The organism is Serratia sp. Ser99, assembly GCF_024519545.1.
GTDB classification, from domain to species: Bacteria; Pseudomonadota; Gammaproteobacteria; order Enterobacterales; family Enterobacteriaceae; genus Serratia; species Serratia liquefaciens.
Genome location: NZ_JALJRT010000009.1, coordinates 1 through 56603, shown reverse-complemented (window position 1 = coordinate 56603; position 56603 = coordinate 1). Strand labels below are relative to the sequence as shown.

At 55.3% G+C, this 56603-nt stretch carries 58 protein-coding genes and 1 tRNA gene; 20 read left to right on the top strand and 39 right to left on the bottom strand.

Annotated elements, in window-relative coordinates:
- Positions 1–43: 43 nt before the first annotated feature.
- On the bottom strand, positions 44–520 hold the full coding sequence (greA, locus tag NR114_RS17785) for a transcription elongation factor GreA (protein ID WP_020824947.1): 477 nt from the start codon (positions 518–520) through the stop codon (positions 44–46).
- Between the two features lie 256 nt (positions 521–776).
- Between greA and dacB the strand changes: the two genes are divergently transcribed.
- From dacB to pmrB, 3 genes are read left to right on the top strand one after another with little or no spacing between them, the layout of a single operon-like run.
- Positions 777–2210 carry a serine-type D-Ala-D-Ala carboxypeptidase gene (dacB, locus tag NR114_RS17780; protein ID WP_256824843.1) on the top strand — a complete coding sequence of 478 codons (1434 nt, stop codon included), beginning with the start codon at positions 777–779 and terminating at the stop codon, positions 2208–2210.
- 8 nt (positions 2211–2218) lie between these two features.
- Complete coding sequence (gene pmrA, locus NR114_RS17775; protein WP_020824945.1) at positions 2219–2881, top strand: two-component system response regulator PmrA; 663 nt, start codon at positions 2219–2221, stop codon at positions 2879–2881.
- A complete protein-coding gene (gene pmrB / locus NR114_RS17770; RefSeq protein WP_048762813.1) occupies positions 2878–3942 on the top strand; it encodes a two-component system sensor histidine kinase PmrB in 1065 nt (354 codons plus the stop codon). The genes pmrA and pmrB overlap by 4 nt, the downstream gene beginning before the upstream one ends.
- A 50-nt stretch (positions 3943–3992) precedes the next feature.
- Here pmrB and cgtA read toward each other — a convergent pair whose 3' ends face one another.
- The 4 genes from cgtA to rplU all read right to left on the bottom strand — a co-directional run bounded on the left by cgtA (position 3993) and on the right by rplU (position 6846).
- A complete protein-coding gene (cgtA, locus tag NR114_RS17765; RefSeq protein WP_020824943.1) occupies positions 3993–5165 on the bottom strand; it encodes an Obg family GTPase CgtA in 1173 nt (390 codons plus the stop codon).
- 16 nt (positions 5166–5181) lie between these two features.
- A complete protein-coding gene (locus NR114_RS17760) occupies positions 5182–6153 on the bottom strand; it encodes a DMT family transporter (RefSeq protein ID WP_041415179.1) in 972 nt (323 codons plus the stop codon).
- 106 nt (positions 6154–6259) lie between these two features.
- Positions 6260–6517 carry a 50S ribosomal protein L27 gene (gene rpmA, locus NR114_RS17755; protein WP_004933559.1) on the bottom strand — a complete coding sequence of 86 codons (258 nt, stop codon included), beginning with the start codon at positions 6515–6517 and terminating at the stop codon, positions 6260–6262.
- Between the two features lie 17 nt (positions 6518–6534).
- A complete protein-coding gene (rplU, locus tag NR114_RS17750; protein WP_004933561.1) occupies positions 6535–6846 on the bottom strand; it encodes a 50S ribosomal protein L21 in 312 nt (103 codons plus the stop codon).
- 269 nt (positions 6847–7115) lie between these two features.
- Here rplU and ispB point away from each other — a divergent pair, with 269 nt between their 5' ends.
- Entirely contained in the window at positions 7116–8087 is a 972-nt protein-coding gene (ispB, locus tag NR114_RS17745; RefSeq protein WP_046374652.1) for an octaprenyl diphosphate synthase, read from the top strand.
- Between the two features lie 49 nt (positions 8088–8136).
- On the opposite strand, the gene NR114_RS17740 is transcribed toward ispB, so the two are convergent.
- Entirely contained in the window at positions 8137–8487 is a 351-nt protein-coding gene (locus tag NR114_RS17740) for a DNA-binding protein (protein ID WP_256814457.1), read from the bottom strand.
- Positions 8488–8669: 182 nt separating this feature from the next.
- Between NR114_RS17740 and NR114_RS17735 the strand changes: the two genes are divergently transcribed.
- Positions 8670–8930: a helix-turn-helix transcriptional regulator gene (locus NR114_RS17735; RefSeq protein WP_020824939.1), complete on the top strand. Its 261-nt coding sequence runs from the start codon at positions 8670–8672 to the stop codon at positions 8928–8930.
- Positions 8931–8998: 68 nt separating this feature from the next.
- On the opposite strand, the gene mdh is transcribed toward NR114_RS17735, so the two are convergent.
- On the bottom strand, positions 8999–9937 hold the full coding sequence (gene mdh, locus NR114_RS17730; protein WP_020824938.1) for a malate dehydrogenase: 939 nt from the start codon (positions 9935–9937) through the stop codon (positions 8999–9001).
- A gap of 251 nt (positions 9938–10188) precedes the next feature.
- Positions 10189–10356 carry a hypothetical protein gene (locus tag NR114_RS17725; RefSeq protein WP_234530661.1) on the bottom strand — a complete coding sequence of 56 codons (168 nt, stop codon included), beginning with the start codon at positions 10354–10356 and terminating at the stop codon, positions 10189–10191.
- Positions 10357–10403: 47 nt separating this feature from the next.
- Between NR114_RS17725 and argR the strand changes: the two genes are divergently transcribed.
- From argR to yhcN (NR114_RS17710), 3 genes are all read left to right on the top strand, one after another.
- Positions 10404–10874 carry a transcriptional regulator ArgR gene (gene argR, locus NR114_RS17720; RefSeq protein WP_020824937.1) on the top strand — a complete coding sequence of 157 codons (471 nt, stop codon included), beginning with the start codon at positions 10404–10406 and terminating at the stop codon, positions 10872–10874.
- Positions 10875–11279: 405 nt separating this feature from the next.
- Positions 11280–11543 (top strand): peroxide/acid stress response protein YhcN, encoded by a 264-nt coding sequence (gene yhcN / locus NR114_RS17715; RefSeq protein WP_048762811.1) that lies wholly within the window; start codon positions 11280–11282, stop codon positions 11541–11543.
- A 124-nt stretch (positions 11544–11667) separates the two neighbouring features.
- The gene (yhcN, locus tag NR114_RS17710; RefSeq protein ID WP_020824935.1) at positions 11668–11931 is read left to right on the top strand and encodes a peroxide/acid stress response protein YhcN; all 264 of its coding nucleotides are present in this window, start codon (positions 11668–11670) and stop codon (positions 11929–11931) included.
- Positions 11932–12134: 203 nt separating this feature from the next.
- Here the strand turns inward: yhcN (NR114_RS17710) and mpl are convergent, their stop codons facing one another.
- Complete coding sequence (gene mpl, locus NR114_RS17705; protein ID WP_020824934.1) at positions 12135–13514, bottom strand: UDP-N-acetylmuramate:L-alanyl-gamma-D-glutamyl-meso-diaminopimelate ligase; 1380 nt, start codon at positions 13512–13514, stop codon at positions 12135–12137.
- Positions 13515–13682: 168 nt separating this feature from the next.
- Between mpl and fbp the strand changes: the two genes are divergently transcribed.
- A complete protein-coding gene (fbp, locus tag NR114_RS17700) occupies positions 13683–14687 on the top strand; it encodes a class 1 fructose-bisphosphatase (protein WP_020824933.1) in 1005 nt (334 codons plus the stop codon).
- Between the two features lie 37 nt (positions 14688–14724).
- Here fbp and NR114_RS17695 read toward each other — a convergent pair whose 3' ends face one another.
- Positions 14725–16278, bottom strand: coding sequence for a methyl-accepting chemotaxis protein (locus tag NR114_RS17695; RefSeq protein ID WP_020824932.1), 1554 nt, complete (start codon positions 16276–16278; stop codon positions 14725–14727).
- 256 nt (positions 16279–16534) lie between these two features.
- Here NR114_RS17695 and ppa point away from each other — a divergent pair, with 256 nt between their 5' ends.
- The gene (ppa, locus tag NR114_RS17690) at positions 16535–17065 is read left to right on the top strand and encodes an inorganic diphosphatase (protein WP_004952787.1); all 531 of its coding nucleotides are present in this window, start codon (positions 16535–16537) and stop codon (positions 17063–17065) included.
- 52 nt (positions 17066–17117) lie between these two features.
- Here the strand turns inward: ppa and NR114_RS17685 are convergent, their stop codons facing one another.
- From NR114_RS17685 to NR114_RS17675, 3 genes are read right to left on the bottom strand one after another with little or no spacing between them, the layout of a single operon-like run.
- Complete coding sequence (locus tag NR114_RS17685; RefSeq protein ID WP_006317485.1) at positions 17118–17465, bottom strand: gamma-glutamylcyclotransferase; 348 nt, start codon at positions 17463–17465, stop codon at positions 17118–17120.
- Between the two features lie 2 nt (positions 17466–17467).
- Positions 17468–21286, bottom strand: coding sequence for a translocation/assembly module TamB domain-containing protein (locus NR114_RS17680; RefSeq protein ID WP_234530194.1), 3819 nt, complete (start codon positions 21284–21286; stop codon positions 17468–17470).
- Positions 21283–23019: an autotransporter assembly complex family protein gene (locus NR114_RS17675; protein WP_046374655.1), complete on the bottom strand. Its 1737-nt coding sequence runs from the start codon at positions 23017–23019 to the stop codon at positions 21283–21285. The genes NR114_RS17680 and NR114_RS17675 overlap by 4 nt, the downstream gene beginning before the upstream one ends.
- A gap of 286 nt (positions 23020–23305) precedes the next feature.
- Between NR114_RS17675 and msrA the strand changes: the two genes are divergently transcribed.
- Both msrA and NR114_RS17665 read left to right on the top strand, forming a co-directional pair.
- Entirely contained in the window at positions 23306–23947 is a 642-nt protein-coding gene (gene msrA / locus NR114_RS17670; RefSeq protein ID WP_020824928.1) for a peptide-methionine (S)-S-oxide reductase MsrA, read from the top strand.
- A gap of 177 nt (positions 23948–24124) precedes the next feature.
- Entirely contained in the window at positions 24125–25456 is a 1332-nt protein-coding gene (locus NR114_RS17665) for a hemolysin family protein (RefSeq protein ID WP_020824927.1), read from the top strand.
- Between the two features lie 90 nt (positions 25457–25546).
- Here NR114_RS17665 and NR114_RS17660 read toward each other — a convergent pair whose 3' ends face one another.
- Entirely contained in the window at positions 25547–25753 is a 207-nt protein-coding gene (locus NR114_RS17660; protein WP_012004917.1) for a DUF1107 domain-containing protein, read from the bottom strand.
- Between the two features lie 326 nt (positions 25754–26079).
- Between NR114_RS17660 and NR114_RS17655 the strand changes: the two genes are divergently transcribed.
- Positions 26080–26637 carry a YtfJ family protein gene (locus tag NR114_RS17655; protein WP_020824926.1) on the top strand — a complete coding sequence of 186 codons (558 nt, stop codon included), beginning with the start codon at positions 26080–26082 and terminating at the stop codon, positions 26635–26637.
- A gap of 1 nt (position 26638) precedes the next feature.
- On the opposite strand, the gene cysQ is transcribed toward NR114_RS17655, so the two are convergent.
- Positions 26639–27379, bottom strand: coding sequence for a 3'(2'),5'-bisphosphate nucleotidase CysQ (gene cysQ, locus NR114_RS17650; RefSeq protein ID WP_041415176.1), 741 nt, complete (start codon positions 27377–27379; stop codon positions 26639–26641).
- A gap of 256 nt (positions 27380–27635) precedes the next feature.
- On the opposite strand from cysQ, the gene NR114_RS17645 reads away from it, so the two are divergent.
- Together NR114_RS17645 and ytfE are read left to right on the top strand one after the other, a co-directional pair.
- A complete protein-coding gene (locus NR114_RS17645) occupies positions 27636–29588 on the top strand; it encodes a bifunctional 2',3'-cyclic-nucleotide 2'-phosphodiesterase/3'-nucleotidase (protein WP_176984132.1) in 1953 nt (650 codons plus the stop codon).
- A gap of 119 nt (positions 29589–29707) precedes the next feature.
- Complete coding sequence (ytfE, locus tag NR114_RS17640) at positions 29708–30373, top strand: iron-sulfur cluster repair protein YtfE (protein ID WP_046374657.1); 666 nt, start codon at positions 29708–29710, stop codon at positions 30371–30373.
- Between the two features lie 43 nt (positions 30374–30416).
- Here ytfE and fklB read toward each other — a convergent pair whose 3' ends face one another.
- Positions 30417–31037: an FKBP-type peptidyl-prolyl cis-trans isomerase gene (gene fklB / locus NR114_RS17635; RefSeq protein ID WP_020824922.1), complete on the bottom strand. Its 621-nt coding sequence runs from the start codon at positions 31035–31037 to the stop codon at positions 30417–30419.
- Positions 31038–31325: 288 nt separating this feature from the next.
- Here fklB and NR114_RS17630 point away from each other — a divergent pair, with 288 nt between their 5' ends.
- Positions 31326–31994: an OapA family protein gene (locus tag NR114_RS17630; protein WP_234530191.1), complete on the top strand. Its 669-nt coding sequence runs from the start codon at positions 31326–31328 to the stop codon at positions 31992–31994.
- Here NR114_RS17630 and NR114_RS17625 read toward each other — a convergent pair.
- The 5 genes from NR114_RS17625 to rpsF form a co-directional block, all read right to left on the bottom strand.
- Positions 31991–32350 (bottom strand): DUF488 domain-containing protein, encoded by a 360-nt coding sequence (locus NR114_RS17625; RefSeq protein WP_234530189.1) that lies wholly within the window; start codon positions 32348–32350, stop codon positions 31991–31993. The genes NR114_RS17630 and NR114_RS17625 overlap by 4 nt on opposite strands.
- Positions 32351–32460: 110 nt before the next feature.
- Positions 32461–32913, bottom strand: a complete 453-nt coding sequence (gene rplI, locus NR114_RS17620) for a 50S ribosomal protein L9 (RefSeq protein ID WP_004933629.1) — start codon at positions 32911–32913, stop codon at positions 32461–32463.
- A 39-nt stretch (positions 32914–32952) separates the two neighbouring features.
- Positions 32953–33180, bottom strand: a complete 228-nt coding sequence (gene rpsR, locus NR114_RS17615) for a 30S ribosomal protein S18 (protein ID WP_000135199.1) — start codon at positions 33178–33180, stop codon at positions 32953–32955.
- A 4-nt stretch (positions 33181–33184) separates the two neighbouring features.
- A complete protein-coding gene (gene priB, locus NR114_RS17610; protein WP_006317460.1) occupies positions 33185–33502 on the bottom strand; it encodes a primosomal replication protein N in 318 nt (105 codons plus the stop codon).
- 8 nt (positions 33503–33510) lie between these two features.
- Entirely contained in the window at positions 33511–33909 is a 399-nt protein-coding gene (gene rpsF, locus NR114_RS17605) for a 30S ribosomal protein S6 (RefSeq protein ID WP_006317459.1), read from the bottom strand.
- Between the two features lie 457 nt (positions 33910–34366).
- Between rpsF and NR114_RS17600 the strand changes: the two genes are divergently transcribed.
- Entirely contained in the window at positions 34367–34633 is a 267-nt protein-coding gene (locus tag NR114_RS17600; protein ID WP_044553943.1) for a DUF1471 domain-containing protein, read from the top strand.
- 94 nt (positions 34634–34727) lie between these two features.
- On the opposite strand, the gene yjfP is transcribed toward NR114_RS17600, so the two are convergent.
- Positions 34728–35480 carry an esterase gene (gene yjfP, locus NR114_RS17595; RefSeq protein WP_115060327.1) on the bottom strand — a complete coding sequence of 251 codons (753 nt, stop codon included), beginning with the start codon at positions 35478–35480 and terminating at the stop codon, positions 34728–34730.
- A 126-nt stretch (positions 35481–35606) separates the two neighbouring features.
- Between yjfP and bsmA the strand changes: the two genes are divergently transcribed.
- The gene (bsmA, locus tag NR114_RS17590) at positions 35607–35915 is read left to right on the top strand and encodes a biofilm peroxide resistance protein BsmA (RefSeq protein WP_020824917.1); all 309 of its coding nucleotides are present in this window, start codon (positions 35607–35609) and stop codon (positions 35913–35915) included.
- A 122-nt stretch (positions 35916–36037) separates the two neighbouring features.
- A complete protein-coding gene (locus NR114_RS17585; protein ID WP_020824916.1) occupies positions 36038–36313 on the top strand; it encodes a DUF1471 domain-containing protein in 276 nt (91 codons plus the stop codon).
- On the opposite strand, the gene NR114_RS17580 is transcribed toward NR114_RS17585, so the two are convergent.
- From NR114_RS17580 to nnr, 16 genes are all read right to left on the bottom strand, one after another.
- Positions 36310–36708 carry a DUF350 domain-containing protein gene (locus NR114_RS17580; protein ID WP_020824915.1) on the bottom strand — a complete coding sequence of 133 codons (399 nt, stop codon included), beginning with the start codon at positions 36706–36708 and terminating at the stop codon, positions 36310–36312. The two genes, NR114_RS17585 and NR114_RS17580, sit on opposite strands and share 4 nt — an antisense overlap.
- A gap of 87 nt (positions 36709–36795) precedes the next feature.
- Positions 36796–38427: an isovaleryl-CoA dehydrogenase gene (locus tag NR114_RS17575; protein WP_149573652.1), complete on the bottom strand. Its 1632-nt coding sequence runs from the start codon at positions 38425–38427 to the stop codon at positions 36796–36798.
- 129 nt (positions 38428–38556) lie between these two features.
- Positions 38557–39288: a 23S rRNA (guanosine(2251)-2'-O)-methyltransferase RlmB gene (gene rlmB, locus NR114_RS17570; RefSeq protein ID WP_020824913.1), complete on the bottom strand. Its 732-nt coding sequence runs from the start codon at positions 39286–39288 to the stop codon at positions 38557–38559.
- Positions 39289–39347: 59 nt separating this feature from the next.
- A complete protein-coding gene (gene rnr / locus NR114_RS17565; RefSeq protein WP_020824912.1) occupies positions 39348–41834 on the bottom strand; it encodes a ribonuclease R in 2487 nt (828 codons plus the stop codon).
- 59 nt (positions 41835–41893) lie between these two features.
- The gene (nsrR, locus tag NR114_RS17560) at positions 41894–42319 is read right to left on the bottom strand and encodes a nitric oxide-sensing transcriptional repressor NsrR (protein ID WP_020824911.1); all 426 of its coding nucleotides are present in this window, start codon (positions 42317–42319) and stop codon (positions 41894–41896) included.
- A gap of 233 nt (positions 42320–42552) precedes the next feature.
- Positions 42553–43851: an adenylosuccinate synthase gene (locus NR114_RS17555; RefSeq protein WP_041415174.1), complete on the bottom strand. Its 1299-nt coding sequence runs from the start codon at positions 43849–43851 to the stop codon at positions 42553–42555.
- 97 nt (positions 43852–43948) lie between these two features.
- The gene (locus tag NR114_RS17550; protein WP_020824909.1) at positions 43949–44149 is read right to left on the bottom strand and encodes a DUF2065 domain-containing protein; all 201 of its coding nucleotides are present in this window, start codon (positions 44147–44149) and stop codon (positions 43949–43951) included.
- Positions 44150–44212: 63 nt separating this feature from the next.
- Entirely contained in the window at positions 44213–45220 is a 1008-nt protein-coding gene (gene hflC / locus NR114_RS17545; protein ID WP_020824908.1) for a protease modulator HflC, read from the bottom strand.
- Positions 45221–45223: 3 nt separating this feature from the next.
- On the bottom strand, positions 45224–46483 hold the full coding sequence (gene hflK / locus NR114_RS17540; RefSeq protein WP_020824907.1) for an FtsH protease activity modulator HflK: 1260 nt from the start codon (positions 46481–46483) through the stop codon (positions 45224–45226).
- A 68-nt stretch (positions 46484–46551) separates the two neighbouring features.
- Positions 46552–47832 (bottom strand): ribosome rescue GTPase HflX, encoded by a 1281-nt coding sequence (hflX, locus tag NR114_RS17535; protein WP_020824906.1) that lies wholly within the window; start codon positions 47830–47832, stop codon positions 46552–46554.
- Positions 47833–47927: 95 nt separating this feature from the next.
- Positions 47928–48236: an RNA chaperone Hfq gene (gene hfq / locus NR114_RS17530; protein WP_012004894.1), complete on the bottom strand. Its 309-nt coding sequence runs from the start codon at positions 48234–48236 to the stop codon at positions 47928–47930.
- A 114-nt stretch (positions 48237–48350) separates the two neighbouring features.
- Positions 48351–49292: a tRNA (adenosine(37)-N6)-dimethylallyltransferase MiaA gene (gene miaA / locus NR114_RS17525; RefSeq protein ID WP_020824905.1), complete on the bottom strand. Its 942-nt coding sequence runs from the start codon at positions 49290–49292 to the stop codon at positions 48351–48353.
- On the bottom strand, positions 49285–51159 hold the full coding sequence (gene mutL, locus NR114_RS17520) for a DNA mismatch repair endonuclease MutL (RefSeq protein WP_128865484.1): 1875 nt from the start codon (positions 51157–51159) through the stop codon (positions 49285–49287). The genes miaA and mutL overlap by 8 nt, the downstream gene beginning before the upstream one ends.
- 22 nt (positions 51160–51181) lie before the next feature.
- Positions 51182–52978 (bottom strand): N-acetylmuramoyl-L-alanine amidase AmiB, encoded by a 1797-nt coding sequence (amiB, locus tag NR114_RS17515; protein ID WP_020824903.1) that lies wholly within the window; start codon positions 52976–52978, stop codon positions 51182–51184.
- 7 nt (positions 52979–52985) lie between these two features.
- A complete protein-coding gene (gene tsaE / locus NR114_RS17510; protein WP_020824902.1) occupies positions 52986–53456 on the bottom strand; it encodes a tRNA (adenosine(37)-N6)-threonylcarbamoyltransferase complex ATPase subunit type 1 TsaE in 471 nt (156 codons plus the stop codon).
- A 14-nt stretch (positions 53457–53470) separates the two neighbouring features.
- Entirely contained in the window at positions 53471–54982 is a 1512-nt protein-coding gene (gene nnr / locus NR114_RS17505; RefSeq protein ID WP_234530188.1) for a bifunctional ADP-dependent NAD(P)H-hydrate dehydratase/NAD(P)H-hydrate epimerase, read from the bottom strand.
- Between nnr and queG the strand changes: the two genes are divergently transcribed.
- The gene (gene queG, locus NR114_RS17500; protein WP_020824900.1) at positions 54981–56120 is read left to right on the top strand and encodes a tRNA epoxyqueuosine(34) reductase QueG; all 1140 of its coding nucleotides are present in this window, start codon (positions 54981–54983) and stop codon (positions 56118–56120) included. The genes nnr and queG overlap by 2 nt on opposite strands.
- A gap of 299 nt (positions 56121–56419) precedes the next feature.
- Here queG and NR114_RS17495 read toward each other — a convergent pair.
- Positions 56420–56495: transfer RNA gene (locus NR114_RS17495), tRNA-Gly, on the bottom strand.
- Positions 56496–56603 lie beyond the last annotated feature (108 nt).

Sequence of the window (56603 nt, the reverse complement as noted above, 5' to 3'; positions counted from 1 at the left end):
TCTTTACAAAACCCTGGCGATTTTCTGCACGATTGGAAGGTAATCAGAGATATTCAACCTTCAAGATCTCATAATCGACATCGCCACCCGGGGTTTTTATCACAACCACATCATCTTGTTCTTTGCCGATCAGGCCACGTGCCATAGGCGAATTCACAGAAATCAGATTTTTCTTGAAATCAGCTTCGTCGTCGCCAACGATACGGTAGGTCACTTCTTCTTCGCTATCCAGGTTCAGCACCGATACGGTAGCGCCAAAAATCACGCGGCCATTGTTTGGCATCTTGGTGATATCGATCACCTGCGCGTTCGACAGTTTGGCTTCAATTTCCTGGATACGTCCTTCACAGAATCCCTGCTGCTCACGCGCCGCATGGTACTCTGCGTTTTCTTTCAAATCGCCGTGTTCACGGGCGTCAGCGATGTCCGCAATGATTTTCGGACGGCGCACGCCTTTCAAATATTCGAGTTCTTCGCGCAGTTTTTCAGCGCCAAACAAGGTCATCGGAATCTGTTTCATAGTATAAATACCTCTAAATCTTTCCTGTTCAAATAGCCGTCATCCTGACGTGTTCGTATGAAAAAACGGTGGGTACGTGCCCCCCGCCTCCAGGCGATAAACAAAAGAAGCCTGACTCGGAACCCTTGCCCAAGTCAGGATCGATTTTGCATTTTGATACGCATTTTAGCCTAGAGTTCCTTGAGGGTCATCGTTTACTTTTTCCCTGAATGCACCGTAGTATGACGGCACGTTATCCAGCTGTTATCCCGAGATTATGCGTTTTTCACGAATTGTCAGTGCATTGGCTTGCGCATTTGTTCTGAATGCGAATGCGGCCCCGGTTGAAGATTACACACAATATTTGCCTGATGGGGCCAACCTTGCCCTGGTAGTTCAGAAGATCGGCGCTAGCGCTCCGACCATCGATTATCACTCTCAGCAAATGGCGTTGCCGGCCAGTACCCAAAAAGTACTGACCGCTTTAGCTGCCTTGTTGCAGCTCGGCCCAGACTATCGCTTCACCACCACGCTGGAGAGCCAGGGCGACATCAGCGACGGCGTGCTTCGCGGCAACCTGATTGCCCGCTTTGGCGGCGATCCGACCTTTAAGCGCCAGAGCCTGCGCAACATGGTGGCGATCCTGAAAAAACAGGGCGTGCACCAGATTACCGGCGATGTGCTGGTCGATACCTCGGTATTCGCCAGCCATGACAAAGCCCCCGGCTGGCCGTGGAACGACCTGACGCAGTGTTTCAGCGCACCGCCGGCGGCGGCGATAGTCGACCGCAACTGTTTCTCGGTGTCGCTGTACAGCGCCCCCAATCCGGGCGATATGGCCTTTATTCGCGTGGCCTCCTATTATCCGGTCAATATGTTTAGCCAGGTTCGCACGTTGGCGAAAGGGTCCGCGGATGCCCAATACTGCGAGCTGGATGTGGTGCCGGGCGAATTGAACCGCTTTACCCTGACCGGTTGCCTGACCCAACGCAGCGATCCCCTGCCGCTGGCCTTCGCCATTCAGGATGGTGCCAGCTACGCCGGGGCGATCCTGAAAGATGAGCTGACCCAGGCCGGTATCCAGATCGACGGACACCTGAAGCGCCAGACGCAGCCGGGCCTGAAAGGCACGGTGATCGCCCAGACTCAATCAGCACCGTTGCACGAATTGCTGAAGATTATGCTGAAGAAATCGGACAACATGATTGCCGATACCGTCTTCCGGACCATCGGTCATGAACGTTTTGGCGTTCCAGGTACCTGGCGTGCCGGCGCTGACGCCGTGCGTCAGGTGCTGCGTCAGAAGGCCGGCGTGGATTTGGGCAACAGCATCGTGGTAGACGGCTCAGGCCTTTCACGCCATAACCTGCTGGCTCCGGCGACCATGATGCAGGCGCTGCAATACATTGCGCAGCATGACAGCGAGCTGAACTTTATTTCGATGCTGCCGCTGTCCGGTTACGACGGAACGCTGCGCTACCGTGGCGGGCTGCACGAAGCCGGTGTTGACGGCAAGGTGTCCGCCAAAACCGGTGCGCTGCAGGGCGTATATACCCTGGCCGGATTTATTACAACCGCCAGCGGCCAACGCTTTGCCTTCGTACAGTATCTGTCAGGCTATGCCGTACCACCGGAAGATCAAAAGCAGCGTCGAGCACCACTGGTGCGTTTCGAAAGCCGCCTGTATCGGGATATTTATCAGAATAACTGAGGGTTATGATGAAACTGCTGATTGTGGAAGACGATGAGCTACTGCAACAAGGGTTGGCACTGGCATTAGCCGGGGAAGGCTATGCCTGTGACTGCGCCGCCACGGCAGCGGAGGCCAATGCTCTGCTCATCACCAGCCAATACAGCATGATTATCCTCGATCTGGGCTTGCCCGACATGGATGGCGCCAGCCTGCTGCGGCAGTGGCGCCGCCAGCAGGTCGATCTGCCGGTGCTGATTTTGACCGCCCGTGACGCACTGGAAGACCGGGTCGACGGGCTGGACGCCGGTGCTGACGATTACCTGGTCAAGCCCTTCGCGTTAGTTGAACTACAGGCGCGCGTGCGCGCCCTGATCCGCCGCTATCAGGGCCACAGCGACAATCTTATTCAGTTGGACGATCTCCAGCTCAATCTCTCCAGCCAGCAGGTTTATGTTCAGCAGCAGCCGGTGGAGGTGACGCCGAAAGAATTCGCCATCCTCTCCCGCCTGATGATGCGCGCCGGTCAAACGGTTAATCGCGAGCTGTTGCAGCAGGATCTTTATACCTGGCAGGATGATTTAGGCTCCAACACGCTGGAAGTGCATATCCATAACCTGCGTCGTAAATTGGGCAAGGACCGCATCCGTACCGTTCGTGGCATTGGCTATCGTCTGGAATCCTCATCATGATCAGCATGCGCCGTCGTCTGTTGTTGATGCTGGCGCTGATCCTGTTGGTCACCCAGTTAATCAGCGCCTTTTGGCTCTGGCATGAAAGCCAGGAGCAAATCAGTTTCCTGGTGGATGAAACCCTGTCGGCCAAGGTGCGTACCGAGCGTGTCGATACGGAAATCGCCGAGGCGATAGCCTCACTGCTCGCCCCTTCGCTGATCATGATGATCGTCACCCTGCTGGCCTCATTCTGGGCTATCAGCTGGATTATTCGCCCGCTCAATCAGCTGCAGCAACGGTTGGAGAAACGTTCCGCCGATAACCTGACGCCTCTGCCGCTCAGCGGAGACAGCCTCGAAATTATGGCGGTCACCACCACACTCAACCAACTGTTCTCACGGTTGGATAACACCATTCAACAAGAACGACTGTTCACCGCAGATGCCGCACATGAGTTACGTACGCCACTGGCGGGGATACGACTGCACCTGGAGTTAATGGAAAAACAGGGGGTCCCGCAAAGTAAGCCGTTGATCACCCGCATCGATCAACTGATGCATACCGTCGAACAATTGCTGATGCTCGCACGCGCCGGACAAGACTTTGCCAGCGGACACTATCAGCGTTTCGATTGGGTGAGTGACGTGATCCTGCCGCTACAAGAGGAACTTGAGGAGTTGACCGGCCAGCGCAGACAAAAACTGCAATGGCAGCTCCCGACGGCGGCCCCGATGCATGGCGATCCGGTCCTGCTTCGCCTGCTGCTGCGTAATCTGGTAGAAAATGCTCACCGCTACAGCCCGGAAGGCAGCAGCATTCAGGTGCAGCTGACACAGCAGAAACCCGGCTATCAGTTGCAGGTGACGGATGAAGGTCCGGGAATCAAAGAACAAATGGAAGGCGAGCTCACTCAGGCATTCCGCCGTATGGATCAGCGCTATGGCGGCAGCGGACTGGGACTGAACATCGTCACCCGCATAGTGCAACTGCATCAGGGCCGTCTGACTCTGGAAAATCGTCAGGATACCCACGGGCTGAATGCACAATGCTGGTTACCTGAGAATGTCCTGAAAAAATAATGCCAATAAAAAAGGGCCCAGTTTTTAACTGAGCCCTTTTCTTCGCAAGATTATTTCTGGTAAATGATTTCGACGCCTTCGTCGTCATCTTCGTCCCAGTCATCATCCCAATCGTCTTCTGCTTCAGCTTCCACTTCAGCGATCTGTTCACGGTGGTAATCATCCCACATGAACTCGACTTTCTCCGGTGCGCTTTCTTCGATAGCCATGGCTTTCGGTTGGGTGTTGATGAACTTCATCACGTCCCAGCACAGCGCATTCACGCCTTCGCGATTCACCGCGGAGATCATGTAGTACTTGCCTTCCCAGCCCATGCCTTCTGCAATCGCCTTGGCGCGCTCGGCGGCTTCTTCCTCACCTATCAGGTCAACCTTGTTGAAAACCAGCCAGCGTGGCTTCTGCGCCAGATTTTCGCTGTATTGATTCAACTCGTTGATAATGACTTTGGCGTTTTCTACCGGATCGGATTCATCGATAGGTGCGATATCCACCAGGTGCAGCAGAACGCGGCAACGCTCCAGGTGCTTCAGGAAGCGAATACCCAGGCCGGCACCGTCGGAAGCCCCTTCGATCAAGCCAGGAATGTCGGCAATAACGAAGCTCTGTTCGTGATCCATACGTACCACACCCAGGCTTGGGACCAGAGTGGTAAATGGATAGTCGGCCACTTTCGGCTTAGCGGCGGACACTGCACGAATGAAGGTGGATTTGCCGGCGTTTGGCAGGCCAAGCATGCCAACATCGGCCAGCAGCAACAGCTCCAGCAAGATGTCACGTGCTTCACCGGCGGTGCCCAGCGTTTTCTGGCGCGGCGCACGGTTAACCGATGATTTAAAACGGGTGTTGCCCAAACCGTGCCAACCGCCCTTCGCCACCATCAGACGTTGTTCATGGCGAGTCATGTCACCGAGGATCTCACCGGTGCCCTGATCCTGCACGCGGGTACCGACCGGTACCTTGATGGTGATATCTTTGCCACGCTTGCCGGTACAGTCACGGCTTTGGCCGTTCTGGCCACGTTCAGCACGGAAAGATTTCTCAAAGCGGTAGTCGATCAGCGTGTTGAGGTTTTCGTCCGCCAACAGATAGACGTCGCCGCCATCGCCGCCGTCACCGCCATCAGGGCCGCCGTTCGGGATATACTTTTCGCGGCGGAAGCTGACGCAACCATTACCACCGTCACCTGCAACGACCAAAATCGCTGCTTCATCTACAAACTTCATTTACCGTCTCCGTAAATCATTCACCGGGCTGCTTCAAAGGAGCAACCAGGCGGGTTTCTGCCCGTCGCGGCCACCAACGGTGACCAATTGCGGAAAACATGGCGCCCGCTACCACGACAAAAGCGCCGACATAACCGACAACATTCAATGTCGGGGCGGCGAATACGTGTGGCCAGGCCAGCGCCAACAAATCTGAAAACAGCAGGGTAAACAGCGGGGTCAGCGTGATTAACGCACTCACCTGCGCCGCCTGCCAGCGCGCCATGGCTTCCGCCAGTGCACCATAGCCAATCAGCGTGTTGGCGCCACAGAACAGCAAACAGGCTAATTGCCAGCCGCTGAGCTGGAAAATCACCTCAGGCTTGGCCAGAGGGAATAGCGCGATCGCACATAAAGTGTACAACATTACCAGAATTTGCGGCGAGGCTAATCGACGTAGCAACACTTTCTGCGCCACGCCATAAGTCACCCAGACCATCGCCGCACACACGCCCAACAGCACCCCCAGGGTGTAATCCGTCAGGCGGGTGAAAATCTCAATCAGGCTGACATTGAAGAACAACAGCAGCCCGCAAATCAGCATCAGTGCGCCAATCACCTGGGTGATGCGCATCCGCTCTTTTAAAACCAGCACGCTGGCAAACATCATACCGACCGGCGACAGCTGGCCGATGACCTGCGATGCGGTCGGGCTAAGGTACTGCAACGAAGAGCTGAAGAAGATAAAATTCCCCAGCAGGCCCGCGGTGGCGATGGCCAAAATCAGCAGCCAGCGTGGTTGACGGAACATGGTCACCGGCGGCAATCTGCCGCGCACGGCCAAAATGATCCCCAGCCCCAGCGCCGCGATGGTAAATCGATACCAAACGACGGTAAACGGCTCCATCACTACCAGCACTTCTTTCATCGCAATCGGCAATGCACCCCAGCAAACTGCCGTAGTTACCGCTAGGAAAATGCCAATTCCGACCTGCTGTTTCGTTTCCATCTTACCTTTTGCCAGCGCTGACGGGCCGATGCACAAGCAGCCCATAAATGTAAAAAGCCCCGCAACGAGTTGCGGGGCTTACATCTATTTCGTAAGGCTCGAAAAATTATTCAGCTTCGATGCTGATGAATTTACGATTGCTCGGGCCTTTAACTTCGAATTTGACTTTACCGTCTTTCAAAGCAAACAGAGTGTGGTCTTTGCCGCAACCCACGTTGGTACCAGCGTGGAATTTAGTGCCGCGCTGACGAACGATGATGCTGCCTGCCAGTACTGCTTCGCCGCCAAAGCGTTTAACGCCCAGACGTTTAGCTTCTGAATCGCGACCGTTACGAGTCGAGCCGCCAGCCTTTTTGTGTGCCATTAATCTGCTCCCCTAACTTAAGCGCTGATGCCGGTGATTTTAACGTCAGTGAACCACTGACGGTGGCCCTGCTGCTTACGATGGTGCTTACGACGACGAAACTTAACAATCTTAATTTTCTCGCCACGACCGTGAGCAACTACTTCAGCTTTGATCTTACCGCCATCGACGAAAGGAACGCCGATTTTGATATCTTCGCCATTAGCAATCATCAGAATCTGGTCAAACTCAACAGCTTCACCAGTTGCGATGTCCAGCTTTTCCAAGCGAACGGTTTGACCTTCGCTTACTCGGTGTTGTTTACCACCACTTTGGAAAACCGCGTACATATAAAACTCCGCTTTCCGCGTGCCCAACTGTTCAGTACAGAGCGCGCTATAAATATTCACAATAGGGCGCGAATTCTACGCAATAATCCAGCATATGACAAGAGCAGAATAAGACCAGAAGTAGAAAAAAGAAGAAAAAAAGCACAGTTTCTTTCATGGCGTTTATCTGAGGCGTTTTTCAAGTACAATCAGTAGGACAGTTACCGCCATGTACCGATGTGAGCAGCGATCTCAACGCGGTGAAGAGAAACACAGCTGAAAAAAATACAATGAACCTAGAGCAAATTACCGAGTTAACCGCGCAAGATATGGCGGCCGTGAACGCAACAATTCTCGAACAGCTGAATTCCGATGTCACGCTCATCAATCAGCTTGGCTATTACATTATCAGTGGTGGCGGTAAACGCATCCGCCCGATGATCGCCGTTCTGGCGGCGCGGGCATTGCATTATCAGGGTGATAAACACATTACCGTCGCTGCGCTGATCGAATTCATTCATACCGCAACCCTGCTGCATGATGATGTGGTGGATGAATCCGATATGCGTCGCGGCAAGGCCACTGCCAATGCTGCCTTCGGCAATGCCGCCAGCGTATTGGTTGGCGACTTCATCTATACGCGTGCTTTCCAGATGATGACCAGCCTGGAATCGCTCCGTGTATTGGCGCTGATGTCCGAGGCGGTCAATGTGATTGCCGAAGGTGAAGTGCTGCAGTTAATGAACGTGAACGATCCGAACATTACCGAAGAAAGCTACATGCGGGTGATCTACAGCAAAACCGCACGCCTGTTCGAAGCGGCAGCACAATCTTCGGCGATCCTTTCGGACGCCAGCGAGGCAGAAGAAAAAGCGCTGCAGGATTACGGCCGCTATCTTGGCACCGCCTTCCAGCTGATCGACGACCTGCTCGATTACAGCGCCGACGGCAGCACCCTGGGTAAAAATACCGGTGACGATCTTAACGAGGGCAAACCGACGCTGCCCTTGCTGCATGCCATGCATAATAGTGAAGGCGAGCAGAAAGCCATGATCCGCGGCGCGATTGAACAGGGCAACGGTCGTCATTTGCTGGAGCCGGTTTTACAGGCCATGGAGCAATGCGGCTCGCTGGAATATACCCGCCAACGCGCTGAGGAAGAGGCCGACAAGGCGATTGCCGCACTGCAGGTGCTACCGGAGTCTGCCCACCGTGCCGCGCTGGAAGGATTAGCCCATCTTGCAGTTCAACGCGATTTTTAAGAAATAATAAACGCCCTGCAGTTTCCACAGACCCGCGATGCGGGTCTGTTCATTTCCCCGGAAAGACACGCGCCAGTAGGCCACCAATCCCTTCTCGCATCAGGAAAGCCAACATCTTTTCGCGTTCTCTCTCCGTCAGGTGGTAGTAATACTCAATCCACACCGTCAGCGGATCCTTGCGTTCAACTTCATACAGCGCCGGTTCCTCTTTCAAGATCAGTAAATTGCGCGTACCGGTCGGCAAACTGTCAATGTGATACTCCAGCGCCTTTCCCTGTACGCCTTTGCGCCGGCGGCTGATCCAGCCTTCACGACGCGCCATCAAGTTTATTCCCTGTGGTGAGGAAGGTAACCCTGCCACGCCGGTCAATTCCTTGGCGGCAAACCACTCTTTTTTCATGGCCATGTTCTCTGGGCAAAAGTAGGCGAAGATCTTTTTTAGGAAATTTATTGGATATTTTTTAAGAAATTTAGTGGTATCCTAGTTTCCGTATAAGCGTTTCATGTTGTTCAAACGATTAATCTTGACCTGTTAGTTATACCACTAACAGAACTTTCGCTAATCAAAAAAGGAATGCAAACATGAACTCAAGGAATAAGGATTGGCATCCGGCGGATATCATTGCGGCTTTACGTAAGAAGGGAACGACACTGGCGGCGGTGTCGCGCAAGGCAGGACTTAGCTCATCAACGCTGGCAAACGCACTGTCGCGTCCCTGGCCAAAAGGAGAATGGCTGATTGCCGAAACGCTCGATATACACCCTGCAGAAATCTGGCCGAGCCGCTATTTCGATCCCCATACCAATAACTTACTGGATCGAAAAGCCCGTATTCGGTCCTAGCTGCGGGCATAAAAAAACCGCCGGTACGTTGTCCGGCGGCCTATGCATACTCATGCACTGCTGGATGATCAGTTATTGATAAACTTTTCGCCCAGTTCGATATCTTTGTGCAGAACATCCAGCATGTCTTCCAGCGCTTTCTGTTCGAACGCGCTCAGAGTGCCGATGTCTTTGCGTTCTTCAACGCCATTCTTACCCAGCACCAGCGGTTGCGCGAAGAAGCGAGCGTATTTGCCGTCGCCTTCCACATAAGCACATTCCACCACGCCTTTTTCGCCTTGCAGCGCACGAACCAGAGACAGGCCGAAACGCGCCGCCGCCTGGCCCATAGACAGGGTTGCAGACCCGCCGCCGGCTTTGGCTTCAACCACTTCGGTACCCGCATTTTGGATACGTTTGGTCAGATCGGCCACTTCCTGATCGGTAAAGCTCACGCCAGGGATCTGCGACAGCAGCGGCAAAATGGTCACGCCAGAGTGTCCGCCGATCACCGGTACGTTCAGCTCTTCAGGTTTTTTGCCTTTCAGCTCAGCCACAAAGGTGTTGGAACGGATGATATCCAGCGAAGTCACGCCGAACAGTTTGTTCTTGTCATAAACACCGGCTTTCTTCAGCACTTCTGCCGCGATAGCCACGGTGGTGTTGACCGGGTTGGTGATAATGCCGATGCAGGCTTTCGGGCAGGTGGTTGCCACTTGCTGGATCAGATTACGCACGATGCCTGCATTCACGTTGAACAGATCTGAACGATCCATACCTGGTTTACGCGCAACGCCTGCAGAAATCAGCACCACGTCTGCACCGTGCAGAGCTGGAGTAGCGTCTTCGCCACTGAAGCCTTTGATTTTCACTGCGGTTGGGATGTGGCTTAAATCGACGGCAACGCCTGGGGTAACGGGGGCAATGTCGTAGAGAGAGAGTTCAGAACCTGAAGGAAGCTGGGTTTTGAGTAGAAGGGCGAGGGCCTGGCCGATACCGCCAGCAGCACCGAGAACTGCAACTTTCATCCTATACTCCTTTATTATCTTAAATATATAAAGCGCCGTGAATATGTTGGTTACGGACCTTAAATTATTACACCTTTAAAAACAATCTCTTAACAGTCTGTTTGAGAACTGGCGCAATAAAACAGCCGATGTCGCGCTCATTTTAGATTAAATAGCTTACGCATTAAGGGCATAGCGCACACTAATCAAAAATACTGCGAGGTTATTCACGAGCAAGTTAACCGGCGGTTACATTACACCCTTACACAACATCAGAACAACATCATTTTAATAACATTTTCTTTACCACCGTGGGCGGCATTTTCGGTCACCGAAAGGGCATATTCATGGGGTACGGATTTTGTTAAAATGCTGCCCTTTCCTCGTTGCCCGGGCATTGTTATTTTTTCCGGGCGTCCTTTGATTGCATAAAAATTCATTTATATGCATAATCATCACTTCTATTGTCAACATTCCACGGTGCAAAATGCGTAATCCCGCAAAGCAGGAAGATCTGATCAAGGCGTTTAAAGCGTTATTGAAAGAAGAAAAATTCAGTTCTCAAGGCGAGATTGTTTTGGCGCTGCAAGAAGAAGGCTTCGAAAACATCAACCAATCCAAAGTATCGCGCATGCTGACCAAGTTCGGCGCGGTGCGTACGCGCAATGCCAAAATGGAAATGGTGTATTGCCTTCCCGCCGAACTCGGCGTGCCGACCACCACCAGCCCGCTGAAGAATCTGGTGCTGGATGTCGATCACAACGATGCGGTTGTGGTGATCCACACCAGCCCCGGCGCCGCGCAGCTCATTGCTCGCCTGCTGGATTCTCTGGGCAAATCCGAAGGTATTCTCGGCACCATCGCCGGTGACGATACCATTTTCGTTACCCCAGCCAGCAGCTTTACCGCGCGCCAGCTGTACGAAGCCATCCTGACCCTGTTCGAACAGGAGCTGTGATGCATAACGCTAACAAAATGCGGCGAGCTGTTGCGTTTTGTTAGCGTTTCTTTAACCCTATCCTAACTTTCCCCTCTAGCCCTACCACGTTTAACGCCAGGTTTCTTTCTCATCACAGCATATTTCAATGACATTACTGCTCAGCCAGTGATAGCTACTGTGTTCTTCCGCACTTTTGGTCAAAAGCACTTACCCTATTGAAATTACATAAATTTAACATCAAAAGATCGTTTTATAACCACTTTTTATTCCATCTGGTTATAAAAGATAAGGATCATCATAATAAAGTTTCACTAGAAACTGTTAGCGAACTATTAATTTTTGGCGTTACTAGATGTATACTCATTTCCGTGACGTAAATCACAGTTCACTGGAACTGATAAAAGAATACGAAAAGGTCAAATCATGAAAATTAAATCTACCATCGCAACTATGAGCGTTCTCTCCATGCTTTCTTTCGGCGCATTTGCAGCACAATCTGTTGATGCAAACCAGGCTGCAAAAATGCAATCTGCAGGCACCATTACCGTCAGCGGCGTTGCCGGTGCACCTTCAGATATCCGTCAGGCACTGTCTGAAAAAGCCGATGCCAAAGGGGCGACCGCTTACCGTGTAATCGAAGCACGCAACGAAGGTAACTTCCACGCGACAGCAGAAATTTACAAATAAGTACAAGGCGTTACCCGGCAACGGGCAATATAACTCTGGTACCGAGCACCACTGATAACAGCCTTCAAGTACAAAAACGCTGCAAAAGCCCTTCCAGGCGGTTATCACAACAGGACGCACTATCATGAACATGAAAACCACTCTCGCTGCACTTAGCCTGCTGTCTGTCGTTTCGTTCGGCGCTTCCGCCGCGACGTTAATCACTAACGACCAGGCCAATACGCTCCAGTCTGCCGGTACCATCACCGTCAGCGGCGTCACCGGCGCGCCTTCCGATATTCGCCAGGCCCTGTCTGACAAAGCCGATAAACAAGGCGCTAAAGCCTACCGCGTGATCGAAGCCTACGAAAACGGCAATTGGCACGCGACAGCCGAAATCTACAAATAACAATTCAGGGAGCCCTGCTTACCGAACTGATTACCCTCGTCACTGCCACTGCCGAGTTCTATCGTAAGCACTGATTCCTTGAAGAAACTTCGTCGTCCTATCCGACGAACCCCGTTGCCCTCGCTCGCGAGGGCTTTTTTATGGGCAAAAGAAAAGGCCGCAAGCGGCCTTTAAGTTTTGCTTCAGTCACACTGAATCGACGATCAATAAGTCACTTTAGGTTCTGACTTGTGGGCCAATGCCTCCAGCAGACGGTCATGGATCCCACCGAAGCCGCCGTTACTCATCACCAAAATGTGGTCGCCAGGCTGGGCCGTTTTCACGATCATGTCCACCAGCGTGTCGAGATCGGCGCTCCAGTGGGCCGGCTGTACACAGGCTTCCGCGACTTCCGCCACCTGCCAGGGAATATGGTGCGGTTGGAACAGGAAGACCTCATCGGCACGGCCCAGAGACGGTGCTAAATCATTCTTGCTGATCCCCATTTTCATGGTGTTGGAGCGCGGCTCGAGCACAGCCAAAATGCGCGCGGTACCGCCAACCTTGCCGCGCAATGCGGCCAAGGTCGCCAGGATCGCCGTTGGGTGATGGGCAAAATCGTCATACACCGTAACGCCATGAGCTTCACCGCGCAGTTCCAGACGGCGGCGAGCATTGATAAACTCACCGAGCGCGCGACAGGCATCGGCTGGCAGCACACCAACGTGGCGCGTGGCGGCAATGGCCATCAAACCGTTGTGCATGTTGTGTTCACCCACCAGCGACCACTTCACTTCGCCCACCTGTTCGCCGTCGAGGAACACCGCATAATGGCTGGCGTCCGGCGTTAATTTTTGAGCGCGCCATGCGCCCTCTTCCCCGACCAGCTCTTGCTCACTCCAACAGCCCATCGCCATCACCTGTTTCAGGTGGTTGTCGTTATCAGGCAAAATGATCTTGCCCTTGCCCGGCACCAGACGCACCAGATGGTGGAACTGTTTCTGGATCGCTTTCAGATCGTCGAAGATATCAGCGTGATCGAACTCCAGGTTATTCATGATCAGCGTACGCGGGCTGTAATGTACAAACTTGGAACGCTTGTCGAAGAAGGCGCAGTCATACTCATCGGCTTCGATCACAAAGAACGGGCTACCGCCCAGACGCGCGGAAACGTCAAAGTTGCCCGGAACGCCACCGATAACAAAGCCCGGTTGATAGCCGCAGGCTTCCAGGATCCAGGTGGCCATACCGGCGGTAGTGGTCTTGCCGTGCGTGCCGGCCACGGCCAGCACCCAGCGATCGCGCAGCACATAATCGTGCAGCCACTGCGGGCCGGAAACGTAAGGGATCCCCTGTTCCAGTACCGCTTCAACGCAAGGATTACCCCGCGTCATGGCGTTACCGATGATCACCAGATCCGGCGCCGGATCCAATTGAGCAGGATCGTAGCCCTGGATCAGGTCGATCCCTTCCTTCTCCAGCAGCGTGCTCATCGGCGGATAGACATTAGCGTCAGAGCCGGTCACCTCATGCCCTAGCGAACGAGCCAGCACCGCCAGCCCGCCCATAAAGGTGCCACAGATCCCAAGAATGTGAATGCGCATAGTTTTCTCATAGAGTACGTCGAATGTTGACTCATTCTAACGCTCAGAATCGTCCAGAAGAAATGGATTTGCCTATGAATAGCGTTCATCTTTGGGCTACACTGCTCGCGAATACGTTGGCGGTTTGTTAACAAACCGCTACCCATCCGTAGATTCAGGGATTGTGTCATGAAAACGTTAGGCGAATTTATCGTCGAGAAACAGCACGACTTCTCACACGCCACCGGCGAGCTGACTGCGCTACTTTCTGCAATTAAACTGGGCGCCAAAATCATCCACCGCGATATCAACAAAGCGGGTCTGGTGGATATTCTGGGCACCAGCGGCGTTTCCAATGTACAGGGCGAAGTTCAGATGAAACTGGACCTGTACGCGAATGAAAAGCTGAAAGCAGCATTGAAAGCGCGCGGTGAAGTTGCGGGTATCGCTTCTGAAGAAGAAGATGAAATCGTGATATTCGACGGCGAGCGGGCTGAAAATGCCAAGTATGTGGTGCTGATGGATCCGTTGGACGGTTCGTCCAACATCGATGTCAACGTCTCGGTCGGTACGATTTTCTCTATCTATCGTCGCATTACCCCGGTCGGTACGCCAGTGACCGAAGAAGACTTCCTGCAGCCAGGCAGCGCACAGGTCGCCGCAGGCTACGTGGTTTACGGTTCATCCACCATGCTGGTGTACACCACCGGTTATGGCGTGCATGCCTTTACCTACGATCCTTCTCTGGGCGTGTTCTGCCTCTCCCATGAGAAAGTCCGCTTCCCGGCCAGCGGCAATATGTATTCCATCAACGAAGGTAACTACATCAAGTTCCCGCGCGGCGTGAAGAAATACATCAAATATTGTCAGGAACAGGACGAAGCTACGCAACGCCCTTATACCTCACGCTACATCGGTTCACTGGTTGCCGACTTCCATCGCAACCTGCTGAAAGGCGGCATCTACATTTATCCAAGCACCGCCAGCCACCCGCAAGGCAAGCTGCGCCTGCTGTATGAATGCAACCCGATGGCGTTCCTGGCGGAACAGGCCGGCGGTAAAGCCAGCGACGGTAAAAACCGTATTCTGGACATTACCCCGGTGAAACTGCACCAGCGCGCACCGTTCTTCGTCGGCACCAAATCCATGGTGGAAGACGCAGAGCGCTTTATCGCTGAGAACCCGGACGAATAACGAGTTCGATGTGGGGGACGGCTTGCCGTCCCCGGCATTATAATTTGAACGCCGCCATGCTCTGCGCCAGCAACTGCGCCTGATCCTCCAGCGAGCGCGTCGCCGCCGCCGACTCTTCGACCAAGGCCGCATTCTGTTGCGCCACCTGATCCATCTGCGCCACCGCCAGGTTTACCTGCTCAATACCGCTGCTTTGCTCACGCGTAGCCGCAGAAATTTCCCGCATCAGCGCCGTCACCCGGCCCACTTCACCGGTAATGCCGTTCATGGTTTTCGCCGCCGAACCGGCCATTTGTTCGCCTTCCTGTACCCGATTCTGCGACGCTTCAATCAACCCTTTGATCTCTTTCGCCGACTGCGCGCTGCGCTGAGCCAGGCTGCGAACCTCACCGGCCACCACGGCAAAACCACGCCCTTGTTCACCGGCACGTGCCGCTTCCACCGCCGCATTCAACGCCAGAATGTTGGTCTGGAAGGCAATGCCGTCCATCACGCTGATGATATCGGCAATGCGGCGTGAGCTGTCGGTGATCGCCTGCATCTTGTCCATGACCTGACTGACCACTTCACTGCCTTGGTTGGCAATATCGGATACGCTCAGCGCCAGTTGATTCGCCTGTTCGCAGTTCTCGGCGTTCATCTTCACCGTCGAGGTCAGCTGTTCCATGCTGGCGGCGGTTTCTTCCAGAGAAGCGGCTGATTCTTCGGTACGCTGCGCCAGGTGCAGGTTGCCGGCAGCCAGTTCGCGTGAACCGGTATCGATTTGGCTGCTGGCATCGCGCACCTTGCTGACCGAACTGACCAAGGCCTGCTGCATCCGCTGCATCGCACGCACCAGACGGCCCATTTCGGTCTCGCCTTCGCCGGTGATACGGTGCGTCAGGTCGCCGCTGGCGATATGTTCCAACTGGGCAATTGACTCATCGAGCGGACGCAGGATAATCACCCGCAGCGCAAACCAGGCCAGTAGTGCCAGCAAAATGCTGAGCAGGCCGGCAATCACGATCAGCGTAATTTTAGTGCTGGCATTGCTTTCCGCTTCATTCACCCGCTGCTGGCCAATCTTCATGGCGAAGCTGCGGAAGTCGCTGAGGTCCTTTTCAAAAGCGATGCTCAACGCGGAAATTTTTGTTTCCTGAATGTCGTAGTAATCATCAACTTTGCCGGCCTTGATGGCATCGGCCATCGGCCCAACGCCCTGTTCCAGATAGGCGCGGTAGCTATTTTGCAAACGACCGGACAGCTCGCGTCCACGTTCGGTAACAGTGCCGACGCTGACAAAACGCGCCATTTCCTGCTTCGATTGCGCAAGGTAGTCATAGATACGGCCCACCGTAGCATCTGAAACCTCAATCTGGCCGATTTCCCGTTGGCGTACCGCCAATGAGGCAGCGGTTCTGGCGCGCAGCGTCAGGTTGGAACTGCTGGCCAGCGACCCCAACTCTTCCCCCAGGATTTGATTCAGGGTGTGTAACGAGCGCGATCCTTCGTTAATCGCGTTGACGCCAATCGTGCTGACCATAATCAACAGCAGCGTCATCAGGCTCAACAGGGCAATCAGCCCGGCCTTGACCGTAATCTTTTTTAGCATGAGTTCTTCCCGGCTTCAGAAATAGTGAGATCTTACGTAGAGGAGGTAAAACGCGGAGCCAGACTTCGCCGACTCATTATTATTTGATGAAGTTATCGGCAACCCTCGAGAAAACTTAACGCCGTGGGAGGATTTATCTGGAAATTCGATGGATGGCTCTGCGCCGGGGCGGGGATGATGAAAAGGGCAGGAAATCGCAAAAGAGTCCGCTATAATAGCCGCCACTCCATTTCTGGTTTGATTAAAGGAAACCGACATGAGCTTGAACCTGGTCCCTGCTGGCAAAGACCTGCCGGAAGACATCTACGTTGTTATCGAAATCCCGGCAAACGCCGATCCGATCAAATATGAAATCGACAAGGACACCGGTGCGCTGTTCGTTGACCGTTTCATGTCCACCGCGATGTTCTACCCGTGCAACTACGGTTACATCAACCACACCCTGTCTCTGGACGGTGACCCGGTTGACGTGCTGGTGCCAACCCCATACCCACTGCAGCCTGGTTCTGTGATCCGCTGCCGTCCGGTTGGCGTGTTGAAGATGTCCGACGAAGCCGGCGAAGATGCGAAACTGGTTGCCGTACCTCACAGCAAGCTGACCAAAGAGTACGATCACATCAAAGACGTGAACGACCTGCCGGAACTGCTGCGCGCCCAGATCGCTCACTTCTTCGAGCACTACAAAGATCTGGAAAAAGGCAAATGGGTGAAAGTGGAAGGCTGGGCAGATGCTGCCGCTGCCAAAGCTGAAATCGTTGCTTCTTTCGAGCGTGCCGCCAAGAAGTAATTCTTGCCCGCCGTCCGATAAAAAAACACCGCTCAGTGAGCGGTGTTTTTTTTTACTTTTCGTCGAGACGCTTCAGCCAGTCGCCGCTGTTAATTCGCGGGTAACCGTCCACACTGTGTTTATACAGGTAGATCCACGCACTCCCATAAGGCGTCTGAATCAGCTCGCGCTTATAGTCCTTGGTGTTGCTTTTCAGTTCGTCCAGCTCAGCCAAAATCGATGAGTTGATGCGGTACACTTCACAATGTACCGTGCCCTCTCCAGGGATCGCCGCCGGGTAATGGCCCAGATTATAAATCTGATAGCCTTCGAGCTCATGCTCGCCGAGCCATTGGGCGTTGGTCATCCAATGGCTGTTTCCCTGTTTGCGTCGTAAACTGCCGTAGACAATTATTCGCATCGCTAAAACTCAAACTGATAGAGCAAATCTAATGCCTGGTCGAGACCAGACACCGCTTCCAGATACAATTTAGGCATCAGGCGGTAACGCAACGTCAACGTAGCCAGCGAGTCGAAAATACCCACCCCATATTTTACTTGTAAGCCTGGGAGAACATAACCGCTCACGACAACCTGGGAACTGTCGCCGACACCCTGAGTATCCAGGGCCAAATTGCTTACGCCAAACGCCTCGCCGATTTTACCCACAAGTTGACCACTTTGTGCAACCCCCATCCCAATTAACATTGAGGTCATTGCGTTACCATCGGCGCCGGAACTGCCCAATCCCTGCCCGCGCAGCAGATAAGACAGCGCTTCCTGCTGAGATTTGGCCGGATCCGAGAACACTTCCAGCTTGGGTGCATCCGCCAACCCGGTAACGCGTACCCCAGCGGTGACGTCGTCTTCGGTCGATTCAGGATTACGGATGGCTTCAATATTAAGCAGCGGCTGATCCGGCGGCCCTGAGAACATCAGTTGGCCCTTGCGGACGATCAAATCCTGACCATAAGCATGGAAGCGACCGGAAGGGATGTCAATCTGGCCGTTCAGGCCCAGGCCATTCTTGTCCTGCACTACTTTCAGATCGCCCTTCAAGCGGGCTTTTAAGCCAAAGGCATCCAGCCGCACATCGTTACCCACGTGGATCATCAGGTTGCTGTTGATCGGGATCCCTGCGGTTTTCGGCTGTATCGGTTTCAGTTGGTCGTCCAGCATCACTTCGTCGGAAGAGACGCCCACCGCACTTTCCGGCAACTCCTGCACCGTAATGCGCGCCCACGGAATATCGACCGAACCATTGAGCGAGAACAGCTGCGGCGTGGCTTCAAACACCAGATCGGGTGAAACGTCGATGCGGATCATCGGCGGCACCGTCACCCGCAGCTTATCGCCCTTGGCGGCGATACGTGCGCGCCAGGCGTTGATGTCGCGCCAGTCAGCATCGCCCGACAGGTTAAGCTGTCCGCGCGTGGTGCTGACCAGCCCTTCCATGGTCGAGGTCATGCCGTCAAAGTTCATCACCAGGCGGCCGTCCGTCATATCAAACGGCATCCAGTGACCATCTATATCAACCTTATCCAACGCCATCCGGCCATAAACCAGAGGCTTCTGCGCACTGCCCCCCAGGCGCAGATTGGCATTCAGCATGCCCGCGGCCTTCTCCCCCTTCATCAACGCCGGATTGATCATCGCCAGCGAGATATTGGTGATATTGACGTTGCCGCTGATAATGCGTCGTACCTGCGGATCGGCAACCTGTACGTTACCGTCAAATTGGCCATTATTGGTCAACTTGATCAACCAGTCGGCCTGCGCACGACCGTTGGACAGGCCGGCATTAAGGTTCAGCCGATCAAAGGCGATCGGCAACGCGTTGCCCTGCACTTGCTGAACCACCTTCACGCCGTTACCCACCAGGGAAACTTTTGCGTCCGGCAGCGCACCGCCCGGTTTCCAGCTTACGTCCGCCCGCCCGGTGAACACGCCGCTCAAAGCGGTCTCCGGACCGAGGAAAGGTTTTATCATCGCCAGATCAAAGCGGTTCAACACCACGCTGGCCTGGCCACTCGGGCCTGCTTCGATGGTCTTGGGTACGCACAGTTCGGCGTTCGGGTTCTGCCAACAGTGCGGCCCAACGCTGATTTTCTGCGCGGTATTCAGGTAATCCAGCGCAATGGCGCGAGTTAAGCGCCATTCGCCCACCGGGGTATCGAAACGGGTATTGTTCAGATTGCCGCGCCAGCGCTGCTGTTGGCGATCGAAACTGCCCTGCAGCGCCAACTGACCGGATACCGGCTTGCCGTCAATTTTCAATTGCAGCTGATGCTGCTTCTCACTGCCTTTGGCATCCAATGTCAACAGGCTGATATCCAGCGCATCCTGCTTAAGTTGCTCAACGCGTACCGCCAACTGACCCTGGATCTGATCGCTGGAACGCACGTCGCCGTCAATCTTCACCCGGTTGATGCGCAGCGCCTGCCACTGCAGGCCGGAAGCGGTCAGGTCGGCCAGCAACTGAGGCGCTTGCAGGTTGCCCCGCAGTTTCAGCAAGCCTTTCGCCGTACCGCCCAGCCCTGGCAGAGCGCCGTCCAGACGTGGCGCGTCAATATTCGCATCCAGGTTCCAGCTTTTCTCGTCCAGTTGGCCCTTAACGTTCAGTTGGTTGCGTCCCAGCGTCAGATCGATGCCCGGGATTTTCCACTGACCGGCAGCATTGCCGCTAAGCGTGCCACGTGCAGTGACTTTGTTTTGCTTCACGTTACCATCGAGCTGCAGCACCGGCACCTGCAATTGCCAACTGCCGCCGTGCAGGCTGCCACGCGTAGTGATTTTACCGTCCAACTTCGCCGGCCATTCCGGCCACTGCTTGGCGGTATTGATGCCGCTCAGCGTCAGCTGTGAATTCCAACTGATGGCCTTGCTCCAGTCCACCAGCGCCGTCAGATCGGTATTGCCCTGCAAGGCCGCCAAACGCAGGCGATCCAGTTTGAACTGTTCGACGTTACCTTTACCGTCCAGCGTCAGCACCGCCGGCGGGAGATCCTGCCCCTTGATATTGGCCCGGGTCGACAAGGCATAATCAGTCGCCTTGCCATTGAAACGCAGGCGGAAATCGTTGACCTGATACTGAGCTTCGCCGCTCAGCGGCCATTTCAGCTGTTTGCTTTGCAGCGTCAGTGCCAGCGGTAAACCCACTTCGGCCAATTGGGTCTGTACATCAAGCTGCGCACCGACCGGTCCGGAGAGGTTCAGCGCCACTTTAAGTTCTTCGCGCAGCCCACCGCCGACGTTCAGTTTGACCTTTTCCCCTTTCAGCGGCTCGATATTCAGCGTGCTGTTAGCCACCATTTCCACCGGCCAACTGCCGGTCAGCGTCGCCTGCCCCTGCGCAGACAACGTGCCCTGCGGGGATTTCACATCGAAATTGTCCAGCTTGATATGCTGATCCTGGGTGCTGGCCTGCAGCAACAGGCTGGTAATCAACACCTCGGTATCACCGGTCAAGCGCAATTGTTCCCCGCTGATCTCCTTAACCGTGATGTCCAACGGCAGGCGGATTTCCGGCAGATCCGGCAGCAGCGGCTTGGCGAACAGCTCTTTCAACGTTTCGCCCAGTGGCTTCTCTTCCGGCACCGGTGCCGGTTTCGCCGCCTTGTCGACCTGTTCACCCACTTTTTTCGCGACCTCGACAGCCGGCTGTATCGCCTCCGGCAACGGGTTCTGCGGGGTTTTCGGCAGTGCAATCAACAGGCCGCTGATTTTGGTAGGCAGCAAGGTCAACGCACGCTCTTGCCACTGCGCTCCGGTACGGAATTCACCAAGAGAGATTGCCGTGTCGTCTACGCTGACCTTAACGTTATTCAGCGTCAGCATACGCAAGGTAATAGGGTACGGCGTGCTCAGATTAGTGGTCGGCTCGCTGGTCTCTTCCACCGGCGCAGACGGCGTCATTTCTTTGGTTTTCACCACCACGTCGACGTCCTGCGCGGTCAGCGCATTGACGCACAGCGAACTGTTTTTAAAGCAGGCCAGATCGAGTGACAGATGGAATTGTCCGGCATTCACCGTGACGCCCGGCATCTGATACTTCACGCCTTTTAGCGTCAGATCACGCCAGCCACCGCTCACGCTGGCAATATCCAACCCCGGCACCCATCGAGCGGCAGCGTTGAGGGTCATATGCAAACCACTGGTGGTACCGAGCAAGTACGCCACCGCCCCGACCAGCAACAGCAAGACAATCAGGAAACCAAAGCAAATCTTTTTTATCAGGCTCATAGTTCAGGCCCCAAACCGATGTAGAACTGCATCCCGTGGGTGTCCTTGTCCCCCACGGGCGCGGCGATATCCAGCTTCACTGGCCCTACCGGCGACTGCCAGCGTACACCTACACCGGCGCCAGTTTTGAAGTTGCTCTGCTTGATATCGTTCACCGCTTCACCGGAATCGACGAACATCGCCCCCCACCATTTACCGGTCACGTTGTATTGATATTCCAGCGAGCCAGTCAGCATTTTGGAGGCACCGGTCAACTTGCCGTCATCGTTGCGGGGGGAAATGTCTTTGTACTTATAGCCACGGATGCTGCGATCGCCACCGGCAAAGAATCGCAGGTCTGGCGGCACTTTGTCGAAGTCGTTCGTTTCGATCCACCCCACCTGCCCGCGCGCCACGAACCGGTGCTTATCGGCCAGGGTGCGGATCCAGACGTTCTGCGCCTGCATCAGCGCGAAGTCCACGCCTGATCCCCAGGTGGTGTCGGAAACGTCGATGGAGTAGCGTTGGCTATCGCCCCAGGTCGGCATCAGACCTCCGCGCGAGCGGGTACGGTTGAGGCTGACGCCAGGGTAAAGCAGCATGGTGGTATTGCTGACGTTACCCTGGGTAAAGTTATCCCAGCGCCAGGTCAGGTTAATAGCCCGCTGCCAGCCGCTGGAGAGATCCCAGTTACGCGAGGCCACCACTTTGGAGGTTACGGACTTGGTATCGTTGAGATCGACGTTCTTGAGCCCGCCCTGCAGCAGGTAATACTGCTCCAGCGGATTCTTCAGCAACGGGATCTTATAGGTCAGATCGAGCTGCTGCTCGGGGGCCGAAATACTGGCGCTGGTTTCCAGACTGTGGCCGCGATCGTTAAGCCAGGGCTTCTTCCAGGTGCCTTTAACGCGGGGGCCAACGTCGGTGGAGTAACCGACACCGGTTTCGATGGTGTTGCGAGTGCGTGGTGACACCAACGCATCTAGCGGCAAAATCTTGTTCTCTTTGGCATCTTTGAAATCAGGGGAGACCACCACCGAGTTAAACCAGTTAGTGGCGGACAAACGGCGGTTCAGTTCGGCCAGGTCTTCCGAAGTGTAATAATCCCCCTGATGAAAGGGCACCAGATTTTGCAGATAGTCTTCACGAATTTGCGAACCGGTAAACTTCACCTGGCCGAAGCGGTAACGCTGCCCGCTGTCGAAGTCGATGTCCCAATAGGCCTTATGCAGATCCTCCGCCACGCCGAGCTGGCTTTTGGTCATATCGGCATCGAAATAGCCTTTGCGCAGCGCCAGGCCGGTCAGTGAACCTTTAAAACTGTCGTATTTACCGTGATTAAGGATCTCACCTATCGTCGGTTTGCCTTTTTTGACCAACGACAGATAGTCTTCATCGGTTTTCGCACCGCCTTCCAGCGCGATATTGGCCCCGGCAATGCGCACCGGTTCACCCGGATTGACCTTGGCGTGCAGCACTGGCCGCGCCAGCCCTGGGCGATCGTCCAACGTAAATTCGATGGTAGGCTGATAATAGCCAAGCGCTCTCAGCCCCTGACGAACAGCTTCATCCACGCGTGCGCGGAAACGGCCATCAGTACCGACCTCTTCCGGAGTGATGGAAGACAGGCGTACCCGGACGTTTTTTTCCAGTTCCCCGCTAAGTCCTTCAACCTGCAGCCGCACATTCGCCGAAAACGCCGCAGGCGTCGCGAGCAGCGCACACAAAAAGCACAGGGCACGGTATCGTGGCACGCGTTCTCCTTAATTTATTTTACTTTCCTGTTATAACACGCACTCTGGTGCCAGGGCATACTCCGCGCTATCAAGACGGCAGCCCTTTCAGCCTTATTCCAGACGCGACATATTACGATTTTACTGCCGCAGTAAACTGGCGCATTCTTAGCTTTTGGCGCTCTAAATACTGCGTTAATCTGATTCATAATCTGAATATGTAGCTTATTGTGGGCAAAGTTGCGGTTAGATACAACCGAACTGCCGTGTCTTAGGTCAATTCTTACTGTGACAACAGGAGTCAACCGTGGTGCCATTTTTTGATAAAACACAAACCGTCGACAAGGCGAACGCGCTGCCTGGCCGCACGACGCCCATGCCGGTTGCCACGCTCAACGTGGTCACTCACCATTCAATGACCCAGGTGCCGGAAGGCATGGAAGTGGCTATCTTCGCCATGGGATGCTTCTGGGGTGTGGAGCGCCTGTTCTGGCAGCAGCAGGGCGTATACAGCACGGCGGCAGGCTACAGCGGCGGTTTTACGCCAAACCCAACCTACCGCGAAGTGTGCAGCGGCCAGACCGGTCATACTGAAGTGGTGCGGGTGGTATTCGATCCGAAAATCATCAGCTATAAGCAGCTGCTGCAGGTGTTCTGGGAGAACCACGATCCGGCGCAGGGCATGCGTCAGGGTGGCGACGTCGGCACTCAGTATCGCTCAGCAATTTATACGCTGACGCCGGAACAGCAGACCGCAGCCGAAAGCAGTCTGAAGCGTTTCCAGCAGGCCATGAACGAGGCGGGTGACCAACGCACCATCACCACCGAAGTGGTGCCGGCGCTGCCGTTTTACTATGCCGAGGATGACCATCAGCAGTATCTGTACAAGAATCCTGAAGGCTACTGCGGCCTGGGCGGCATCGGCGTTTGTTTGCCACCCCAGGGCTAAACCCTTGGTCAGCGGTAATTTTTTAACCGCTGGCGGCCCCTGTAGGGCTGCTGCTATACTATGCGGGCCGCATCTGCGGCCTGATAGCCTCCTTTCTGGTTGTTATCACTACTTTTTTTACAATGTACTACCCTTCCTCAAGAGCGCCGTCATCCCGTCGGCACGTATGGATAGATTATGTTAAACAGTATTTTACTGATTCTTTTTCTGATCGCAGTGAGTGCGTTTTTCTCACTGTCGGAAATTTCTCTGGCCGCGTCACGCAAGATTAAACTGAAACTGATGGCTGACGAAGGTAACGTCAATGCCGCCAAAGTCCTTAAACTACAAGAAACCCCGGGGCTGTTCTTTACCGTGGTGCAGATTGGCCTGAACGCCGTAGCCATTCTCGGTGGTATCGTCGGCGATGCTGCCTTCTCCCCTAGCTTCCAGGTGTTGTTCGATCGCTTTTTGTCCCCGGAGATGGCGGAGCAAGTCAGCTTTATCTGCTCGTTCGTCCTGGTGACCAGCCTGTTCATCCTGTTCGCAGATTTGACCCCGAAGCGCATCGGTATGATTGCACCAGAGACGGTCGCCGTCCGGATCATCAACCCGATGCGTTTCTCGATCATGATCTTCCGGCCGCTGGTGTGGTTCTTCAACGGCATGGCAAACCTGATCTTCCGCCTGTTCAAACTGCCGATGGTGCGCAAGGACGACATCACTTCCGACGACATCTATGCGGTAGTGGAAGCCGGTGCCCTGGCTGGCGTGCTGCGCAAGCAGGAACATGAGCTGATCGAAAACGTGTTCGAACTGGAGTCACGCACCGTACCTTCGTCGATGACCTCGCGCGAAAGCGTGGTTTACTTCGATCTGCGTGAAACCGAAGAAAGCATTATCGAGAAAGTCTCGACCCATCCGCACTCCAAGTTCCTGGTATGCGACGGCAATATCGATCAGGTGGTCGGCTACGTTGACTCCAAAGACTTGCTGAACCGCGTGCTGGGCAATCAAAGCCTGGTGCTGAGCAGCGGTGTGCAAATCCGCGCTGCGCTGATCGTACCGGATACCCTGACGCTGTCCGAAGCGCTGGAAAGCTTTAAGACGGCCGGCGAAGACTTTGCCGTTATTCTCAATGAATATGCACTGGTCGTGGGCATCATCACGTTGAATGACGTAATGACTACCCTGATGGGCGATCTGGTCGGTCAAGGCCAGGAAGAGCAGATCGTCGCACGCGATGAAAGCTCATGGCTGATTGAGGGTGGTACGCCAATCGACGATGTGATGCGCGTTCTGCACATTGATGAGTTCCCGCAGGCGGGCAACTACGAAACCATCGGCGGCTTTATGATGTACATGCTGCGCAAGATCCCAAAACGCACCGACTTCGTGAAATACGCCGGCTACAAGTTTGAAGTGGTGGACATCGACAGCTACAAGATTGACCAGTTGTTGGTAACCAAACTGAGCGACAAACCGGCGGCGGTACTGCCGAAGGCGCCAGAAGACAACGCCCCTGCCTGATCCGGACTGTAGAAACGTCAGCGGCCCCATCGGGGCCGCAATTATTGGAGCTTTTGCAGGGTACTTCAGTAGCAGGATACTAACCGCGCATCAACCCATCTCAGTTTGCAGTAACAACACCTGACGGTTTACCTCTGACATCACGCTGAAGTGGCGCCGGTCACGAATTTTCGGTAACAGGATTTTCCCTTCGTCGAATTCGAACGCGCCTACATCTTTGATATACAGCCGGCCACGAAACAGGGTTTTTACGTACTTCGCCACTTTCAACGGATTATAACGCTGGAAGATTCTCATTCTATTACTCTCCTCCGTTTGGTCCATGCGCTCAGCGAGCCGCCAAGGTGGCAGCCTCTAAAGTAAGAACGCAACTTGATTGCCATGTAGTAGACCTAGTAAAGACGATAATGTTCACTTCTGCACGGATATCTTCACTGGATTTACACTTTTTGACAGAATTGTATATGATAATATATAACTTTTTCAGTATATCCCTTCAAAATACAGGTATTACCGGCCAGAAGAGGAAACTGCGATCCAGCTAACAGGACAGACCTCCGATCACCACCTATGCTTTAGGCTGTCGGGTGCTGTCGGCACCGTTCCCCTTCCAAGGAGAAGGCATGAAAAAAAGTCACCTGCTTATTGTTTCCCTACTGCTTGCCCCCTTTTTAGCCTCTGCGCACAACTTCCAACTCCAGCAACGCGTCGCGCCGGTCGGCGTCAGCGATAAGGGAGAGTTGAATTACGCTAATGATAAGTTTAGCTATCAAAACTGGAATAGCGCGCAACTCAGTGGGAAAGTGCGAGTCATACAGCATATTGCCGGCCGTAGCTCCGCCAAGGCGATGAACGATCCGCTGATCGAAGCGATTAAGAAAGCTAAACTACCGCACGATCGTTACCAAACGACGACAATAGTGAATACCGACGACGCGATACTCGGCACCGCGGTGTTTGTTCGCAACAGCATTGAAGACAGCAAGAAAGAGTTCCCCTGGTCGCAGTTTGTGGTCGACAGCAACGGCAACGTGCGCAAGGCCTGGGATTTGCAGCCGAAAGGGTCGGCCATTGTGGTGTTGGATAAGCAAGGCAGGATCCAGTTCGCCAAAGACGGCGCCCTGACGCCAGAAGAGGTGCAGCAGGTCATGACCCAACTGCACCAGCTGCTGGCGAACTGATTTAGAACAGCGAAACCCTGAAGCCGGGGTTTAGGAAGGATTCACGCGGCGTATAGAGCAGAGGTCTGCCCTGCCAGTCGTGGATCTGTGCCCCGGCTGCCACGGCCACGGCATGACCGGCGGCGGTATCCCAGATATTGGTGGGCCCAAAGCGCGGGTAGAGCTGCGCTTTACCTTCCGCCACCAGGCAGAATTTCAGCGAAGAACCGACGGAAACGGTCTGGTGTTCGCCCAGCTGTTTCAGGTAGTCCTTCAGCTCTTCGTCGCTGTGCGAACGGCTGACCACCACCAATGGCGGATGGGCATTGCTGACGCCAATCTCCTGCCGGTGGCCCTTTTCTTCTTTCCAGGCTTTACCGCGCTCGGCCAGATACAGCACGTCGATCGCCGGGGCGTAAACCACCCCCATTACCGCCTGCCCGTCTTCAATCAACGCGATATTTACCGTGAACTCACCGTTGCGATTCAGGAACTCTTTGGTGCCGTCCAGCGGATCGACCAGCCAGTAGCGCGTCCAATTCTGCCGCACTTCCCAGGTCGGTGGATCTTCTTCCGACAGCAAGGGGATGTCCGGCGTTAACGCCGCCAGGCCGCGCTGGATAATGTGGTGCGCCGCCAGATCGGCCGCCGTCACCGGGGAGTCATCTTTTTTTTGTGTAACATCAAGCGGTTGTTCACCGTTGTACACCGCCATGATGGCCGCGCCCGCCTCGCGGGACAGTTGGCAAATTTTTTCTAACATCATTCACCTCAGATAGACAGTTCCGTGGGCCATTTCCCCTTTCTCATTGCTAGCAGCCTAGTTTTTTTTGCATCGAATATCCATCATAACGATTTAACCTTCGGTAATGACTCGAGTCTTTGCCGTCACAACTGTGACATTTCCTCCGATACCTTGGCCGATTTTCTGCCACACTTCACAGTTTGGTGAGACAACCAATGTTAATTACATGCCCCTCTGCGATAAAACTCGAAAAATAGAATGGAGAAAGCCAAAAATGATGAAGCGTCCGCTGACGTTGTCTGTCCTCGCTGTGCTGGTTTGCGCCTCAGCGCAGGCGGCAACGGTCGATCTGCGCGTGCTGGAAACCACCGACCTGCACAGCAACATGATGGACTTCGATTACTACAAGGATAAACCGACCGACAAGTTCGGTCTGGTGCGCACCGCCAGCCTGATTGAACAGGCTCGCCAGCAGGCCACCAATAGCGTACTGGTGGATAACGGCGACATCATTCAGGGCAGCCCGCTCGGTGACTATATGGCGGCCAAGGGCCTGAAGCCCGGCGATATTCATCCTGTCTATAAGGCCATGAACACCCTGAATTATGTGGTCGGCAATATCGGCAACCACGAATTCAACTACGGCCTCGATTACCTGAAAACCGCCATCAGCGGTGCCAAGTTCCCGTATATCAATGCTAACGTGATCGACGCTAAAACGCAGAAACCGCTGTTCACTCCTTACATTATCGTCGATACGCCGGTAAAAGACCGTGACGGCAAGGAACATAGTTTACGCATCGGCTATATCGGTTTTGTGCCACCGCAAATTCTGGTGTGGGATAAGGCCAATCTGCAAGGCAAGGTTAAGGTCAACGACATCACCGAAACCGCCAAACGCTACGTGCCGGAAATGCGTAAACAGGGGGCCGATCTGATCGTGGCGATCCCGCACTCCGGCCTGTCCAGCGAGCCGTACAAGGCGATGGCAGAGAATTCGGTGTACTACCTTAGCCAGGTTCCGGGCATTGACGCCATCATGTTCGGCCATGCTCACGCCGTATTCCCGAGCAAAGACTTCGCCAATATCAAAGGCGCTGACATTGCCCAAGGCACGCTGAACGGCATACCTGCGGTCATGCCCGGCCAGTGGGGCGACCACCTCGGCGTTGTCGATCTGCAGTTGAACAACGACTCTGGCAGTTGGAAAGTAGCTTCCGCCAAAGCGGAAGCACGGCCAATCTACGACAAAGAGAACAAGAAATCGCTGGCGGCAGAAGACACCAAGCTGGTGAAAGTCCTGGCGGAAGATCATAAGGGCACGCGCGATTTTGTCAGTAAGCCGGTCGGCAAAGCTGATGACAACATGTACAGCTACCTGGCGCTGGTGCAGGATGACCCAACGGTACAAATCGTAAATAACGCGCAGAAAGCCTATGTGGAACACTACATTCAGGGCGACCCGGATCTGGCCGATTTGCCGGTGCTGTCAGCGGCAGCGCCGTTCAAGGTCGGCGGCCGCAAAAACGATCCGGCCAGCTTCGTCGAAGTGGAAAAAGGCCAGCTCACCTTCCGTAACGCTTCGGATCTCTACCTCTACCCCAACACCCTGGTGGTAGTAAAAGCCAGTGGCAAAGAGGTGAAGGAGTGGCTGGAGTGCTCCGCCGGGCAGTTCAATCAAATCGACGTCAACAGCAGCCAACCGCAGGGCCTGATCAACTGGGATGGCTTCCGCACCTATAACTTCGACGTGATTGATGGGGTAAATTACCAAATCGACGTCAGCCAACCTGCGCGTTACGACGGCGAATGCCAGTTGATCAACGACAAGGCGGAACGTATCAAGCAGCTGACGTTCAAAGGCAAGCCAATTGATCCTAAAGCCACCTTCCTGGTGGCGACCAATAACTATCGCGCTTACGGTGGCAAGTTCGCCGGCACTGGCGATCAGCATATTGCCTTCGCTTCGCCGGACGAGAACCGTTCAGTGTTGGCGGCCTATATCAGCGCTGAAACCAAGCAGCATGGCGCAGTCCGGCCACAGGTGGATAACAATTGGCGCCTGGCGACCTTCAGCAGCCCGCAACCGCTGGATATTCGCTTTGAAACCTCGCCAAGCGAGAAAGCGACAGCATTTATCAAGGCACATGCCCAGTATCCAATGAAATCCGAAGGCACGGATAACATCGGGTTCGCAGTTTATAAGATTGATTTAAGTAGCAAATAAGCTGCAGGCCGGGAGGTACAGCGTTCCCCCCGGCCATCTACTCCTTTTTCTCGCTGGCGCGCCCTTTAAATTGCATTTAAAATGCATGTTATAGATTTTTCATTTAAAGAGGCACTCTCATGGATTACCGTAATCAATCCCTCGGCGCTCTCGCCATCGCTATTCCCCGGGCATCACGCCTGTTCCGCCTGAACGATTTGGATTTCTGCTGTGGCGGAAAACAAACGCTGCAACGCGCGGCCGAGCGTAAAGGACTGGATCTCGAGCAGCTTGAAAGCGAATTGGCCGCCCTCGCCGCCAGACCGGCAGCAAGCCATGACTGGCGTACTGCACCGCTCGGTGAACTGATTGATTATATTCTGCCACGCTTCCATCAGCGGCACCGCGAGCAGCTGGCCGAGCTGGTACTGATGGCGGAAAAAGTCGAACGGGTTCATGCCGACAAAGCCACCTGTCCACGCGGTCTGGCGAAACAGCTGAACCTGATCCGGCTGGATCTGGAAAATCACATGATGAAAGAGGAACAGATCCTGTTCCCGATGATCAAGCAGGGTATGGGCCGGCAGGCGGCTGGGCCGATCTCGGTAATGGAACATGAGCATGACGAAGCGGGCGAACAGCTGGAAGTGGTGAAGTTCCTCACCCACAACGTGACGCCACCGGAAGGTGCCTGCAATACCTGGCAGGCGCTGTATGGTGGTATCGACGAGTTTATTGATGACCTGATGGAACACATCAATCTGGAGAACAACCTGTTGTTCCCCCGCGCGCTGAACGGCGCATAAAACAAGGGCGCCATCAAGGCGCCCAGAGAAATCTGTTAGAGAATTACAGAATTTCCAGCAGTTCGACGTCGAACACCAGCGCGCTGAATGGCGGGATGGATGCGCCGGCACCACGCTCGCCGTAGGCCAGATCGTGTGGAATATACAGCTGCCATTTGGAACCGACCGGCATCAGGGTCAGCGCTTCAATCCAGCCAGGGATCACGCCGCTAACCGGGAATTCTGCCGGTTGACCGCGCTCTACGGAGCTGTCGAACACGTCGCCGTTAATCAGACGGCCAGTGTAATGCACACGCACGCGATCCTGACGGGACGGGATTGGGCCGTTGCCCTGCTCCAGCACGGAGAACTGCAGACCGGATTCGGTCAGCGTAACTTCGTCGCGTTTGGCGTTGTCTTCCAGGAATTTCTGGCCTTCAACGGCCATCGCCTGTTGACGCTCACGACGCACGGCATCCGCACGTTCGTGGATTTCGCGCAGCGCACGGTGCACCACGTCTACCGGAACCGCCGGGGCATTCCCTTCCAGCGCGTCACGCAAACCTGCCAGCAAAGCTTCCGGTTGTAAACCTTCCAGACCGGACTCTTGCAGCTGCTGGCCGACCTGTAAACCAATCCCGTAGCTCGCCTGCGCTTCAACGCTGTCAAAAGAAGGGGTTGTCATGGGGTTTTCCTTTAGTCTGTAAAAAGTCGAAAGCGCAGCATAACAGCGCCGCAATGCCGGGTAAAATCTTGTGTGGAGAATGATGACTTTTGTCGTAGAAAAAGAAACAATAACCCTCAGTTAACACCCGCTCCCGCGCGCCCAGGCGAATCGCCTGCCGCAACAGGTATAGGTTTGCTGCTGCCTTTCACTTCAATCAGTTAGCGGACTATACTGAAAACAGGGCATCGGGTCGGCGGTACACCCTTTTGTACCGTGATAATTTTACGCCGTTGAAGAGAGGTTACCATGGGCAGAATCTCGCCCAGGAGAAGGAAGACCACCCGTATCTACCAGCCGTTGTTGCGTACCTGGCTGAACTTCAGTCAGCGCCTGAAGCCCGGCTCCGCGCCAGCGTCGGTAGAAGACCCGGAATCAGAACAACCACCGGAAAGCGGTAAGGGGCAAAACATCAAAGCGTTACTGCTGAAGATCTGGCACCTGCCGGACGGCTTCGGTTGGATGGAGCCACTGCCTTATTTTCATCGTCGCTGGACCCTGATTTTCGGCATCATCCTGCTGCTGGCACTGCTGTGGCCGTATTCATCGGAAAAACAGCCATTCCCTGTCACCCAGCAGGAAAACAGCGTTCCCTTGCAGGCCGAATTGCAAAACGGCACTCAGCAGCAGCACGCTGTAGAGCCGGAACCGGCGGGCAACTGGCAACGCTACCAGATCCAACCGGGCCAGACGCTGGCGCAGCTTTTCCGTGACAACAACCTGCCGGTGAACGAAGTTTTCGCCATGGCGCAGGTGGAAGGTAACGATAAGCCGCTCAGCAACATGAAGGCCGGCCAGGAAGTGCGTATCGAACGTGATACCAACGGCGTGATCACCGCGCTATCTGTCACCACCGCTGACAACAGTCAGGTGTTATTCCGCCGCCAGGCCGACGGCGGCTATCGCCGCGAGCGTTAATCCGCTAACTGCCTTAACAGAAAGTCGCGCAGCACGATGCCATGGTTGTGCTGTGTGTCTTTACTGCCATAAAGTAAGGTCAAGGGTTGCCCCTGTGTTAGTAAAGCCACCAATGGCTGCCAGGCGTCGTTTTGAGCCAGTTGCAAGCGATAGTGGCTTTCGAACTCGTCCCACTGGTCAAGATGTTGATGAAACCACTGCCGCAGCGCGTTATCCGGCGCGACCTGCTTTAACCACTGCACGCCCTGCAATCGTTCCTTGCTGATGCCTCGCGGCCACAAGCGATCGATCAGATAACAGTACTCCGGTGCAGGGCCGGTAAAATCGTAAACGCGCTGCAAGATAATCTCCGCCATTTCCGCTGCTCCTCATTCAAGCTGTGATAGCAGGGTAGCGCGTTTTACCGGACGCAGAAAAGCAAAACGCCAGCACGAGGCTGGCGTTTTAACTTGGCTGGCAGGAGCGATTAAGCTTCTGCAACCACAACTACATTCAGCTGTGCGAACACGTCGCTGTGTACCTGGAAGTGAACTTCGTGTTCACCAGTGGTACGCAGAACGCCGTTCGGCAGACGAACTTCGCTCTTGGCAACTTCAACGCCTGCCGCAGTAACTGCGTCAGCGATGTCGCGGGTGCCGATAGAGCCGAACAGTTTACCTTCGTCGCCTGATTTAGACGCGATGGTGACTGAACCCAGTTCGTTGATCTTGGTTGCGCGAGCTTCAGCAGCAGCCAGAACGTCAGCCAGTTTGGCTTCCAGTTCAGCACGGCGTGCTTCGAAGAACTCTACGTTTTTCTTGGTAGCAGGAACAGCTTTGCCCTGTGGTACCAGGAAGTTACGGGCGTAGCCCGCTTTAACGTTAACTTGATCACCCAGGCTGCCCAGGTTTGCTACTTTATCAAGCAGAATAACTTGCATTACCTTATCCTCTCAAAGTCGTTAATGGACAGTGGCCGATTACTGATGACGATCAGTGTACGGCAACAAAGACAGGTAGCGCGCGCGCTTGATAGCACGGGCCAGCTGGCGCTGATATTTTGCACGAGTACCGGTAATACGGCTCGGGACAATTTTACCACTTTCAGTGATGTAGTTTTTCAGCGTAGCGATGTCTTTATAGTCAATCTCTTGAACGCCTTCCGCGGTGAAACGGCAGAACTTGCGACGACGGAAATAACGTGCCATTAGGCTAGTCTCCAGAATCTATCAATTCAATCTGCTCGGCATGCAGAACCAGTTTGTTCAGCCCGTTGCGCCCTTGATGGCAGCTTACGAAGCCTTGCACGGTTATCTGACTGCCGACCGTTAATCTTTGAGTTAGTGCTTGTGACTGTTGTCCGCTGACAACCACGGGCATTCGGCACCATGCTTGCCTGCTAAATCCGGCTTCCATTTGCTGCGAACGGTGCTCTAGCACAAATTGGCAGTGGGGGATCCCGGAAGGACTCACTTTTCGAACCGGCGCCTTGCACACAGTGCCCGACAAAACCAGACGATTAGATGTCACGGCGGCAATTACTCTTCAGAATCCCCAGCATCTGCATCATCTGCGGTTTCGTTAGCGAAGTCTTCGCGGCGATCGCCACGACGTTCGTCTTTCGCTTTAACCATCGGAGATGCTTCAGTTACCGCGTGCTTAACGCGCATAACCATGCTACGGATAACGGCGTCGTTGAAGCGGAAGTTAGTTTCCAGCTCATCGATCGCTTCCTGCGGAGCTTCAACGTTCAGCAGAACGTAGTGAGCTTTGTGCAGTTTGTTGATCGGGTAAGCCAGTTGACGGCGGCCCCAGTCTTCCAGACGGTGAATCTGACCAGCAGCGTTAGTGATGGTAGCACTGTAACGCTCGATCATGCCCGGAACCTGTTCGCTTTGGTCAGGATGGACCATAAAAACGATTTCGTAATGACGCATCGAATTGCTCCTTACGGATTATTCAGCCTCCTGTCAGGGTCAACCGCGGCCCATGGAAGCAAGGAACGTGTATGTGTGTGCGGCTGAAAAAATGACGCGTAATCATACTTGCGCAGGCTAGGAAACTCAAGGACAGAAGGGTATTTATTATCGGTAATGCGGGCCTGATGCGTAAATAGCACGATTTGCTATCTGTACAACCTATGTACACAGATCCATCAGTTCAAAAAATCTTTCAATGAAATCATCACTGATGCGCAAAATTAATTCATTTTTTTTGAATAATGACATCAAAAAGCCCCCCTTTTTAATCCTGCCGGAAGGTCTAAAATTGTTGTTATCCGCCGCAGACAGCGCGACGAAAAAGATTTGAGGTTATTCAATACAGACAAATAACTTTTTGCTGCACTGGCACCTGCTGTCAGGCCGTTGAAGCAAACAGTTAAGAGAGGCACTTATGAAACGCATTACCATCGCCACCGCCATTGCTTTACTGTTTTCCGCCAACGTCATGGCCGCTACCGAAATCACCTCGCATCAGGCTGACCAACGCCAGAGCGTGGGATTCATCACGTTGAACCAGAATGTGGTATCGCCGGATGACGCCAGCAGCCAGGTGAGCAAAATAGCCGATCAGCGCGGCGCGACCGCCTACCGGATCATTGCGCTGCACGAACCGGAAAACAACAGCACCATTCACGTCAGCGCGGAACTGTATCGTTAAGCCTGCATGCAGTGCCAGGGAAGCAAGCCGCGCCCAAAAGCGGCAAATTAAAATGTGAAAATGTCGTCAGCCCCCTGCCCGCAGGGGGCTTTTTTTATAAGGTTTTCACGAAGAACTCGGCCGTTGCGTCAAGCGCTAACGGCGTGATGCGGTGCTTAACGTCCGGTTCAGTCAAAAATGTCAGTTGCCGGTCCCAACCACTCTGGCGAAGCTCGGTTGCCAGGCGTCGACTTTCAGCCGCCGGGACCACATCGTCCGCTTCGCCGTGCCATAACAGCAGCGGACGATCGGCAATCTTTTCCAACTGGCGTTCCAGGCCATAATCCGCAAGCGCGGCAATGCGCGCATCAAAACCGCTCGCCGTTAAGGGTTTACCCTGCTCATCCAGCGGTGGGAACAGCGTCTGCGCCAGGGAACTGTAATAACCGGCTCCCATCAGGCTCGCCGCAGCTTTCACCCACGGATAACGAGCAAAGCCTCCCAACGTCGTCATCCCCCCCATGGACGCGCCCGCGACGCCGATGCGCCCTTCGGCAATCAGCCCGCGCCGTTCAAAGTCCGTCTTCAACGCCGGTAACTCATCGATATTGCTGCGCAGGATCTCCCAAAAGCGGGACAACCGCTTTTGTTCATCGCCGTCAAAACGCTCGCCGTGCAAATCGGCATCCGGCAGCACCACGCGAAATCCCACCCTGGCTAACGCGTAGGCAAAGTAGGCGTAGACTTCTTTCGACGAGGTATAACCATGGTAGAAAAATACCGTCGGCAACGGCTGATGATACTGCCCCTGCGGCACGGCATGGATGACCGCAATATCTCCTGCTCGCTCGTCATAAATTTCAATCATTCATTTTCCCTCTGCATCGCCATTGCCTTCATAATGGCAAACTTGCGCTAAAAAGCATTAGCTCAATCTGTTCCAATTTATAATGGGTTACACTCAAATCACGCTATCCGCTTTCTTGAGGTATCTATGAAAATGTCCCGCCTGCTGCTCTCCTTGACGCTGGTCACGCTGCTTAGCGCCTGTGGCATGATGACCACGACGCCCAAAGCGCCCCCACCGCCGACCGGACAGGCGCAGGAGATCACCCGTGCACAAACCGGTAGCCTGGAAAAAATAGGCACCACCAGCGCCCTGGTGCGCGGCAGCCCGATGGATGTGGAAGCGGAAATTCAGCAGAAGGCCAATGCCAGCGGCGCGCGCTATTACATGATCATCATGAACAGCGAAACCGTGGTTCCCGGCCAGTGGTATTCGCAGGCGATCCTGTATCGGTAACTGCTGGAGTTTTAATAAGATTTACATTGGCTTTGCACAGACTGAAGTTGGATAGAGCACACTGGCAAACAGCGCGCCGCAGCCCGCGGCCGTGAATCCAGGATCCGACGAAGGGGAACGCCATGACACGCTCCGCCGCACTCACCGCCCTCCTGCTTTCTATGGGGTTACTCAGCGCCAGCGCCCAGTCCGCTGAACTGGCCCCCGCAGACCGCGTTACGCCACTCAGCGAAATTGCGGAAATCACCCTGAACAACCTCTCCGGCTCCCCTCAGGACGTAGAACAATTGATCGCCCAAAAGGCGGATGAGCATGGGGCAAGCTATTACCGCATCCTGCGAATGGAAGAACAGGCGCATCAGCCAGGCTGGCGCGCCTCCGCAATACTTTACCTTTAGTAGGTCATGCAGGCCGCATTCAGCACACCGCCACTGATCGACACGCCGCCGAGGAAAATCCCGGCCGCCACATGATTGGACTCAATCTTGTCGCTAATTCGTGGCATATAGATTTTCACCGCAGCAAACAGCAGCAGCTGTACCACCAGCGCCACCACGCCCCACAACAGATAGTCCAACAAGCTGACGGAGTTGATCGCTGCACTCGCCAGCGGGATGACATACCCTAGGCAGGCACCGACGAATCCAAAAGCGGCGGCCTGATTGTCGGCCTTGATCAACGCCCATTCGTCATGCGGCGTAATACGGGTATAAACGAACAAAAATACCAGAACCATGGCAAAGCCACTGAAAAAATAAGAGGCGAATGCCGCCAACGCGCTGAGAATATCCATGTCATGTTTCCTGGTCAGAGGTCAGTATCCCTTACGGGCCAAGAGCTGAATTAAAAAGCTTTTCCGGCTGCGGCGCCACCGTTTTCCCTAACCGCCCATCGCGCGGGTAAACAGCGTTTCGCACAGCCTTTCCGGCAATGTCCGCTCACCACGGGCATCAAGCATCATTTGACACCAGGCTTCCGCCAACGGCGGTGAACTGTAACGCAGAAGCTGCGCCGCCGCGAACAGATTAAACAAGGCGCCGGTCACCGCACGCCCTTGCTCTTCCTGAGGTTTGCGCATCAGTTGAAGCAACCGTCGCCATTGGTGATCATAATGGCGGTTCTGCCCTCTCACTTCACCGAGTTCCTGCTCCAGCGCCTCCTGCACCGCCGGCAGCTTGCCCCAGGCGCGCATGACGTCCAGACACATAATATTGCCGGAGCCTTCCCAGATGCTGTTTACCGGCATTTCACGGTACAACCTCGGCAGTTCGCTCTCTTCGCAATAGCCGATACCGCCCAGCGCCTCCATGGCTTCACCAATAAAAGGAATGCCTTGCCGGCAGACTTCAAACTTCGCCGCAGGCGTCATCACTCGGCATAACGCCTGCTCCAGGGGCGTGCTACCTGCGCTGTCATAAGCACGCGCCAGACGCATCAGGGCCGCCGTCTGCCCCTCCAGGCGCAGGGCCATTCGCGCCAGCACCTGCCGCATCATCGGTTGTTCAATCAGCGTCTTACCAAACGCCTGCCGCTGCAGAGCATGGTACAACGCCACCGACAGTCCGCGCCGCATCAGCCCGTGGCTACCCAGTGCGCAGTCAAAACGCGTCAGCCCCCCCATTTTCAGGATATGTCGTACGCCATCCCCTTCCTCGCCCACCAGCCAGGCGCTGGCATCCTGGAATTCTACTTCGCTGCTGGCGTTGGACCTGTTGCCCAACTTATCCTTCAGCCGTTCCAACCTTATGGCATTGCGTGTGCCGTCAGGCAAAATTCGCGGCAGGAAGAAACAGGACAGCCCGCCTTCGGTCTGCGCCAGCACCAGGTGCGCATCGCTCTGCGGTACCGAGAAAAACCACTTGTGGCCGACCAAACGGTAGGCTTCTCCTGGGCCGCGTGCACCCAGCGGGCTGGCGGTGGTGGTATTACTCAGCACATCGGAACCGCCCTGCTTTTCGGTCATTCCCATGCCGATCAGCAAACCGCGCTTTTGCCCGCCGGGCAATGAATGCGCGTCGTAACGATCGGACAGTAGCGGCGTTAGCCAGGATTGGAACTCCGCAGGCAACGAGCGCTGCAGCAAAGGAATTGCGCCAAAGGTCATGGTCACCGGGCACAAAGTGCCGGCCTCGACCTGCGCATGTAATACAAAACGCGCCGCCCGCGCCACAAAAGAGCCGATTCGGGCGTCCTCCTGCCACGGCAGGTTATGCACCCGGTTGGCTATCAGCCCTTGCATCAGGATATGCCAGGCGGGATGAAAACGGACGTCGTCCAATCGCTGGCCGGTGGCGTCATAGCGCAGCAGTTCCGGGGGATTGGCATTGGCCAGCCGCCCCAACTCCAGCGACTCCTGAGTGCCCAACTGTTGGCCCAGCGAGGCCAGCACGTCCGCATCCCAACCGGCCTGCTCACGCTGAATGGCTTCATGCAATGGCGTATCGGACAGGAACAGATTACTGTTGCCCAGCGGCTTCGGCTGATTAAAAACGGTGTGTGTATTCCAGACCATTGGCTTGCTCCCTGATAAAAGCGTCAGGAGTAATTATGGTCGTCAGGGGGAATTCTGCCGCTGGCGAGATCACAGGGTAGGCATCGAGAAAGGAATTAAGGGCGCAAAAGCTGCGCCCTTACGGATAAATCAACTGCGTTGACGCACCGCTTCAAACAGGCAGATACCGGTCGCCACCGAAACGTTCAGTGAAGAAACCGTACCGGCCATCGGAATGCTGATCAGCTCGTCGCAGTGCTCGCGAGTCAGACGACGCATACCTTCGCCTTCCGCCCCCATCACCAGCGCCATCGGGCCGGTCATTTTGCTCTGGAACAGCGTGTGGTCGGCTTCGCCCGCAGTGCCCACGATCCAGACGTTCATCTCCTGCAACAATCGCAGGGTGCGCGCCAGGTTGGTGACGCGAATCAACGGCACATTCTCCGCCGCGCCACAGGCCACTTTCTTGGCCGTAGCGTTCAACTGGGCAGAACGATCGCGCGGGACAATCACCGCGTGCACACCGGCCGCGTCGGCGCTGCGCAAGCAGGCACCAAGGTTATGCGGGTCGGTCACGCCGTCCAGCACCAGCAGGAACGGGGTATCCACGCTTTCCAGCAGCGCCGGCAGGTCATTTTCCTGATACTGGCGTCCTTCGCGCACCCGGGCAATGATCCCCTGATGCACCGCACCCTCGACCTTCTCATCCAGCCACTGGCGGTTCGCCACCTGGATAACAATGCCGGTCGCTTCCAGCTCGGCAATCAACGGCTGTAGCCGACGATCGTCGCGGCCTTTGAGGATAAACACTTCCAGGAAGCGTTGCGGATCGTTGTCTAACAGGGCTTTGACGGCATGAATACCGTAAATAATTTCGCTCATGATGCTCTTTTTACTGTGCGGCAGGCAAACGCCTGCCGGTGATAATGACGTGTGGCAGGTTAAGCCTGCTCAGCACCTTTCTTCTTGCCGGCGCGTTTGGCCTTGGTCGCCGCCGCTATTTTCCGGGTTTTGTCGGACACTTTCTTGGCTTTCGCCTTTTTGTCTTTCTTCACCTTGTCAGCGGGCTTGGCTTCATCCTTGCGGAAGGCGCTGTCAGGCTCAAAATTGGCAGGCGGTTTGCCGCCCCGGCGTTTGCGCGGTGACGAGGTGCGGCCTGCGCCTGCGCCATCACGCAAGGTGCGCTGACCGCCTTTCTTGGCGCGATCGCGTTCAGTTTTGCCTTCACCGCGTGGTTTGCGGGTGCTGGAGACCAGAGCGAAGTCAATTTTACGCTCATCCATATGCACCGCTTCCACACGGATCTCTACCGTGTCGCCCAGGCGATAAACCACGCCTGAGGATTCGCCAATCAGACGCTGGCCGATATTATCGTAGCGATAATAATCATTATCCAGCGAGGATACGTGCACCAGGCCGTCGATAAACAGATCGTTGAGGCGCACGAAGAAACCGAAGCCGGTCACGCTGGCAATGATGCCGCTGAACACTTCACCGACGTGATCCTGCATAAAGTCGCATTTCAGCCAGTCGGCAACGTTGCGCGTCGCTTCATCGGCGCGGCGTTCAGCCATCGAACAGTGCTCGCCCAACTGCAGCATTTCTTCGAATTCGCTGTGCCAACCACCGGTCGGCGTCCAGCGCTCTTTCGGTTCGCCGTGCTCTTTGGCCAGTTGGTACTTGATCGCACGGTGCATCGCCAGATCCGGATAACGGCGGATCGGTGAGGTGAAGTGGCCATAAGAAGCCAGCGCCAGACCAAAGTGGCCGCGGTTTTCCGGATCGTAAACCGCCTGCTTCATCGAACGCAGCAGCATGGTTTGCAGCATTTCATGGTCAGGACGTTCGGACACTTCATCCATCAGTGTGGCGTAGTCCTTCGGCTGCGGCTTGTTGCCCCCGCCCAGCGTAAGGCCCAACTCGCCCAGCACGCTGCGCAGCGCACTGATGTGATCGTCACTTGGGCGATCGTGCACGCGGAACAGCGCCGGTTCGTTATTTTTCTCGACAAAGCGTGCAGCGGCGACGTTCGCCATAATCATGCACTCTTCGATCAGTTTGTGAGCGTCGTTACGCACCGTAGGTTCGACGCGCTCAATACGACGTTCGGCGTTAAAGATAAACTTGGCTTCTTCGGTTTCGAAAGCGATACCGCCACGTTCAGCACGCGCCTGATCCAGCACCTTGTACATCGCATGCAATTCTTCCAGGTGTTTGACCAGCGGGTGATAATGCTCACGCAGCTCCTGATCGCCCTGCAGAATATGCCAGACCTTGTTATACGTTAAGCGGGCGTGAGAGCTCATGACCGCTTCATAGAATTTGGCCGTCGACAGGCGCCCCTGGGCGGAGATGGTCATCTCACACACCATGCACAGACGGTCTACCTGCGGGTTAAGCGAACACAGGCCGTTAGACAGCACTTCCGGCAGCATCGGAATAACCTGCGATGGGAAGTACACTGAAGTCCCACGGTTACGGGCTTCGTCATCCAGTGCCGTGCGCGGACGCACGTAATAGCTGACGTCGGCAATGGCAACCCACAGGCGCCAACCGCCGCCGCGTTTTTTCTCGCAGTAGACTGCGTCATCGAAATCGCGGGCATCTTCGCCATCAATCGTTACCAAAGGCAGTTTACGCAGATCAACGCGGCCTTTTTTGGCGGATTCCGGTACCTGCTCACTGAGGTCGGCAACCTGTTTTTCCACCTGCGGCGGCCAAACATGTGGGATTTCATGAGTGCGCAGCGCGATATCTACCGCCATGCTGGTCCCCATTTTATCGCCGAGGATCTCGACAATCTTGCCAACCGCTTTGGTACGGCGGGTTGGGCGCTGGGTCAGTTCAACCACCACCATAAAGCCCATGCGCGCACCGCTGACGGCGTCGGCCGGGATCAGGATATCGAAGCTCAGGCGGCTGTCATCCGGCACCACGAAGCCGGTACCGGCGTCCATGAAGAAGCGGCCGACGATTTGACTGGTTTTCGGCACCAGCACACGGACGATACGCGCTTCGCGGCGGCCCTTGCGATCGGCAGCCATGGCCTGTGCCAACACCACGTCGCCGTGGATCGCCATCTTCATCTGTTCAGCTGACAGATACAGGTCGTCTTTGCTGCCTTCGATACGCAGGAAGCCAAAGCCATCGCGGTGGCCGATCACGGTGCCGCGCAGCAGGTCCAGACGTTCCGGCAGCGCGTAGCACTGGCGGCGAGTAAAGATTAATTGGCCATCACGTTCCATCGCCCGCAGGCGACGGCGTAACGCTTCCAGGGGTTCTTCGCCGGTTAAATTCAGCTCTTTGGCCAGCTCTTCGCGGCTGGCCGGCGTTTCTCTTTTCGCCAAATGGGCCAAAATAAATTCACGGCTCGGAATGGGGGATTCATATTTTTCTGCTTCTCGTTCCAGGAATGGATCTTGTGACATTGCGGTTCCTCCGTTGTCATCAGCAGGGTGCCGCTGAGCCTTGTCTTCTCAGCGACGCTTTATTCGACAAGCAATAGCTTGTAGAGCGATGGATTGTCTTCGACCATATCGGCCAACGTGTGGTTATCCAGCTCTTCAAGGAAATTCTGTACGCCCTGTTGGAGCACCTGCTTCAGGCGGCAGGCAGGGGTTATGTGGCAAAACGTACTGCTGCAATTAACCAGTGAGAGCGGCTCCAGCGCCCTGACCACGTCGCCGAGGCGAATGGTTTCGGCCGGTTTGCCTAAACGGATGCCGCCGTTCTTACCGCGCACTGCGGTGACAAACCCAACCCGGCTTAACTGATTGATGATCTTTACCATATGGTTTCGGGACACGCCGTAGACCTCGGTGACTTCCGAGATGCTGGTCATTTTGTCCGGTGGCAGCGAGGCCATGTAGATCAACGCCCGCAGGCCATAATCAGTAAAACTTGTTAACTGCACATCTACCTCTGGGTATCATTTTACCCGTCTGATACGCCGATTTTCGGCACTATTCAAAAGATTACTTATTGGATAATAAACCAGCCAGAGAGTTCGCCGCTAATTATTTAGCGCATGTCGAGCTCGGGGACAGGTTAAAGAAAGGATTTTTGGACGTGAAACCGCAATCGGGGAAAATCAGGATAAAAACAAACCGGGACACGCCCGGTTTGTTTTATTGCAGCAAAGTCAGATTATGCGTCGAACGGGTCGCGCAGGATCATGGTTTCGCTACGGTCCGGGCCAGTAGAGATAATGTCTACCGGTACGCCAGTCAGTTCTTCAATGCGCTTGATGTAGTCCAGCGCTGCCTGTGGCAGTTTGCTGTGTTCTTTCACGCCAAAAGTGGTGTCGCTCCAGCCAGGCATGCTTTCGTAGATTGGCTCGATACCTTCCCAACCTTCAGCCGCCAGCGGCGTGGTGGTCATTTCGCGGCCATCTGGCATGCGGTAGCCCACGCAGATTTTCACTTCTTTCAGGCCGTCCAGCACGTCCAACTTGGTCAGGCAGAAGCCAGACAGGGAGTTGATCTGCACTGCGCGGCGAACCGCTACGGCATCCAACCAGCCGGTACGACGACGACGGCCAGTAGTGGCGCCGAATTCGTTACCCTGTTTGCACAGGTATTCGCCAGTTTCGTCGAACAGTTCGGTTGGGAACGGACCTGCACCCACACGGGTGGAGTAGGCTTTCACGATGCCCAGCACGTAATCCACATAACGCGGACCAATACCTGAACCGGTAGCAACGCCGCCAGCAGTGGTATTGGAAGAGGTTACGTACGGATAGGTACCGTGGTCGATATCCAGCAGGGTGCCCTGTGCGCCTTCGAACATGATCAGGTCGCCACGCTTGCGCGCGCCGTCCAACAGTTCAGAAACGTCAACAACCATTGCAGTCAGGATGTCGGCGATAGACAGCACGTAATCCAGAGTCGCCTGGTAATCAACGGCTTCGACTTTGTAGTAATTAACCAACTGGAAGTTATGATAATCAACAATTTCCTTCAGCTTAACGGCGAAGGTTTCTTTGTTGAACAGGTCGCTGACGCGCAGACCGCGACGAGCTACTTTATCTTCGTAAGCCGGGCCGATACCGCGACCGGTGGTACCGATAGCTTTCGCGCCACGTGCTTTCTCACGCGCGTTATCCAACGCAACATGGTAAGGCAGGATCAGCGGACAGGCTTCGGACAGTAACAGACGTTCGCGTACCGGGATGCCGCGCGCTTCGAGTTCACCCATTTCTTTCATCAACGCGTCTGGCGCCAGAACTACACCGTTGCCGATGATGCTGGTCACGTTTTCACGCAGAATGCCTGAAGGAATTAAATGAAGGACGGTTTTTTCACCGTTAATTACCAGAGTATGGCCAGCGTTGTGACCACCTTGATAGCGCACTACATATTGAGCCCGTTCGGTCAGCAGGTCTACGACCTTGCCCTTACCTTCGTCACCCCATTGAGTGCCCAGTACGACGACGTTCTTACCCATTTTAAAAATCACCGGTTGCTTAAAAATGGATTCTACCACCGTAATTCGTGAGTTTCAGCACTTTTAGCGTTGAGTTGCGTATTTTTTAGGCTAACCTTTAAACCCCCGTGCGACTACGCAACATGTAGTAGATCACACAGCCCGCAACCACTATTCCGCCGCCAAACCGCCGTAAGGTAGAGTCAGGCAACTGGGTCATCGCCAGTATCATTTTACGCCAGGCCTGTGGAAACAACATCGGCCCCAGGCCTTCCAGCACCAAAACCAGCCCTAACGCCAGCCAGATCGTTGAATTCATCAGAAACTCCCAAAAAGAAAGGGCCCGCGTTTAAACGGGCCCTCGATCAATTACCTGTCGTGATTACTTGCGCGTGGAGTCAGGCGACTTCATGTAGCGGAAGAAATCGCTGTCCGGGCTCAGAACCATCACGTCCTGGTTATTGCTGCTGAAGCTGGTTTCGTAAGCACGCAGGCTACGGATAAAGGCGTAGAAGTCCGGATCCTGGCTGAATGCGTTGGCAAACAGTTTGGCCGCTTCGGCATCGCCATCACCGCGAGTGATACGTGCAGTACGCTCAGCTTCCGCCAGGGTACGAGTCACTTCGTAGTCTGCGGTCGCACGCAGCTTCTCGGCTTCTTCCTGACCCTGTGAACGGTGACGACGGGCTACCGCTTCACGCTCAGCGCGCATACGCTGGTAGATCGCATCAGACACTTCCGCCGGCAGGTTGATCTGCTTGATACGCACGTCGATCACTTCAATACCCAACGCCGCCATGCTGTTCGGGTTAACCTTCGGCAGGTTGCCGGTGGTTTCCTTCTCAACACGCGCCGCTGCAGAGGCGATAGCGTCATCGGCTTCGGTGGTGGTGACTTCTTGATCGTCACCCACGGTACCGGTGTTCAATGCATCACGCACGTCGGACATCAGCTTACCGCGCGAGTCGGTGACGATGTCTTTCACGTCCAGACGACCAATCTCGGAACGCAGACGGTCACTGAACTTACGTTTCAGCAGCACTTCGGCCTGTGAAACATCACCGCCGCCGGTTGCCAGATAGTAACGGCTGAAATCGCTGATACGCCATTTCAGGTAAGAATCGACAATCAGGTCTTTCTTCTCGCTGGTCACAAAGCGGTCAGCCTGGTTATCCATGGTCTGGATACGCGCATCCAGCGTCTTCACTGATTCAATAAACGGGATCTTGAAGTGCAGGCCTGGCGCATACACCAGCGGCTTGTTGTCGCTGTCACGCAGAACCTTGCCAAAGCGCAGCACGATGCCACGCTGACCTTCCTGAACCACGAACAAAGAAGCGTATAACGCCACCAGCACCGCGAGGACGATTACTACAAAAGACTTACGCATTGATTACTCTCTCCCTACGCGAGTGGTGTCGTCACGCTGCGCATTTGCCCGGCGCTGGTCCATGACCGAGCCGCTGCTGGTGCGCTGGCTGCTGGAGCTGGCGCCGCTGTTGGCAGACGGAGCGGGGTTGAGACGAATCAGGCTGGTGTCTTTATTGCCGTCCGCCGCCGCGCCGGTTTGGCCACGCAGCATTTGATCCAGCGGCAACACCATCAGATTGTTGCCTTTGTCATTCACCAACACCTTGCGGGTGTGGCTCAGGACTTTTTCCATGGTTTCGATATACAAACGCTCACGGGTAATTTGCGGTGCCGATTTGTATTCCGGCAACAGCTTGGCAAAGCGAGCAACCTCACCCTGAGCTTCCAGGACGGTACGGTCTTTATACGCTTTGGCATCTTCCAACAGACGCTGCGCCTGGCCGTTAGCACGTGGCTGAACTTCGTTGGCGTAAGCTTCCGCTTCACGGATGTACTGCTGCTCGTTCTCACGTGCGGCAATCGCATCGTCAAATGCGGCCTTCACCTCTTCCGGCGGACGAGCGGCCTGGAAGTTGACGTCCAGCAGCGTGATGCCCATGTTGTACGGACGAATAGTTTCTTCCAGTACGCGTTGGGTATCGCTACGCACGATAGTACGACCTTCGGTCAGGATCTTGTCCATGGTGTACTTGCCGATAACGCCACGCAGGGCGCTGTCGGTAGCCTGGCTCAGGCTGTCGTCGGCATTGGTCACGCTGAACAGATAGGCTTCCGGGTTGGTCACGCGGTACTGCACGTTCATTTCTACGCGCACAACGTTCTCGTCGGAGGTCAGCATCACGCCAGACGCCGCCAATTCACGAACCGACTCCACGTTAACCGGACGCACTTCATCGATAAAGGTCGGCTTCCAGTTCAAACCTGGCTGAACCAGGTGGCTGAACTTGCCAAAACGGGTCACAACACCACGTTCGGCTTCCTTGATGGTGTAGAAGCCGCTGGCAGCCCAAATCACCACTACCGCTACCGCGGCAATGCCGATGATGCGACCGCTGAGGCCCGGGCCAGAAGTGCCGGTGCCGCCGCTGTTATTGCTGTTGGAGCCTTTGCCCCCGCCCAAACCGCTCAATTTCTTGCTCAGTTTGCGGAAGATATCGTCCAAATCAGGTGGCCCTTGATCACGACCGCCTTTGTTATTACCGCCAGAGTTGCCGCCATTGTTATTGCTGCTCCCCCACGGGTCGCGGTCCTGTCCGTTATTACCGGGCTGATTCCACGCCATGTTTTAGCTCCATATTCTGTGATTGGGTACTTCAGGCTTACGCGAAGCTCAAATGTAACAGGATATGATCATACTATAAAGTTAATCAGTTCCTGTTCCTGTTTGCAGAGGCGACGCCATTCGACGATAGGCATACGTACCACCACGCCAATGCTGCCGTCTTCTTCGTTCCACTCTTTTTCAATTGCCTGAAGCTGGTAAAAACGGCTACGAAGACGGCCTGCCTCTGGCGGTAAGCGCAGCTCATAATGCGCGATTTCCCCCGATAAGCGCTCCGTCAACGCCTGATACAGCAACGGGATACCTTCACCGCTGGCGGCGGACAGCCACACCCGGATCGGTAAGTTTTCATCGTTGCGGTCGATACGCGGGACAAAATCATCCAGCATATCTATTTTGTTCATCACTAAAAGTGTAGGGATCTCATCCGATTCAATCTCTGCCAGCACGGTATTGACCGCTTCAATGTTTTCATCGACGCGAGTATCCGCGGCATCGATTACATGTAACAGCAAAGACGCCTGACGCGTTTCTTGCAGCGTCGCCTTGAAGGCGGCCACCAGATCGTGCGGCAGGTGCCGGATAAAGCCTACGGTATCCGCCAACACGGTATCGCCCACATCGGCCACGTCAATGCGCCGCAGGGTAGGATCCAAAGTGGCAAATAGCTGGTCTGCCGCATAGACATCGGCGGACGTAATTCGGTTAAACAGGGTGGATTTTCCGGCGTTGGTATACCCTACCAGCGATACGGTCGGCACTTCAGCACGGGTACGCGCACGTCGGCCCTGTTCACGCTGCTTAGCTACCCGCTCCAGGCGGCGTAGAATCAAGCTAATGCGATCGCGCAACAGACGACGGTCGGTCTCTAATTGGGTTTCCCCTGGCCCGCGCAGGCCTATCCCCCCTTTTTGACGCTCAAGGTGGGTCCAGCCACGCACCAAACGCGTGGCAATATGACGCAACTGCGCCAACTCTACCTGCAGCTTACCTTCATGGGTACGGGCGCGCTGGGCAAAGATGTCTAGAATCAACCCGGTGCGATCGATCACTCGGCATTCGCACAGGCGTTCAAGATTTCTCTCCTGCGCTGCAGAAAGGGAGTGATCAAACAGGACAACAGATGCGCCACTGGCTTTTACCGCGTCTGCAATTTCTTCGGCCTTTCCTTCACCGACAAAGTATTTGGGATGCGGGGCTTTGCGGCTACCAGTCACCACTTGCAAAGCTTCGACACCCGCAGAGGACACCAGGGATTCGAACTCACTGAGATCTTCTGTGTCTTTGTCTTGCGAGAAATAGATATGAACCAGGACGGCCTGCTCACCGGCTTCATAACGGTCAAACAAGCGTGCAACCTCTCAAACGGGAACCCGTGAGTTTGGGGGACATAAACAGCCCACGGCTGCTTATGCTCCCCTTCATGGTTGACTCGCAACGCGCTTTATTCAGCGTCATCGCTTTCCTGCTGCGGCTGTTGCGGCGCAGACGGATTGTTACCATGGTGATAGTTACTGGTGCCGCCGCTCGGGGTATTGCTATGGTGCGAAACCGGGCGTGACGGGACAACGGTAGAGATAGCGTGCTTATAAACCATCTGGCTCACCGTGTTTTTCAACAGGATGACAAACTGGTCAAAAGACTCAATCTGGCCTTGCAGCTTAATACCATTCACCAAATAAATAGAAACCGGAACACGTTCACGACGCAATGCGTTCAGGAACGGATCTTGCAAAGATTGCCCCTTAGCCATTCTATCTTTTCCTTATTTGCTTGTTGTTTTTAACTAAGAACCTGTCGGCTCTAAAATAAACGACCTAAAAAATTTGCGCGCTGAATACTCATCAATTGTACACAATCACTCGACCTATGCACTAACAACCTGTATTACCGAGTCCAAAGCCTCTCCCGGCTTCTCGCTGTCCAGCCAATGTACCGAGTTCCAGCCTCGTAACCAGGTCATTTGGCGCTTGGCCAACTGACGTGTTGCGCAAATACCACGATAAACCATCTCATCGTAACTAATTTCGCCAGATAAATATGACCACATCTGGCGATAACCGACACAGCGAATGGAAGGCAAATCCGTATGCAAATCACCCCGTGCAAAAAGTGCACGCGCTTCCGTCTCAAAACCTGCCGCCAACATTTGATGGTACCGCAGCGCGATGCGTTGATGGATCAACTCACGGCTGGTCGGCGCTATCGCAAATTGGTGAACATGATACGGCAACGATTCACCCGAAATTTTAGTCAGTTCCGTTAAAGTTTTACCCGAAATAAAAAAAACTTCCAGTGCTCTGGACAGTCTCTGCGGATCATTAGGATGAATTCTCAATGCCGCAACCGGGTCAATCTCTTGCAACTGACGGTGTAAAACGTCCCAGCCCTGCTCCGCAGCCTGCTGTTCGATACGCTCACGCACCGCCGGATCGGCAGGCGGCAACGGCGATAAACCTTCCAGTAGCGCCTTGAAGTAAAGCATGGTGCCCCCGACCAGCAACGGGATACGCCCGGCGGCGGTAATGGCGGCCATCTCTTTCAGTGCATCGGCGCGAAAATCCGCTGCTGAGTAAACTTCGGCAGGATCGCGAATATCAATCAGCCGGTGCGGTGCCTGCGCCAATTCCTCAGCGCTCGGTTTAGCCGTGCCGATATCCATGCCGCGATAAATCAGCGCGGAATCCACGCTGATCAGTTCCACAGGCAGGCGTTCACGCAGCGCGATCGCCAACGCGGTCTTGCCCGAGGCGGTCGGCCCCATCATAAAAATAGCCGGGGGACGTGGTGTCATTTCAGTTTCAATCATGCGTAAGGGCTGCCAGTGCAGCCTGTAAATCAACAGGTTGTAAAAGTCCGCTCGGTGGTGATTTGACCAGCTGCGGGCAAAGTCGTTCAACGTCGGTCAGCAATTGTATCGCTTGCGAGGTGTTCCACTGTTCATGTTCACTGCCCAAGTGGCGGGCGAACCAGGTGGCTAACACCGGGGGCGACATCTCCTGATGCTCGGCCAGATAGCCTAACAGTTCGGGTATCAGTTTTTGTAAATTTTGTTGGCGTAATGGTAAAGGTACTGCGCGCAACGTCACACGCCCATGATCCGTCTGCAAATCCAATCCCATTTTGACCAATAACGGCTGATGGCGCACACAGGCGGCCGCTTCTTGCTTATTCAGCGTCAGTTTGATGGGGATCAGCAGCGGCTGCGGCCGCAGGCCTTCTTCAGCCGGGTTAAGCTGCGCCTGGCGCAACCAGCGCTCGGCCACCGGCAGATTGAGCAACATCAATTGCTGGCGACGCTCAATCAGGGCGAAGCACGGCGGATGGATCATCAGCACCCGACCAAAACTGTGCTGGCTGCCGTCCAGCGGCACTTCTCGCTCAGCCTTTACCGGTGGGAACAGCGGTTGTTTCGGCGTTTCTGGCGCTGGCTCCACCACCGGAGCAGCCTGCATCAGTTTGCCGTAAAGCTCGCCTTCGCGCTTTTGGTAGCCGTTGCCTGCCTGGTAGGCCGGTTGAGGTTCACGCTCGCGGGCGACGCCCGGTTCACTTGGCTGAGGTTCGCGGCGCGGCGCCGGCTGCGAGAAATGGTTGCCGCCAGCGGCGACGCGGTTTTCCGGCTGCCAGGTTGGCGCCGACGGTTGTTCCGGCTCATCGTCCAGCGGCAGCGGCGCGTTGCCGACCTGCTGCAGCACGGTAGTTACCGCCTGATAAATAAAGTCATGTACCAACCGCGCCTGATGAAAACGTACTTCGTGCTTGGCCGGATGCACATTCACGTCTACCTGGTGCGGATCGACCTCGAGATAAAGTACGTACGCGGGCTGCTGATCGTCTTTCAACTGATCCTGATAGGCCTGGCGGATGGCATGATTGATCAGACGATCGCGCATCATGCGGCTATTGACGTAGCAATACTGCATCTCGCCCAATTGACGCGCCCCGGCAGGATCAGCCACCCAGCCGCGAATGGTCAGATCGCCATGCTGCCAGGAAATGTTCAACGCATGCTGCAAAAAAGCCGGGCCACAAATGCTGCCCAGGCGGCGCTCATAGTGGCTTTCGTCTTTCGCTGCGCGATATTGGCGGATCAGTTTGCCGTTGTGGCTGAGGTTGATCGCCACATCGAAACGCGCCAGCGCAATGCGCCGCACTACTTCATCGATATGGCCGAATTCGGTTTTCTCGGTGCGCATGAATTTGCGCCGCGCCGGGGTATTGTAGAACAAATCCAGCACTTCCAGCGTGCTGCCTATCGGATGCGCCGCTGGTTTGACCGTCACCGCCTGGTCGCGGCCTTCGGCGTAAGCCTGCCAGGCTTCATTTTGTTCCGCCGTGCGCGAAGTGAGCGTCAAACGGGAAACCGAGCTGATGCTGGCCAACGCCTCACCGCGAAAACCGAGACTGACGATGGCTTCCAAATCGTCGAGCGTGCTGATTTTACTGGTGGCATGACGCGCCAATGCCAATGCCAGATCGTCTTTACCGATGCCGCAGCCGTTATCGCGGATGCGAATCAGCTTGGCACCGCCGCGTTCGATATCAATATCAATGCGTGTCGCACCGGCATCCAGACTGTTTTCCACCAGTTCCTTTACCACTGACGCGGGCCGTTCGACCACTTCACCGGCGGCAATCTGGTTGGCAAGCTGGGGCGGTAACACCTGGATGGGCATGCTGACTCCTCTAATGTGGGCACTAGGCCTGCGGAATGGTCAGCGTCCGATCCAGCGGCGCGACGTCCGACTTCAGTTTATTCACGCGTTTCAGGTCGCTGACGCTGACACCGTAACGGGTAGCGATGGAGGATAAGGTATCACCGCGGGTCACTTTGTGCCTGGACGGCTTCTTCACGCTGGGTTTTGCCTTGGCGACTGTACTGACCGTCGCGGCGGTTTTACCCGCCGGCACTTTAAGGCGCTGGCCGACCCACACGCCGTCTTTTTTCAGCTTGTTCAGGTCACGCAACGCCGCCATGGTGGTGCCATAGCTGTCGGCAATACCGGAAAGCGTTTCGGCTCGCTTCACCACGTGGATCTGCGTTTTACCGCTAATGCGGCTGCTGCCGGCCGAACTGACGATCGGCGCGGGCTGACTGACGTCTTGTGTTGAGGAGTTAACCGCCGCTGCGACGTCCAGCGGTCGGTTTTCCACCTTTGGGTCGGCTTGTAGCGGGTGCGCCAGGAAATAACTGCGCAGGCCGTTGTGGATCGCCCGGGCAATTTTCTCCTGATATGCGCTACTGCCGAGCAGCCGCTCCTCCGTGCTATTACTGATAAATCCTGTTTCCACCAACAAGGATGGGATATCCGGCGAACGCAGCACGCCAAGGCTGGCGTGTTCAGGACGACGTTTATGCAATGAGCCGACGCTCTGCAACTGCTGCAACACTTTTACTGCGACATCGTAGCCCACGCGTTGTGAGTGACCAAACTGCAGATCCAGCACCGCCTGGCTCAGGTAAGGATCCGCCTGGCTGTTGGCCAGCAAATCACCCGCACCGCCCAGCAACTCGGACTGCTTCTCATGTTGTTCCAGCCAGCCGGCCATCTCACTGTTGGCGCGGCGGTTGGACAGAACCCAAACCGAAGCCCCGTTGGCGCTGCGGTTTGGCGCTGCGTCAGCGTGAATGGAGACCAACACGTTAGCGCCTTGCTTACGTGCCACGTCAGAGCGGCCCATCACCGAGATGAAGTAGTCGCCGTTGCGCGTCAATACCGGTTTAAACTGGGGATCGGCATCCAACAATGCCTGCAGGCGGCGAGCGATGGCGATAGTTACATTTTTCTCTTTCAGGCCGTTCGGGCCAATGGCGCCTGGGTCCTGGCCGCCGTGACCGGCATCGATAGCCACCACCACCCGATCGCCGGAACCGGCGGATACGCGGCTGCTGCGCGGCGTGACCTCAGATGCGGTACCCGCAACCACGGTAGGCTTATTGGTGAAAGGATTGGAACCACTTGGCGCTCTACGCACCGGAGCAGGCTCTGGTTCAGGCTCACTCACCACCACCGGGGCTTTACGCGTCGGTGGGTTCACGACCACCGGTGCCGGCGTCGGGGCTTTTCGTACTGTAGTGTTTGCGCTGCCCTCGGCGGCGATGGTGAACACCACGGTATAGACACTGCCGTTCTGGCGTGTGGCTACCCGGGTCTTCGCGCGCTGGGTCAGATCAAACACCAGCCTTACGCTCTGGGCGTCTTTCGGCGCGCTGGAACGAATGCTTTTCACCAGGTTCTGGCCGCTGAAATTTAACGGTAAACCGCCCACCTTGCCTTTCTGGTTTACATCCAACACCACGCGATCCGGGCCGTGCAACGGGAAGAAGGCATAGTCCGGCGGACCGGTAAAGCTCACCGATACCGTGGCTTCGCGCTGGGCATTGGTGACTTTAATATCAGACAACGACGATGCGGCCAACGCACTGGCTGCACCCAAAGGCCCCAATACGGCGATCAGGGCGATTACGAGTAATTTTCTCAACGCATACGTCATTGCGGCGTCATTCCTGTGGCCCGTGAATACGGTCTAAAAGCTGGCTGCCGTAGGCAGAAACCGCCTGAATTTTTGCTTCGCGCCCCTGATCCTGGTAGCTGAGATGCAGCTCCAAATCAGGTTCCGGCAAGACGCCGGTCCCCTGCTGTGGCCATTCCACCAGGCAAATGGCATCCTGCGCAAAATAATCGCGAATGCCCATAAATTCGAGTTCTTCCGGATCGGCCAAGCGATACAGATCAAAATGGTATACCGCCAGAGGCTGCAGCGCATAAGGCTCCACCAGCGTATAAGTTGGGCTTTTAACGTTGCCCTGGTGGCCCAATGCCTGCAAAAAACCACGGCTGAAGGTGGTTTTACCGGCGCCCAGGTCACCGTAAAGGTAAATTACGCTGGCGCGATCGCACGCCTTGGCCAAGGCGGTACCCAATGCGACAGTCGCTGCCTCATCCGGCAGAGGTAAAACGAGTTCTTTCATTCGATAGTTTCTATTTATGCCAACTCAGGATTAACGTAATAAGGGATTTCCGGCAATAAATCGCTCGCCAGCATCCCCCTTATTCCTTGTCTTGCCGCCACGCGATCGGCGGCTGCGCCATGCGCCACGCAACCGGCGCAGGCTGCATCATACAGTGAGAGCTTTTGCCCCAGCAAACCGCCGATGATACCGGACAGCACATCGCCCATTCCACCAGAGGCCATGCCGGCGTTGCCGACGTCGGCGATCGCCATCTGGCCTTGATCATCGGCGATCAACGTACCCGCACCTTTCAGTACGGCCACGCCACCGTAATGCGTGACCAGATTACGAACTGCAAGTAAGCGGTCACTCTCAATCTCGGCGGTACGGCACCCCAGCAGGCGTGCCGCCTCCCCAGGATGCGGGGTAATCACACGATTCTGACGCTTCTCGGGATTTAATGCCAGTAAGTTCAGCGCATCGGCGTCCCATAACGCCGGTTTATCACTGGCTTGCAATATTTTCAGCGCATTCCTACCCCATTCGCCCTGACCCAGCCCCGGGCCAATCACCAGCACATCCGCCCAGTCGAGCGCCTGCTGCAACCCTTCGTCGCTCAGCGGTTGCACCATCAGTTCCGGTCTGGCGGTCAGCAAGGGCCCGACATGCTCAATGTGAGTGAGTACTCGCACCAATCCTGCGCCGCTGCGCAACGCCGCTTCTGCCGCCATGCGTATCGCGCCGCCAAAGCCGTGATCGCCCCCCACCACTAACAAACGCCCCTGTTCACCTTTATGTGAGCAGGGACGACGCGGTTTCAGCCACTGGGACAGCGATTCGGCAGTAAGCCGCTGAATCTGCGTCGGTTGCTTTGCCAGCCACCCCGATAATCCTAGCGTACTCTGGTGAAGTTGCCCGACCCAATCGCGAGCCTGGCCGGTCAGCAGGCCAGGTTTAAGCGCGATGAAAGTCATGGTATGCGTTGCGCGGATGACGGCTCCAGACGCGGCGCCGCTTTCAGCCAGCAGGCCCGAGGGAATATCGAGTGCAATAACCGGCGCGCGGCTGCGGTTAACCGCTTCAATCAGGGCATCGTACGGCGCCCGCGGCGCACTGCTTAACCCAGTACCGAGCAGGCCGTCGATGATCAGATCAACGTCTTCCGGCCAGCGGCTGTCGACCGGATGGATCTCGCCGCCGCTAGCCAACCATGCCCGTCTGGCTTCAGCCGCTTCTGGGGGCAGTGGCCGTGTGCCTTCGCAGGCAATCAGGCTGACTTTGACACCGGCCGCCGCAGCCAAACGGGCGACAACATAGCCGTCACCGCCATTGTTGCCATGACCGCACAGCACCAGCCAGTGATGGGCGGCAGGATATTGGTCGCACGCCAGCGTGTAAGCCGCCTCACCGGCACGTTGCATCAGTTGATAGAGAGAAATGCCCTGCGAGGCGGCGGCGCTTGCTTCTGCTCGCCGGATCCAGTCCGCAGACCAGACAGAGTGTGGTAAACTGTCAGAGTATCGTTTTTCACTGTGGCCCGTCATGACTCACCCCCTCGATCTCAATCAACTCGCCCAACATATCAAGCAATGGGGGCAATCGCTAGGATTCCAGCAGGTAGGCATCTGCGACACCGATCTGAGCGCGGAAGAGCCCAAGCTGCAGGCCTGGTTGGACAAACAATACCACGGTGAAATGGAGTGGATGGCACGCCATGGCATGCTGCGCGCCCGGCCACATGAGCTGTTGCCCGGCACGCTGCGCGTGATCAGCGTGCGCATGAACTACCTGCCGGCCAAAGCGGCCTTCGCCAGCACCCTCAACAACCCAGAATTAGGCTATGTCAGCCGCTATGCGCTCGGGCGGGACTACCACAAACTGCTGCGCCAACGGCTGAAAAAACTCGGCGATCAGATCCAGGCTTACTGCGGCGAACTTAATTTCCGCCCCTTTGTCGACTCCGCGCCGGTGATGGAACGCGCACTGGCCTCCAAGGCCGGGATTGGCTGGGTTGGTAAACACTCACTTATTTTAAACCGCGAAGCTGGCTCCTGGTTCTTTCTTGGCGAACTGCTGATCGACCTGCCGCTGCCGGTGGATAAGCCCCAGGAGGAACAGTGCGGCCGCTGCGTCGCCTGTATCACCACTTGCCCAACCGGCGCCATCGTCGCCCCCTACACCGTAGATGCACGCCGCTGCATCTCCTATCTGACGATTGAGTTGGAAGGCGCCATTCCTGAAGAATTCCGGCCGTTATTGGGTAATCGTATATACGGCTGTGATGATTGCCAGCTTATCTGCCCGTGGAACCGCTTCTCGCAACTTACCGACGAAGACGATTTCAGCCCACGCGCCGCACTGCATGCACCGCAACTGATTGAACTCTTTGGATGGACGGAAGAGAAATTCCTGCGCATCACCGAAGGCTCCGCCATCCGGCGTATCGGCCATTTACGCTGGCTGCGCAATATCGCCGTGGCGCTGGGCAACGCCCCTTACCAGGATGCGGCAGTGGTGGCATTGCGCTCCCGGCTGGAACAGGACGCAATGCTGGACGAACATATCCACTGGGCACTGGAGCAACAGTTGGCGCGGCGTGAGGCGCAAGGCATAGAAGTGCAGACAACGCAGAAAAAACGATTGATACGGGCTGTGGAAAAAGGATTGCCGAGGGATGCCTGAAATCTTTCATTCAGACCCGATAGTCACTCTGTGGATTTGTGCATAAAAATAAAAATGCTTTGTCTTTCAACTGCAACAAAAAGAGCAAGTGATCGGTATAACGTTTTCGGATAAATAAATATGCATATAAATCAATGCGATAAATATTTCATTTGTGTGGCGTTGATTTTTTGAGCTGCGGGTATTATGAGCGCTACCTGTGGATAAGTCTGTTCACAACATTTCGACAGGGTATGTATAACGAGACAAAGAACCGCGCCGCTAAAGGCGTTGGACTGAGTTTGAAACGAAGAGAAAATTGGAGCGGGAAACGAGACTCGAACTCGCGACCCCGACCTTGGCAAGGTCGTGCTCTACCAACTGAGCTATTCCCGCATTGAGATGCTTTGGGCATCCGGCCATCAAACAACAACATGGCCTTTGAATTTTTTGGAGCGGGAAACGAGACTCGAACTCGCGACCCCGACCTTGGCAAGGTCGTGC

Coding starts and splice junctions, on each gene's coding strand:
- greA (WP_020824947.1), bottom strand. CDS start 520: ATGAAACAGATTCCGATGACCTTGTTTGGCGCTGAAAAACTGCGCGAA.
- dacB (WP_256824843.1), top strand. CDS start 777: ATGCGTTTTTCACGAATTGTCAGTGCATTGGCTTGCGCATTTGTTCTG.
- pmrA (WP_020824945.1), top strand. CDS start 2,219: ATGAAACTGCTGATTGTGGAAGACGATGAGCTACTGCAACAAGGGTTG.
- pmrB (WP_048762813.1), top strand. CDS start 2,878: ATGATCAGCATGCGCCGTCGTCTGTTGTTGATGCTGGCGCTGATCCTG.
- cgtA (WP_020824943.1), bottom strand. CDS start 5,165: ATGAAGTTTGTAGATGAAGCAGCGATTTTGGTCGTTGCAGGTGACGGT.
- NR114_RS17760 (WP_041415179.1), bottom strand. CDS start 6,153: ATGGAAACGAAACAGCAGGTCGGAATTGGCATTTTCCTAGCGGTAACT.
- rpmA (WP_004933559.1), bottom strand. CDS start 6,517: ATGGCACACAAAAAGGCTGGCGGCTCGACTCGTAACGGTCGCGATTCA.
- rplU (WP_004933561.1), bottom strand. CDS start 6,846: ATGTACGCGGTTTTCCAAAGTGGTGGTAAACAACACCGAGTAAGCGAA.
- ispB (WP_046374652.1), top strand. CDS start 7,116: ATGAACCTAGAGCAAATTACCGAGTTAACCGCGCAAGATATGGCGGCC.
- NR114_RS17740 (WP_256814457.1), bottom strand. CDS start 8,487: ATGAAAAAAGAGTGGTTTGCCGCCAAGGAATTGACCGGCGTGGCAGGG.
- NR114_RS17735 (WP_020824939.1), top strand. CDS start 8,670: ATGAACTCAAGGAATAAGGATTGGCATCCGGCGGATATCATTGCGGCT.
- mdh (WP_020824938.1), bottom strand. CDS start 9,937: ATGAAAGTTGCAGTTCTCGGTGCTGCTGGCGGTATCGGCCAGGCCCTC.
- NR114_RS17725 (WP_234530661.1), bottom strand. CDS start 10,356: ATGAATTTTTATGCAATCAAAGGACGCCCGGAAAAAATAACAATGCCC.
- argR (WP_020824937.1), top strand. CDS start 10,404: ATGCGTAATCCCGCAAAGCAGGAAGATCTGATCAAGGCGTTTAAAGCG.
- yhcN (WP_048762811.1), top strand. CDS start 11,280: ATGAAAATTAAATCTACCATCGCAACTATGAGCGTTCTCTCCATGCTT.
- yhcN (WP_020824935.1), top strand. CDS start 11,668: ATGAACATGAAAACCACTCTCGCTGCACTTAGCCTGCTGTCTGTCGTT.
- mpl (WP_020824934.1), bottom strand. CDS start 13,514: ATGCGCATTCACATTCTTGGGATCTGTGGCACCTTTATGGGCGGGCTG.
- fbp (WP_020824933.1), top strand. CDS start 13,683: ATGAAAACGTTAGGCGAATTTATCGTCGAGAAACAGCACGACTTCTCA.
- NR114_RS17695 (WP_020824932.1), bottom strand. CDS start 16,278: ATGCTAAAAAAGATTACGGTCAAGGCCGGGCTGATTGCCCTGTTGAGC.
- ppa (WP_004952787.1), top strand. CDS start 16,535: ATGAGCTTGAACCTGGTCCCTGCTGGCAAAGACCTGCCGGAAGACATC.
- NR114_RS17685 (WP_006317485.1), bottom strand. CDS start 17,465: ATGCGAATAATTGTCTACGGCAGTTTACGACGCAAACAGGGAAACAGC.
- NR114_RS17680 (WP_234530194.1), bottom strand. CDS start 21,286: ATGAGCCTGATAAAAAAGATTTGCTTTGGTTTCCTGATTGTCTTGCTG.
- NR114_RS17665 (WP_020824927.1), top strand. CDS start 24,125: ATGTTAAACAGTATTTTACTGATTCTTTTTCTGATCGCAGTGAGTGCG.
- NR114_RS17660 (WP_012004917.1), bottom strand. CDS start 25,753: ATGAGAATCTTCCAGCGTTATAATCCGTTGAAAGTGGCGAAGTACGTA.
- NR114_RS17655 (WP_020824926.1), top strand. CDS start 26,080: ATGAAAAAAAGTCACCTGCTTATTGTTTCCCTACTGCTTGCCCCCTTT.
- cysQ (WP_041415176.1), bottom strand. CDS start 27,379: ATGTTAGAAAAAATTTGCCAACTGTCCCGCGAGGCGGGCGCGGCCATC.
- NR114_RS17645 (WP_176984132.1), top strand. CDS start 27,636: ATGATGAAGCGTCCGCTGACGTTGTCTGTCCTCGCTGTGCTGGTTTGC.
- ytfE (WP_046374657.1), top strand. CDS start 29,708: ATGGATTACCGTAATCAATCCCTCGGCGCTCTCGCCATCGCTATTCCC.
- fklB (WP_020824922.1), bottom strand. CDS start 31,037: ATGACAACCCCTTCTTTTGACAGCGTTGAAGCGCAGGCGAGCTACGGG.
- NR114_RS17630 (WP_234530191.1), top strand. CDS start 31,326: ATGGGCAGAATCTCGCCCAGGAGAAGGAAGACCACCCGTATCTACCAG.
- NR114_RS17625 (WP_234530189.1), bottom strand. CDS start 32,350: ATGGCGGAGATTATCTTGCAGCGCGTTTACGATTTTACCGGCCCTGCA.
- rplI (WP_004933629.1), bottom strand. CDS start 32,913: ATGCAAGTTATTCTGCTTGATAAAGTAGCAAACCTGGGCAGCCTGGGT.
- rpsR (WP_000135199.1), bottom strand. CDS start 33,180: ATGGCACGTTATTTCCGTCGTCGCAAGTTCTGCCGTTTCACCGCGGAA.
- rpsF (WP_006317459.1), bottom strand. CDS start 33,909: ATGCGTCATTACGAAATCGTTTTTATGGTCCATCCTGACCAAAGCGAA.
- NR114_RS17600 (WP_044553943.1), top strand. CDS start 34,367: ATGAAACGCATTACCATCGCCACCGCCATTGCTTTACTGTTTTCCGCC.
- yjfP (WP_115060327.1), bottom strand. CDS start 35,480: ATGATTGAAATTTATGACGAGCGAGCAGGAGATATTGCGGTCATCCAT.
- bsmA (WP_020824917.1), top strand. CDS start 35,607: ATGAAAATGTCCCGCCTGCTGCTCTCCTTGACGCTGGTCACGCTGCTT.
- NR114_RS17585 (WP_020824916.1), top strand. CDS start 36,038: ATGACACGCTCCGCCGCACTCACCGCCCTCCTGCTTTCTATGGGGTTA.
- NR114_RS17580 (WP_020824915.1), bottom strand. CDS start 36,708: ATGGATATTCTCAGCGCGTTGGCGGCATTCGCCTCTTATTTTTTCAGT.
- NR114_RS17575 (WP_149573652.1), bottom strand. CDS start 38,427: ATGGTCTGGAATACACACACCGTTTTTAATCAGCCGAAGCCGCTGGGC.
- rlmB (WP_020824913.1), bottom strand. CDS start 39,288: ATGAGCGAAATTATTTACGGTATTCATGCCGTCAAAGCCCTGTTAGAC.
- rnr (WP_020824912.1), bottom strand. CDS start 41,834: ATGTCACAAGATCCATTCCTGGAACGAGAAGCAGAAAAATATGAATCC.
- NR114_RS17555 (WP_041415174.1), bottom strand. CDS start 43,851: ATGGGTAAGAACGTCGTCGTACTGGGCACTCAATGGGGTGACGAAGGT.
- NR114_RS17550 (WP_020824909.1), bottom strand. CDS start 44,149: ATGAATTCAACGATCTGGCTGGCGTTAGGGCTGGTTTTGGTGCTGGAA.
- hflC (WP_020824908.1), bottom strand. CDS start 45,220: ATGCGTAAGTCTTTTGTAGTAATCGTCCTCGCGGTGCTGGTGGCGTTA.
- hflK (WP_020824907.1), bottom strand. CDS start 46,483: ATGGCGTGGAATCAGCCCGGTAATAACGGACAGGACCGCGACCCGTGG.
- hfq (WP_012004894.1), bottom strand. CDS start 48,236: ATGGCTAAGGGGCAATCTTTGCAAGATCCGTTCCTGAACGCATTGCGT.
- miaA (WP_020824905.1), bottom strand. CDS start 49,292: ATGATTGAAACTGAAATGACACCACGTCCCCCGGCTATTTTTATGATG.
- mutL (WP_128865484.1), bottom strand. CDS start 51,159: ATGCCCATCCAGGTGTTACCGCCCCAGCTTGCCAACCAGATTGCCGCC.
- amiB (WP_020824903.1), bottom strand. CDS start 52,978: ATGACGTATGCGTTGAGAAAATTACTCGTAATCGCCCTGATCGCCGTA.
- tsaE (WP_020824902.1), bottom strand. CDS start 53,456: ATGAAAGAACTCGTTTTACCTCTGCCGGATGAGGCAGCGACTGTCGCA.
- queG (WP_020824900.1), top strand. CDS start 54,981: ATGACTCACCCCCTCGATCTCAATCAACTCGCCCAACATATCAAGCAA.
- nnr (WP_234530188.1), bottom strand. CDS start 54,982: ATGACGGGCCACAGTGAAAAACGATACTCTGACAGTTTACCACACTCT.